Genomic DNA, 54288 nt, shown 5'->3' on the forward strand with positions numbered 1-54288 from the left:
CGCTCGGGCAGGCGTCGCAAGCATCGGAACCGGGCACCCCGGCAGGCTGGACGAAGGTGTGGAGCGACGACTTCACCGGGGCCGCCGGCTCGCGGATCAACACGAACGACTGGACCTACGACATCGGCCACTCCTACCCCGGCGGTGCCCCCAACTGGGGCACGGGGGAGATCGCGTACCACACCGACAGCACCCGGAACGTCTACCAGGACGGCAACGGCAACCTCACCATCAAGCCGATCCGCGACAGCGCCGGCAACTGGACCTCCGGGCGCATCGAGACCACTCGCGCCGACTTCGAGCCGCCCGCCGGCGGGGTGCTCCGCGTCGAGAGCCGCATCCAGATGCCGAACGTCACCGGCGCGGCAGCCCAGGGCATCTGGCCGGCCTTCTGGATGCTGGGGGAACCCTTCCGCGGGAACTACTGGAACTGGCCGGGCATCGGCGAGATCGACATCATGGAGAACGTCAACGGCGCCAACCAGGTCTGGGGCACGCTGCACTGCGGCACCTCACCCGGCGGCCCGTGCAACGAGACCACCGGCCTCGGCGGGACCCTCCAGGGCTGCCCGGGCTCGACCTGCCAGTCGTCGTTCCACACCTACGCCATGGAATGGGACCGCAGCACCAGCCCGCAGCAGATCCGGTTCTACGTCGACAACACGCACTACCACACGGTCCGCTCGGACCAGGTCGACGCGACGACCTGGAACAACGCGACCAACCACGGCTTCTTCATCATCCTCAACGTCGCGATCGGCGGCGGCTGGCCCGGCAGCCCGACCTCGGCGACCGCCTCCGGCGTGCCGATGCTGGTCGACTACGTCGCGGTCTACTCCAAGGGTGGCGGCGGCACCACCGAGCCGACCGACCCGCCCTCCACGGGTGACCGGGACGCCTACTCGACCATCCAGGCCGAGTCCTACAACGCCCAGAGCGGCACCCAGACCGAGGCGACCACCGACACCGGCGGTGGTCAATCCGTCGGCTATCTCGCGAACGGCGACTGGCTTCGCTACGACGGCGTGAACTTCGGCTCGAGCGCCGCCCGTACGTTCTCCGCACGGGTCGCCTCCGGCGCGCCCGCGGGAGTCAGCGGCCTGGTCGAGGTACGCCTCGACAGCGTGAACAACGCCCCGGTCGGCAGCTTCTCGGTGGCCGACACGGGAGGCTGGCAGAGCTGGCGTACGGTCCCGGCCAGCATCACCGGGGTGACCGGCACGCACACGGTCTATCTGCGGTTCACCAGCGGCCAGCCGGCCGACTTCGTCAACCTCAACTGGTTCACGTTCTCCCGGTGAGCGGGAGGCGATAGGTTCCATTCATGACCGAGACCCCGGCCGGCCGACCGACGCTGGAGACGGTGGCGCGGGTGGCCGGGGCCTCGCGAGCGACGGTCTCGCGCGTCGTCAACGGCTCCGTGACCGTGCGCCCCGACGTCGCCGAGAGCATCCGCCGGGCCATCGCCGAACTCGGCTACGTGCCGAACCCGGCGGCGCGGAGCCTGGTGACGCAGCGTACGGACTCCATCGCCCTGATCCTGCCGGAGTCCGCGACCCGGGTCTTCTCCGACGACGCCTTCTTCCCGGGCGTGATCCGGGGCGTGGGGGAGGCACTGGAGAAGGCGGACAAGCAGCTGGTGCTGCTGCTCGCCTCGACGCAGTCGAGTCACGACCGGATCCTGCGCTACGTGCACGGCCGCACCGTCGACGGTGTCGTGCTCGCCTCGATGCACGGCGCCGACACGCTGCCTGAGGAGCTGCGGGCGGCGGGCGTCCCGGTCGTCACCAGCGGGCGGCCGCTGGGCGAGGCGACCGTGCCGTACATCGACGTCGCGCACGCCAGCGGCGTGCGGGCCGCGATGAAACACCTCATCGGTCTCGGCCGGCACCGGATCGCGACCATCTCCGGTCCGCAGGACATGGTCGCCGGGCGCGAGCGCCTGGCCGGCTACCTCACCGGCCTCGAGGCGCTGCCGGGGGCCGTGCCGCTGATCGAGGAAGGTGACTTCATGCGCCAGTCCGGGATCGACGCGATGGAGCGGCTGCTGGAGCGCGATGCCGGCATCGACGCCGTCTTCGCAGCCTCCGACCTGATGGCCGACGGCGCCCTGCGTACGCTGCGCCGGCTCGGCCGCCGGGTGCCCGACGACGTGGCGGTGATCGGGTTCGACGACGTCGAGGCGGCCCGCTTCACCGACCCGCCGCTGACGACGGTGCACCAGCCGATCCACGAGATCGGCACCCGCCTCGCCGAGCAGATCCTCCGCCTGGCAGCGGGGGAGGCGGTCGAGGCGTCGGTGGTGCTCCCTACGCGCCTGATGATCCGCGAGTCCGCCTGAGCCTCAGGCGTCACTGGTGCGGTAGCGGCGCTCGGGTCGCCCGGCGGTGCCGTAGTTGAGCCGTACGCCGATCCGGCCCGTGCTCGCGAAGTGCTCGAGGTAGCGGCGGGCACTCACCCGCGAGACGCCGATCGCCTCGGCGCACTCGGTGGCGCTGAGCTCGCCGGCCGCCTGCAGCGCGGCCAGGACGGCCTGAGCGGTCTCGGCGCTCAGCCCCTTCGGCAGCCGTTCGCGGGTCTCCCGTGCGCCCTGGTGGCTGAAGACCTCGTCGATCCCTGCCTGGACCTCGTCGCGGTGCTCGGCGCCGTCGGTCCCGCGGGCGCGCTGTCCGATCCGGGCGAGCGCCTCGCGGGAGCGGCGTACGTCGTCGAGCCGGGCGGCCAGGTCCTCGAAGGGGAACGGCTTCACCACGTAGTGAGCGGCCCCGCCGGCAGCGGCCGCGCGCACGGTGTCGGCCTCGCGGGCAGCGGTGATCACGATGACGTCGGCGTCGTCTCCTCGTCCGCGCAGCCGGCGCAGCAGCTCGATGCCGCTGAAGTCGGGAAGATGCACGTCGAGCAGCAGCACGTCGGGGGAGAGTCGAGCGGTCTCCGCCAGCGCCTGGGAGCCGGTGGCGGCCACGCCGACGACCCGGAATCCCTCCACGCGCTCGACGAAGCGGGTGTGGATCGAGGCCACCATGAAGTCGTCCTCGACCACGAGCACGGTGAGCTCAGGTGTGGATGTCATCGGGCTTCCTCGGGGTCGGTGGTGGCGGGTGCTGCGAGCGGGACGGCGCCCGGGAGCGTCGCGACGAAGACGGCTCCGGGACGCTGCGCAGACCCGCTATTCTCCACCTCGACCTCTCCGCCGCGCGTGCGGCACACCAGCTGCACCAGTGCAAGCCCCACGCCGCGGCCGCTGGCGTCTCGTGGCTTCGTGCTGAAGCCTCGCCGGAAGATCTCCGGCAGCCGCTCCGCAGGCACCCCGCCGCCGGTGTCGGAGACCCGGACGGTCACGGTCTCGCCCGCAGCCGTCAGGCGTACGCCGACCCGGCCGTCCAGCGGCCCCACCATCGCCGCTGCGTCGACGGCGTTGTCGACCAGGTTGCCGAGGACGGTCACCACGTCGGCGGACCCGTCGGGGGTGAGCCGCGGCAGCGCGCTCGACGCCTCCAGCTCGATGCTCACCCGCCGTTCGGCGGCGAGACTGGCCTTCGCGATGAGCAGCGCGGCCACCGCGGGGTCGTCGATCCGGGAGGTGATGTGGTCGCTGAGCGCTGCCCGGCGCGCGGTCAGCCCGGTGACGAAACGGCCTACCTCGGCGTACTCCTCCAGCTCCAGCAGCCCGGTGATGGTGTGCAGCTGGTTGCTGAACTCGTGGGTCTGCGCCCGCAGCGTCTCGGTGACGCTCTCGCGCGCGTTCAGCTCGCTCTGCAGCGCCACCAGCTCGGTCCGGTCGCGCAGGGTGGTGACCGTGCCGGCGGGGCGGCCGTCGTGATGGACCCGGTTGCGGTTGAGCACCAGCACCCGCTCGCCGGCGACCAGCGGTGCGTCGTGCACCTCCTCGGCCCCGCTGAGCAGGGCGAGAGTGTCGGCGGGCAGGTCGAGCTCGTCGAGGCGGCGGCCGGTCGGGTCCGAGGTCAGCCCGAGCAGGCCCCTGGCGCTGTCGCTCATCAGGCTGACCCGACCGTCGGCTCCGACGGCCAGCACGCCCTCGCGGATCGAGCGCAGCAGGCCCTCGCGATGGTCGGCGAGAGCGGCTATCTCGGTCGGCTCGAGTCCTCGGGTGCGGCGCTTGATCAACCGGGCCAACGCCCAGGAGCCGAGGAGCCCGAGGGCCAGACCGGTGCCCAGGACAGCGAGCACGTCGGCGGTGGTGTTGGCCAGCCGTTCGGTGAGTGGCGGATAGCGCTGGGTGACCACGACGGCGCCGACGAGCTCGGGTGGGCTGGCGTCGGCACCGCTGGTCCCGCCTCCGTACACCGGCACCTGGGCGGCGATGTTCTTGGCGCCGAGGTCGGTGATGTCGCCCGTCCAGGTGCGTTCCGGTGGCCCGCCGAGGTCCACCCGCTCGCCACGACGTGTCGGGTCCGTGGCGGCGAGCACGGTGCCGTCCAGAGAGACCAGGTAGGCAGCCCCGGCTCCGGCGTTGTCGGCACGGGTCTGCAGGTAGAAGCCGAGCGCTCGCGGGTCGATGTCACCCGCGGCTCCGTCACGGATCGCGGCGATTCCGGCAAGCGACTCCGCGGCGGCCCGGAGCCGGTTCTCTCGTGCGTCGCGGAAGTCAGCCTCGCTCTGCCGGAGCGAGACGATGCTGACCACGACGACGACCAGGAGCAGGACACCACACTGGAGCACGAGGAACTGCCCGGCGAGGCTGAGAGGGCGGCCATGGCGTCGAGCCGAACCCACGGATCGCTCGTATGACCACAAGTTCCACAACCTCCTTTGGTTGCACATTGCTGACGGGGACCGGAGCGACCTGTGACCATCGCCACATGCCGAATTCATGCCCGCACCAGTCTCCAGTGTGGCGCACCCGCGCCGCCGTGGTGGCGGTCGCGCTCGTCGTGCTCGGCGCACTCACCGGTTGTGGGGCGAACCGTGATGCCGCAACCGCCGAGCTGGAGATGTGGATCCCGAACAGCCCCGGAGGAGGTTACGACCTGACCGGTCGAGCCGCGGTCGGGGTCCTCGAGCGGGAGGGCATCACCGGTGGCGAGCTGCGGGTCACGAACGTCCTCGGCGCCGGCGGCACGGTGGCGATGTCCCGGCTGATGAGCGAAGCGGGCAACCCGAACCTGATGATGACGATCGGGATGGGCGTGGTCGGGTCCAGCCGCTCGTACGGGGCGGACGCCCGTCCGCAGGATGCGACCGCGCTGGCCCAGCTGATCGAGGAGCCCGAGGGCGTGCTCGTGCAGGCCGACTCGCCGTTCCGCACCATCGAGGATCTGGTTGCGGCCTGGACGAAGGATCCCGGCTCGCTCCTGATCGGTGGCGGGTCGGCGCTCGGTGGCCCGGATCATCTCTTCCCGATGCGGTTGGCTCAGGCCATCGGCGTCGACGCGAGGCAGGTGCGGTACACCCCGTACGACGGCGGCGGTCCGCTCACCAGCGCTCTGCTGTCGCACGAGGTGCAGGTCGGCTTCTCGGGGCTGGCGGAGTTCGAGGGGCAGATCGACTCCGGTGAGCTCCGGGTCCTCGCCACCTCGGGTCGCGAACGGGTGCGCCTGACCTCGTTGGAACGCGTTCCGACGCTGAGCGAACGGGGCATCGACCTGGTCTTCACGAACTGGCGCGGAGTGCTCGCTCCTCCCGGCCTCAGCGCCGATGAGACTGACCGGCTGGTCGGGTTTCTCACCCGGATGCGGCAGTCGGCGCGGTGGGAGCGCGTGCTGGCGCAGAACGGCTGGACCGACCGGTTCCGCACCGGCGAGGAGTTCGAGGAGTTCCTCGCCGCCGAGGACCGGCGGGTGGCCATGACATTGAACGAGTTGGACCTGCTGTGAACGAGGGAGAATCCATGGAATCCGACGGCGCGGCCGGACCGGCCGCTGTGCAAGACGCCCCAGGCGGAGGTGAACACCCGGGCCGGGCGCGGCTCGGCATGGCGGTGTATGCCGTGATCGCGGTGGTGGTGATCTCGCTGGGGGTCGTGGCGTCCGTGCAGCGCGCGGGTGCCGCTACCGACATCCGCCACAAGGCGACCCTGATCGCCCCCGCAGCTGCCGGCGGCGGCTGGGACACCTTCATGCGCGAGTCGCAGAACTCGATGCGTGAGAACGAGCTCGCCACCAACATCCAGGTGCTCAACGTGCCCGGCGCGGCCGGCACGATCGGGCTGACCCGGCTGGCTCAGCTCGACGGGCGCGCCGATGTCGCGATGGTCGGAGGAACCGGCCTCGTGGCCGGCGTGGAGCAGACGGGGTCGACGGTGAAGATGTCCGATGTCACCCCGATCGCACGAGTGGTCGAGGAGTACGACGTGGTGGTCGTTCCGGCCGACTCGCCCTATGAGAGCCTCGAACAGCTGATCTCGGCGTGGAAGGCCGACCCGGGCGAGGTGGCGTTCACCGGGGGTGGGAGCTTCGACCAGCTGGTGATGGCCCAGCTGGCGAAGGCCGCTGGCATCGCCCCCGGCGACGTCACCTACATCCCGAAGTCCGGTGGCGGCGAGGTCGCGCAGGCCCTGGTCACCGGCACCGCGGACGCGGCCACCTCGGGCCTTCCCGACGTGCGGGACCAGATCGAGGGCGGTCGCCTGCGTGCCCTCGGGATCGCCGCCGAGCGGCCCGTCGAGGGGGTCGACATCCCGACACTGCTCGACGAGGGCTACGACGTCACCCTGGCCAACTGGCGGGCCGTCTTCGCCCCTCCGGGGATCACCGACGAGGAGGCCGAGGTCATCCGGGACACCTTCGAGGCATCCACCGAGACCGCGGAGTGGGCTGACGCCGTCGACCGCAACAAGTGGACCGAGGTGTGGCTGGACGGCGAGGAGTTCGAGGACTTCCTGCGTGACGAAGAGCAGCTGGTGGCCGACCTGTACGAGGAGCTGGAGCAGTGAACACCGAAACCGTCGATCGGCCGGCCCGCGGTGCCGGCGGCGGCCTCCGCGGCCGCGGAGGCCTCGTGATCCCGCTGATCATGGCCCTGGTGAGCACGTACGTCGTGATCGGCATCGCGATGATGGAGGTGCCGCCCGACACGACCTTCCCCGGCCCGAAGTTCTTCCCGACGATCCTGGCGGTGGCGGGGTACCTGCTGGCGGCGCTCCTGACGCTGCACTACCTCCGGAACCCCGACGAGAAGGCCGACCAGACCGAGTACCGCACCTACAGCGACTGGACCGCGTTCGCCTGGGTCGTCGGCGGGCTCGTCGTCTTCATCCTCCTGCTGGACCTGCTCGGCTGGATCGTCGCCGGCGGCCTGCTGTTCTGGTGCGTGACCCGGGCGTTCGGCAGCAGTCGTCCCGCCTTCGACATCTCGGTGGCGCTGCTGGTGTCGAGCGCCATCTATCTGATCTTCGGCGCAGGCCTGGGCCTGCCGCTGCCGTCCGGGATCCTGGGAGGGCTCTGACATGGAACAGTTGAACCTGCTGCTCGAGGGGTTCAGCGGCGCGCTGAGCCCGATGAACCTGCTCTGGGTGCTGATCGGATGTCTGATCGGCACCGCGGTCGGGGTGCTGCCCGGCCTGGGCTCCTCGATGGCGGTGGCCCTGCTGCTGCCGATGACGTTCGCCCTGGACCCCACCGCCGCCTTCATCCTCTTCGCCGGCGTGTACTTCGGCGGACTCTTCGGCGACTCGACCATGGGGATCCTGATGAACACCCCAGGTCAGGCCTCGGCGATCGCCACCACGATCGAGGGACACGCCATGGCCAAGGCCGGCCGGGCGCCCCAAGCCCTGGCCGTCGCGGCGATCGGTGCCTTCATCGGAGGCATGGCGGCCTCGGTCGTCGTGGTCTTCCTGGCCCCGACCCTGGCCGACCTCTCGGCGAACTTCGGCCCCGCCGAGTTCTTCGCGCTCTCCCTGCTGGCCTTCGGCGCGATCTCCTCGGTGGTGGCCGACTCCGTGGTCAAGGGCCTCACCGCGCTGGTTCTCGGTCTGATCATCGCCACGGTCGGCATCGACGCCATCTCGGGCGCGGAGCGGCTCACTGCCGGCTCGATGAACCTCTTCGACGGGATCTCGCTGGTCGTGGTCGCGGTCGGCATGCTGGCGCTCGGGGAGATCCTCAACGTCGTCACCCGGATCCGGCGCGACCCCAAGCCCGAGCAGCTCGGCGCTTCCGGCGACCGTGCGTACCTCTCCAAGAGCGAGATCAAGGAGGCGATCCCGGCCTGGGGTCGCGGCACGGCGATCGGACTGCCTTTCGGGGTGATCCCGGTGGGCGGCGCCGAGGTGCCGACCTTCCTGGCCTACGACGTCGAGCGACGCATCGACCGGCGTCGCAAGGTGCCTGTGTTCGGCAGAGGCGCGCTGCGGGGCGTGGCCGCTCCCGAGGCTGCGGGCAACTCGACCACCGGGATGGCGATGGGTGCGCTGCTGGCGCTCGGCCTGCCAGTGTCGGCCACAGCGGCGATCATGCTGGCGGCCTTCCGCCAGTACGGCCTGCAGCCGGGCCCCCTGCTCTTCGACAACTCGCCCGAGCTGGTCTGGGCGCTGCTCGCGAGCTTCTTCATCGCGATGATCGTGCTGCTGATCATCAACCTTCCGTTCGCCCACCTGTGGGCCAAGCTGCTGCTGATTCCACCGCCGTATCTGTACGGCTCGATCGTGCTCTTCTGCGGTCTGGGCGTGTACGCCACCGGACTGTCACGGTTCGACCTGCTGCTGTTCCTGGCCATCGGCTGTCTGGGCTTCGCCATGCGGCGCTACGACGTCCCGGTCGCGCCGTTGCTGATCGGGATGGTCCTCGGGCCGCTGGCTGAGACCAGCATGCGCGACGCACTGCTCGGCTCCAACGGTGACTACGCCATCTTCGTCTCCGGGCCGATCCCGTTGGTGCTCTACGCACTGCTGCTCGTCGTCGTCGGGCTCAAGGCGCGCCAGGCCCTGATCGGCCGAGCACGCCGCGACGTCTGAACGTGACCCATCCCATCCATCTCGACCATCCAGGAGTGAAACCATGACCGTGATCGTCGCTCGCACCGATACGCCCGAAAGTGCCGCGGCTCTGCGCGCCGGCCTCGAGGAAGCGCGCCTGCGAGAAGAGGACCTGGTGGTCTTCAACCTCGACGGGGTGCAGCTGGACCCCACCGACGAGCACCTCGACGGTGTGCCGGTCTCCTTTGAGGTGCCTGGCCCGCATGACCGCGACGCGGTCGGCAGCCTGTTGGATGCGGCCACCCGGCACGGCGCCTCCCGGCTGGTGATCGGGGTCAAGCACCGCACCCCGACCGGCAAGCTGCTCTTCGGATCGATGGCGCAGAAGCTGTTGCTGGAGGCCACCGTGCCGGTGCTCGCCGTGAAACCCAGCTGAGCCCCGCACGACGGACGCAGGTGCGAGGGTTCGGTCTCCGGGGCGTGTGCGCGTCATACTTCACGGTGATGAGCACTGCGACCGAACCCTCCGCCGAGACCACGCCGACCGACGAGCCGCTGGTGTCGGTGGCGATGGTGACCCTCGGGTGCACCCGCAACGAGGTCGACTCCGAGGAGCTCGCCGGCCGGCTGACGGCCGGAGGCTTCCGGCTGGTCGCCGACCCGGACGAGGCCGACACCGTGGTGGTCAACACCTGCGGCTTCGTCGAGCAGGCTAAGAAGGACTCGGTCGACACGCTGCTCGAGGCCGCCGACCTCAAGGAGACGGGCAAGGCGCAGGCCGTCGTCGCGGTCGGCTGCATGGCCGAGCGCTACGGCAAGGACCTGGCCGCCGAGCTCCCCGAGGCCGACGCGGTGCTCGGGTTCGACGACTACCCCGACATCGCCGCCAAGCTGCGCTCGATCTTGAGCGGCGAGGCCCACCACCCGCACACGCCCCAGGACCGGCGGCTGCTGCTGCCGATCTCGCCGGTGGAGCGCGACGCCTCCGCGATCTCGGTCCCCGGCATGGCGGCTGTGGACCAGGTGCCCGGCTTCGCCGGACGTACGCGGCTCGACGACGCTCCCTGGGCGCCGCTGAAGCTGGCCAGCGGCTGCGACCGGCGCTGCACCTTCTGCGCGATCCCGCAGTTCCGCGGCTCGTTCGTCTCGCGGCGTCCCTCCGACGTGCTCCACGAGGGGCAGTGGCTGGCCCAGCAGGGCGTCAAGGAGCTCTTCCTGGTCTCGGAGAACTCCACCTCCTACGGCAAGGACCTCGGCGACCTCCGGCTGCTCGAGACGCTCCTGCCGGAGCTCGGGGCCATCGACGGCATCGAGCGCGTCCGCGTCTCCTACCTGCAGCCCGCCGAGACCCGCCCCGACCTGCTGAAGGTCATCGCGACCACGCCGGGCGTGGCGCCCTACTTCGACCTGAGCTTCCAGCACGCCTCCAACGCGGTCCTGCGCCGGATGAAGCGCTTCGGTGACCCGGAGAGCTTCCTGGGGCTGCTCGAGCAGATCCGCGGGTACGCGCCGGAGGCCGGCGTGCGCTCCAACGTGATCGTCGGCTTCCCCGGTGAGACCGAGCAGGACCTCGAGATCCTCACCGACTTCCTGGTCGCCGCGCGCATGGACGTCACCGGCGTCTTCGGCTACTCCGACGAGGACGGCACCGAGGCCGCGGCCTTCGACGACTCGCTCAAGCTGGACGAGGACGAGATCCGGGCCCGCGTCGAGCACGTCAACGAGCTCGTCGAGGAGCTCACCGCCCAGCGCGCCGAGGAGCGGATCGGGGAGCAGGTCGTCGTGCTCGTCGAGGAGGTCGCTGACGGCGAGATCCTCGGCCGGGCCCTCCATCAGGGCCCCGAGGTCGACGGGATGACCTCGCTCGAGGGCGCGGTCGAGAACGTACGTCCGGGTGATCTCGTGCCCGCGACCGTCATCGCCTCCGAAGGCGTCGACCTGGTCGCCTCGGTGAACGGTTAAGGTGCAGCCCGTGAACGCCGAGCCCGAGAATGCCGATGCCGCCGCGAAGACCAGCAACTGGAACGTACCCAACGCGCTGACCACGCTGCGGATCCTCGCGGTGCCGTTCTTCGCGTGGGCCCTGCTAGCTGACGGCGGCGACAACCCGACGCTGCGCTGGGTGGCGTTCGTGATCTTCGTGCTCGCGATGATCACCGACAAGATCGACGGCGACCTGGCGCGCAAGCACAACCTGGTCACCGACTTCGGCAAGATCGCCGACCCGATCGCCGACAAGGCGGTCACCGGCATGGCCCTCATCGGGCTCTCGATCGTCGGCGACGTGTGGTGGTGGGTGACCATCATCGTGCTGCTGCGCGAGTGGAGCGTCACCCTGCTGCGGCTCTCGGTCCTGAAGAGGATCGTGATCCCGGCCGACGAGCTCGGCAAGATCAAGACCACCGTGCAGGCGGTCGCCCTCGGCGGCCTGCTGCTCCCGCTGCCGCACGGCTCGGCGCACGGCGGCGCCTTCGGTGACGCCCTGGTCTGGGAGATTCTCTTCTACGCGTTCCAGGTCTGCCTCGCGGTCGCGGTCGCGCTGACCATGTGGTCGGGTGCCCAGTTCTTCCACGGCGTGTGGAAGCAGCGGGCGTCGCTGCGCGGCGACGCCGGGTAGCACCGAGTGGTCTGGACCATTTCCGCTCGTTGTAACTCCGTTACCTGACGTTCACCCCAAGTCGCACCCACCGAGACGTACGCCGGGTTAGAGTCACGTCGTTTCGGTCGGTCCTCAGCGATCGCACTGATCGGGCAGGCCGGCTGGCGCACTCACTCTTTCACCTCATGCGGGGAGTCGTCTTTCATGCTGTCAGCACGCACACTGCTCGGCTCGGCGGTGGGCCTCACGGTCGCCACCGCCGGTCTGTTCGCAGTGGCTGTCCCGGTCGCGCAGGCCTCACCTGCGGGGGACCGCCTGGTCATCTCCGAGGTCTACGGCGCCGGAGGCAACTCCGGCGCTGTCTACAACGCGGACTTCGTCGAGATCTTCAACCCGAGCGCCGAGGCGATCGCCCTCGACGGTCTGGCCATCCACTACCGCTCCGCCGGCGGCGGCAGCGGTGGCACCCCACAGGCACTGTCCGGCTCGGTGCCGGCCGGTGCGCACTACCTGATCCAGATGTCGGCGACCGGCGCGACCGGCGAGGCGCTCCCCACCCCCGACCACGCCGCGTCGCCGCCGTTCTCGATGGCTGCGGCAGGTGGGCAGGTCGCCCTCCAGGAGGGCACCGCAGTGATCGCGACCTCCGGGTCGACGGTCGGTGTGGAGGGCGTCGTCGACTTCTTCGGTACGTCGGGCGCCGCCTCCTTCGAAGGCGCACCCGCGGGGGCCACCGCCACCGCCACCCAGTCGCTGAGCCGCACCGGCGGCGCGGACACCGACGACAACTCCGCCGACTTCACCCGAACCGCGCCGACCCCGACCCCGTCGGGCGGCGGCGAGGATCCCGGTGACCCCGAGGAGCCCGGCGACCCGACCGAGGCCACCCCGGCCGAGATCCAGGGCGAGGGCACCACCAGCCCGCTCGTCGGCGAGACCGTCACCACCGACGGCATCGTCACCGCGGCGTACCCCTCTGGTGGGCTCGCCGGTTTCTACCTCCAGACCGCGGGCACCGGCGGCGAGCGCTCACTCGCCGACCACCCGGCCTCCGACGCGGTCTTCGTCTACCAGACGCAGGCTGCCGGCCCCGTCACCGCCCAGCCCGGCGACAAGGTCACCGTGACCGGCCTGGTCAAGGAGTACGCCGGTCTGACCGAGGTCGAGGTCAGCGCCGCCGCCGACATCGTGGCCGACGGCACCGGCGAGATCGAGCCGGTGACGAGCGAGTGGCCGCGTACGGCCGCGCAGAAGGAGTCGCTGGAGGGCATGCTCTTCGCGCCCGGCGACCTCACCGTGGCCGACACCTACACCGGCTCCACCGTCTACGGCGAGCTGGGTCTCGCCGCCGGCGACAAGCCGCTGACCCAGCCGACCGAGGTCGCCCGTCCGGGTTCGGCGGAGGCCGCCGCCGTAGCGGCCGACAACGCCGCCCGCCGGATCATCCTCGACGACGGCCGCTCCACCTCCTGGCGGGTGCCGACCGACGCCGACCTCCCCTGGCTCTCCAACGACGCCCCGATCCTCGTCGGTGCCGCAGCCGACCTGGACCCGGTCATCTTCACCGAGGGAGGCTCGCCCTCGGCCCCGACCTATCGGCTCCAGCCGACCGCTCCGATCGACGCCGACCCGTCGACGTGGCCGGCCGAGTTCGAGAACCGCCGTACCGAGGCCCCCGACGCCGCCAAGCTCGGCGACGCCGACCTGAAGATCGCCTCGTTCAACGTGCTCAACTACTTCACCACCCTCGGCGACGCCGACGACGACAACGTCGGTGACGGCGGCTGCAGGGCCTACGTCGACCGTGCCGGCGACGGCAACCACGTCTCCGGCGGCTGCGACCAGCGTGGGGCCTGGGACCCGGAGGACTTCGAGCGTCAGCAGACCAAGATCGTTGCTGCGATCAACGCGCTCGATGCCGACGTCGTCGGCCTGATGGAGATCGAGAACTCCACCTCGCTCGGTGAGACGCCGGGCGAGGCGACCGAGTCGCTGGTCGCCGCGCTGAACGCCGATGCCGGCGAAGGCACCTGGGCCGCCAACCCGATCTCCGGGCAACTCCCCGACAGTGGCCTGGACGTGATCACCAACGCGATCATCTACAAGCCCGGTTCGGTCGAGAGGGTCGGCGAGTCGCTCGCACTGGGCGACCAGAGCGACGACGGCCAGGCCTTCGGCAACGCCCGCGAGCCGCTCGGGCAGATCTTCGAGCCGGCCGATGGCGGCGCGCCGTTCCTCTTCGTGGTCAACCACTTCAAGTCCAAGGGCTCGGCCGGCCCGTGGCCGGGCGACGGCGACACCGGCGATGGCCAGGGTGCCTCCAACGAGTCCCGAGTGCGCCAGGCGACCGCGCTGCGCGACTGGGTCACCTCGGTTCAGGAGGAGACGGGTGTCTCCGACGTCGCGCTGGCCGGCGACTTCAACGCCTACACAGCCGAGGACCCGCTGCAGGTGCTCTACGAAGCCGGCTACGCCGACTCCGAGCAGGTATCGGGCAACGAGGAGTACAGCTACCTCTTCTCCGGTCTGGTCGGCTCTCTCGACCACGTGCTGCTCAACGGGTCGCTGCAGGCTCGGGTGACCGGCACCGACATCTGGAACGTCAACTCCGGCGAGTCGATCCTGAAGGAGTACAGCCGCTACAACTACACCGGCACCGACCTGCACCAGGACGGTCCGTGGCGCTCCTCCGACCACGACCCTGTGGTCGTCGGGATCTCCGCGGAGGCGGCACCGGTCGACGTACAGCTGCTCGCCACCAACGACTTCCACGGCCGAATCCAGGCCAACGGCGCCGAGGCGGGTGCCGCAGTGCTCTCCGGGGCGGTCAAGCAGCTGCGTGCGGAGAACCCCAACACGGTCTTCGCGGCTGCCGGTGACCTGATCGGCGCATCCACCTTCGAGTCGTTCATCCAGCACGACAAGCCGACCATCGACGCGCTCAACGAGGCGGGTCTGGAGGTCAGCGCGGTGGGCAACCACGAGTTCGACGCAGGCTACGACGACCTGGTCAACCGGGTGATGGCGGAGTACGACGCCGAGACCAACCCCGAGGGCGGTGCCGAGTGGGCTTACATCGGGGCCAACGTCACCCTCAAGGAGACCGGCGACCCGGCCGTCCCGGCGACCTGGATCAAGGAGATGTCCGGAGTCAAGGTCGGCTTCGTCGGAGCGGTCACCGAGGAGCTCCCGGCCCTGGTGTCGCCGGCCGGCATCGCGGACCTCGAGGTCGGTGACATCGTCGAGTCGACGAACACGTACGCCGACGAGCTCAAGGAGCAGGGCGCCGACCTCGTCGTCATGCTCGTCCACGAGGGCGCCCCGTCGATCAACTGCGCCGCGATGGACAACCCCGGCACGACCTGGGGTGACATCGTCACCGGTGTCAACGCCAACGTGGACGCCATCGTCTCGGGGCACACCCACCTGGCGTACGACTGCTCCTTCCCGGTCACCGAGTGGTCCGATCGCGAGGTCAAGGAGCGTCCGGTGGTCTCCGCCGGGCAGTACGGCATCAACCTGAACCGGCTCGTCTACACCGTCGACCCGTCCACCGGCGACGTCGAAGGGCTCTCGACGAGCCTGGTCGCGCTGGCCGGTGGCGGCTTCGAGCCCGACGAGGCGACGGCGCAGATCGTCTCCGACGCGGTCGCGCGGGCCGATGAGCTCGGCGCCGAGGTGCTCGGCCAGATCGAGGCGCCGCTCAACCGTGCCAAGCTCGCCAACGGCACCACCGAGAACCGCGGCGGCGAGTCGACACTCGGCAACATGGTGGCAGAGGTGCAGCGCTGGGCGACCTCGTCGCCGGAGGCGGGCGAGGCCCAGATCGCGTTCATGAACCCCGGCGGGCTGAGGGCCGACATGGCCGGCACTGCGGCGGGCGATGCTCGTGACCTCACCTACAAGCAGGCCGCGCTCGTGCAGCCGTTCGCCAACACGCTGGTCAACATGGACCTCACCGGCGAGCAGATCAAGACCGTCCTGGAGCAGCAGTGGCAGCGCGACGCGTCCGGCGGCGTGCCGTCGCGGCCGTTCCTGAGGCTGGGTGCCTCCGACGGGTTCACCTACACCTACACCCAGTCCGACGACCCCGCTCGTCCGGGGACGCCGCTGGGAACGGTGACGGGGATGTGGCTCGACGGTTCGCCGTTGGACCCGGAGGAGACCTACTCGGTCACGGTCAACTCGTTCCTCGCCTCAGGCGGTGACAATTTCCACGAGCTCGCAAACGGTGCCGACAAACGCGACACCGGCAAGATCGACCTGTCCGCGATGGTCGACTACCTCGCCGAGCAGACCGCCGAGGCACCCCTCCCGGGCGACTACGGCCAGCGGGCCGTCGAGGTCGCGTTTCCTGCCGACGCTCCCGAGGAGTACGCGCCCGGCGACACGGTCACCTTCGACCTCGCCTCCCTGGCGATGACGGGCCAGGACCTCACCGATGCGTCGGTCGAGGTCAGGCTTGGTGACACCGTCCTCGGCACCGCCGAGGTCGACAACACCGTCGGGACGGCGACGTACGACGACCACGGCGCCGCCTCGGTCTCGGTGGCTCTGCCCTCGACGGTCGTGCCGGGTCCGGCCCAGCTCACCGTCGTCGGCTCGACGACCGGGACGACCGTGCTGGTGCCGCTCACGGTGGCGGAGGCGGCGCCGCCGCAGGCCCCGGCCTGGGACGCGCGCACCGTCTACGGCGCCGGTGACGAGGTGACCTACGCCGGTTCGCTGTGGCGAGCGCTGTGGTGGACGTCGAACCAGAAGCCCGGCGACCCCTACGGCCCCTGGCAGGAGATCGTCACGGCCGCGGACGGCACTGCCACCTGGACGCCGTCGCGGATCTTCACCGCCGGTGACGTGGTGGTCCACCAGGGCAAGCGCTACGAGGCCAAGTGGTGGACCCGCAACCAGCGGCCGGGTGATCGACACGGTCCCTGGAAGCCGCTGAGCTGAGCAGGACTCGCCGATAGCGGTCCGGTCGTCACTGCGACGGCCGGACCGCTAACGTCGTCGTCATGAGTGCCATCGAGGAGCTGAACGCCGCACTGCGTGAGATCGGAGCGACCGTGGCCACCGCCGAGTCCTTGACCGCGGGACAGCTGGCGGCCGCGCTCGCCGAGCCGCCGGGCGCCTCGGCGACCTATCGCGGTGGGTTCGTGACGTACGCGACCGAGCTCAAGCACGAGCTGCTTGGCGTGCCAGCGTCGGTGATCGAGACGGTCGGCGTGGTCTCCGCCGAGTGCGCCGAGGCGATGGCCAGCGGCGCGCGGGCGCGGTCGGGCGCGACGTACGCAATCTCGACCACGGGTGTGGCCGGGCCCGAGGAGCAGGAGGGAAAGCCTGTCGGGACGGTCTACGTCGGGGTTTCCGGTCCGCACGGTGAAACAACCTCACGTCTGAGCCTGTCGGGCTCGCGTGCGGAGATCCAGCGTGATACGTGTTTGTTCGCTGTTGATGAACTACTCCGACTACTTCGGCGGGAACATCGAAGGGTCGGGTAGCGTTGGAGAAAGACGTCACCCAGATGTCGGTGACTTGTGAACTGTAGGAGGCTGACCGCGATGGTGCTCTTCCGTCGACTTCTCGGCGAGGTGCTTCGTGCCCAGCGGCTCGAGCGTGGGATGACCCTGCGCGAGGTCTCCGCGGAGGCCCGAGTGAGCCTCGGTTACATCTCTGAGGTCGAGCGTGGCCAGAAGGAGGCCTCCTCCGAGCTCCTCGCCTCGCTGTGCAGCGCACTCGACGTGGCTCTCTCCGATGTGCTTCGCGACGTCTCCGACGCGGTCGCCATCGAAGAGGCCACCATCCTGCGGATGCCGGTCCGCGCCGCGGCCGACGCCGCCGCAGCCTGATCCTCCCCAAATTCGGGGAGATCGCCTCCCGGGTGTCTCAAGAAGGACGCCGCCGTCTCCTTGGGTGATGTGGGCCCACGACGGGCCGCAGGTTCATGGGGAGATGGTGTCATGCAGATGATTGTCGAGAACGAGCCTCCGAGCACGGCGGCTCCGGCGCCGCGAAGGGATCCCGCGCTGCTCGAGGCCGAGCTCTTCGGGCTGGAAGAGACCCTGAACATCCTTCGCGACGAGCTCACCTCCGTCGCTCCCAGCGAGCGCGTGCACGTCGCTCGGCACATGCGAGACACCCGAGTGCGGATCGCGCGGATCCGGATGCAGCTCGCGCACGGGTATCAGGCTTAGGGCTGACACCTCGGGCAGAAGTAGGCCGGGCGCTCCTCACCGGGAGGGCCGACCTTGGCGACAGTCACGGTGCCGCCGCAGCGTCGGCAGGCTCGGCGGCCGTAGACCCACATCTGCCGGGAGCGTGACCAGTCGGCCTGCATCAGGTCCCGTGCGCGCTGGAGCATCCGGGGGAGCCTGTCGCCGGCCTCCGCGACCGTACGCAGCGGACTGATCCCGGCGATGAAGCACGTCTCGGCGGCGTAGATCGTGCCGATCCCGGCGAGGTTGGTCTGGTCGCGCAGCGCATCGAAGAGGGGCCGCTCGGGCTGGCGGGACAGGCGTTCGAGGGCCGCGTCCGGGTCCCAGTCGTCGGCGAGGACGTCCGGGCCGAGATGGCCGACCAGACGCTCTTCCTGGTCCCGGGGCACGAGCTCGACGATGCCCAGCAGGAAGCCGACCGCCTCGGTCCTCTCGGTGCGGAGCACCACTCGTGCCTGGAACCCGGGCTTGGGCCAGCGCCGGCCGGCCTCGAGGACCCGCCAGGACCCCTCCATCTTCAGGTGGGTGTGCAGCGTCCACTCGCCGGTGCGATGGTCGATCCGGGTCAGCAGGTGCTTGCCACGGGGCAGTGTCTCGCGGACGGTGCCGCCGGCGAGGTCGGCCGTGGCCAGCTGCGGGACCCGGAAGTCCGTTCGGGTGAGCACCTGCCCGGCCAGCCCCTTGTAGAGCCTCCTGGCGGTGCGGAGCACCGCGTCCCCCTCGGGCACGTCCTCACCTGCTCTGCGAGGTCAGGCGCAGGCCGCGCGGGGTGGCGATGAAGCCGGCGTACTGGAGCGCCTGGCGCAGCGGTGTCTCGCCGGAGCCGAGCAGCGGGGCGCCGTCGGCCTTCTCGACCGTCAACCTGCCCAGCGCGCCTCGCCGGACGGCCTCGGCGAGCGCCTCGGCGGCGGGCTCGAGCAGGTTGGGGTCGTCGGACCAGGTCAGCAGCGTGCGGCCGCCGCGCTCGACGTACATCGCCAGCTCGCCGTCGACCAGCACGACGATCGCGCCGGCCTTGCGGCCGGGCCGGTGGCCCGAGGCATCGGTGGTCGAGACTGTCGAGACCGGCCAGGGGAGCGCGGCGCCGTAAGGGTTGGCCGGGTCGGTGGCAGCGAGCGCGAGGGCGACCGGCTTGTCGCCGGAGTCGACCCGGGAGAACGTACGCAGCCGGTCGACCGAGCCGGCAGTGCCGAACTGGGCCGCGCCCAGGCCCTCGACGAAGTAGCCCCGCCGGGCGCGACCGGACTCCTCGAACGCGCTGAGCACCTTGTAGACGGCGGCGAACCCGCCGGGGGTGCGCTCGGACTGGACCGCGCCACGGGTGACGACTCCGTGCCGGTCCAGCAGCCGCTCGGCGGCCGCGTGGGCACGCTTGGTCGGGTCGGGATCGGGCTCGGGCAAAATCGTCCAGCGCCCGGCCGTCTCCGGAAGACCGGCCCGCACCGGCATCCGCGCGCCGCCGGCGTAGCGTCCGCCACGGGCGCGCGGCGGTGGCCGCCTCGAGCGGTGCGACGGTGTCCCGGAACGGGTCAGCGCCCGCAGCGGCAACAGGGTGTCGTTGCTGACTCGACCCGACCAGACCAGCTCCCACAGGGCGGCGCTGAGGTCGGCATCGCTCGGGGTGGTGTCGAGGTGGCCTCCCACGGTGCGGGCGAGCTGGTGGAAAAACCACGCGCCGCCGGGCTCCAGCGCCGCGAGCAGCTGCTGGGCAAGGGGTCCGTCAGTGACTTCTGTCGGGGGCGGCAGGGTCAGCTCGGCCGTGTCGGCCGGGTGCAGCGAGACCCAGCCGTCGGTGCCGGGCAGGGTGCCGTGGCCCGCCCAGAGCACCTCGCCGCCGGCGGTCAGCTCGTCGAGGAAGGCCGGCTCGTAGTCGACCACCCGGGCCGGAAGGATCAGGCTCTCCAACGCGCTGGCCGGGACCGGGCAGCCCGACAGCTGGTCGACGACGCTCAGCACCCCGTCGACCCCACGTAGCGCGCCCTTGCGTACGGACGTCTTCTGCCATGCCGGGAGGAACCTGCCCATTGCCGCCGGCTCGACGGGCTCGACCTCCTTGCGCAGCCGGGCGAGCGAGCGCCGCCGCAGCATCCTGAGCACGTCGGCATCGCACCACTCCAGCCCGTTCCCGCCCGGCCGGAACTCCCCGTCGAGCACCCGCCCGCGGGCCGAGAGCCGCGCCAGGGCGTGCCGGACGACGGCCTCGCCCAGCCCCAGCCTCGAGGCCACGTCGGTGGCCGTGAACGGCCCGTGCGAGCGTGCGTAGCGCGAGACCAGGTCGCCGACCGGGTCCTCGACGGGCTCGGTGAACGCCGACGGTACGCCCGGAGGGACCGCCACCCCCAGCCCGTCCCTGAGCCTGGCCACATCCTCGACCACCGCCCACCGACCCTCCCCGGCGACCCGCACCTCGACGACCCGTCGAGCCGTGGCCAGGCCCGCCAGCATCGCCGAGACGTCACCCCGGTCGGCCGAGACGTCACCCCGGTCGGTCGAGGCGTCACTGCCGTTGTCCGAGACGTCAGTCGGTGACGCCTCGCCCGATGTACGTGACGCCTCGGACGACGCACGTGACGCCTCGGCCGACGTACGTGACGTCTCGGCAGGGGTGGTTCGGGCGGTGATCTCTTCGAGGGTCAGCGGGCCGATGGTGCGGATGAGGTCGGTGATGCCTTCGGCGCCGCGGGCTCTCCGGGTGGGCGCGAGGCGCTGGAGCTCGGACTCGACCTCGGCCAGGACCTCGGGATCGAGGAGCTCGCGGAGCTCGGCTCGGCCCAGCAGCTCGGCGAGGAGACCCTGGTCGAGGGTGAGCGCGGCGGCGCGGCGCTCGGCCAGGGGCGAGTCGCCTTCGTAGAGGAACTGGGCGACGTAGCCGAAGAGGAGCGACTGGGCGTAGGGCGACGGAGTCGGTGTGGCGACGTCGACGACGGAGATCTCGCGGCTCTCGATGCGCTTCAGCAGACCGACCAGGGAGGGCAGGTCGTAGACGTCACGGAGACATTCGCGAACGGCCTCGAGGATGATCGGGAAGCTCGGATACTGCGAGGCGACCTCCAGCAGCGCGGCCGAGCGCTGGCGCTGCTGCCACAGCGGCGAGCGGCGGCCGGGGTCACGGCGGGGGAGCAGCAGCGCCCGCGCCGCGCACTCCCGGAACCGGCTGGCGAACAGCGCCGACCCACCGACCTCGGTGGTGACCAGGTCCTCGATCTCGTCGGGCTCGAAGACGATGATCTCGCCGGTCGGAGCCTCGGCATCGGTGTCGGGGAGCCGGATCACGATGCCGTCGTCGCTGTCGATCGCCTGCCCGTCGACGCCGTAGCGCTCCCGGATCCGGGCGTTGATCGCCAGCGCCCACGGTGCGTGCACCGGGCGGCCGTAGGGGGAGTGGACCACCAGCCGCCAGTCACCGAGCTCGTCTCGGAACCGCTCGACCACGATGTTGCTGTCGGAGGGGATGACGTTGGTGGCCTCGACCTGCTCGTGCAGGTAGGTGACCAGGTTGGCGGCCGCGTAGGCGTCCAGGCCGTCCTCCTGCGCCCGCGCCTCCGCCATCGCAGTGGGCAGCGCGGCGAGCTCGCGGGTGTAGGCGCCGACGGCCTCGCCGAGCTCCGCGGGCCGGCCGAGCGAGTCGCCCTTCCAGAAGGGCAGCCGCCCCGGGATCCCGGGGGCCGGGGTCACCAGCACCCGGTCGTGGGTGATGTCCTCGATCCGCCAGCTCGTCGCGCCGAGGGCGAAGACGTCGCCGACCCGCGACTCGTAGACCATCTCCTCGTCGAGCTCGCCGACCCGGCGCCCGACACCCTCGCCGGCGATGAAGACCCCGAAGAGACCGCGGTCGGGGATGGTGCCGCCGCTCGTCACCGCGAGTCGCTGAGCGCCTGGACGCCCGGTCACGGTCCCGGCGACCCGGTCCCACACGATCCGCGGGCGCAGCTCGGCGAACTCCTCGCTCGGGTAGCGCCCGGCCAGGAGGTCGAGGGTGGCGTCGTAGGCGGAGCGGGGGAGCGTCGCGTACGACGCCGTCCTTCTGGCCAGGGTGAACAGCTCGTCGACGTCCCAGGTGTCCAGCGCCGTCGCGGCGACGATCTGCTGGGCGAGCACGTCGAGCGGGTTGGCCGGCAGGCTCATCGACTCGATCAGGCCCTGCCGCATCCGCTGCACGCTGACCGCGGTCTGGGCCAGGTCGCCGCGGTGCTTCGGGAAGAGTACGCCGCGAGAGACCTCGCCGACCTGGTGACCGGCGCGCCCGACCCGCTGGAGAGCGGAGGCGACGCTCGGTGGTGACTCGATCTGGACGACGAGGTCGACCGCGCCCATGTCGATGCCGAGCTCGAGGCTGGAAGTCGCGACCACCGCCGGGAGACGGCCCGACTTGAGGTCGTCCTCGATCAGCGCGCGCTGCTCCTTCGACACGCTGCCGTGGTGGGCCTTGGCGATCACCGGGGCCGCGCCGTGCGACTGCCCCGACTGCGCCATGACCTGCGCCGGCGGCACCCCGCCGCTGGTCGAGCCGAGCGAGGGAGCCCCCTCGCGAAGCGAGGGCGGCGGAGGCGTGTCGAGACCAACACGGTGCCCTGTCGCGCTCGAACCGACTGTGTTGGTCTCGACACGCTCGCTGGCGCTCGCGGGTCGGCCAGCGGCTGGAGCGGGTGTCTGCCAGAGGCGATCGGAGGCGATCTCGTTGAGCCGCGCGGTCAGCCGCTCCGCGATCCGGCGGGAGTTGGCGAAGACGATGGTCGAGCGATGGGCGGTGACCAGGTCGGCGACGTGCTCCTCGACGTGGGGCCAGATCGAGGAGGCCCGCTGCGGGTCGTCGTCCTCGTCCTCGCCGTAGGGGCTCGGCGCGGTCATGTCCTCGACCGGCACCACGACACTCAGGTCCCACCGCTTCTCCGCCGGTGGCGCGACGATCTCGACGGGCTGGCTGCCGCCGAGGTAGCGCGCGACCTCCTCCAACGGCCGGACGGTCGCCGAGAGCCCGATCCGCTGCGCCGGCTTCTCCAGGAGCGCGTCCAGGCGCTCCAGCGTCAGCGCCAGATGGGCGCCACGCTTGGTCGCCGCCACCGCGTGGACCTCGTCGACGATGACCGTCTCGACGCCGCGCAGCGTCTCGCGGGCCTGGCTGGTCAGCATCAGGAACAGCGACTCGGGCGTGGTGATCAGGATGTCCGGCGGGGTGGTGGTCAGCTTGCGCCGATCGGCCGCGGTCGTGTCGCCGGACCGCACCCCGACGCGGATCTCGGGCGCCTCGACGCCCAGCCGTTCGGCCGTCTGCCGGATCCCGACCAGGGGGCTGCGCAGGTTGCGCTCGACGTCCACACCGAGCGCCTTGAGCGGGGAGATGTAGAGCACCCGGCAACGCTGCTTCTTCTCAGGCACCGGCTCGGTCAGCAGCTTGTCGATCGACCACAGAAAGGCGCTGAGCGTCTTCCCCGACCCGGTCGGCGCGACCACCAGCGCGTTGCGCCTCGCCCCGATCGCCTCCCAGGCCCCGGCCTGAGCCGCGGTCGGCGCCGCGAAGGCAGCCGCGAACCACGTACGTGTCGGGTCGCTGAACTGCGCCAACGCCTTGGACGTGTCGCTCATGGGACAAACCTAGTCGCGAGCACCGACACTCAGCGGTCACACTGACCCCATGCATCTCGTCAATCTCTTCGGCCCACCGGCGGTCGGCAAGATGAGCGTGGGCCGGGAGCTCGCGGCACGCACGCCGTACCGCCTCTTCCACAACCACGCCACGATCGAGCCGCTGCTGGAGGTCTTCGACTGGGGGATGCCGTCTTTCGGGGTGCTCAAGGCCGAGTTCCGGCGGCGGGTGATCGAGGAGGCAGTGGCCTCCGACCTCCCCGGCCTGATCTTCACCTATGTCTGGGCGCTCGAGCTCCCGGAGGACACCCAGGCGGTCGAGAGCCTGGTCGCCCCCGTGGTCGAGGCGGGAGGGAAGGTCGACTGCGTCGAGCTGTACGCCGATCTGCCGACCCGTCTCGGCCGCGAGGGCACCCCGGAGCGGCTGGCCGCGAAGCCGTCCAAGCGCGACACCGAGTGGGCGCGGGCCAACGTGGTGGACTGGAACGAGCGCCATGTGCTCTCGACCGGCGCTGAGATGCCGTTCCCGCTGCCCTTCCCGCACACCGTGGTCGACAACACCCACCTGTCCGCGGCCGAGACTGCCGAGGAGATCATGGCGCGCCTCGGGCTGCCGACCAACCCAGACGGGCGCCGGCTGCCCTGAAACCACCGGACGCTCGGCGCCCTGCTGTGGTGCAATCGCGCTGTGGACCTCGCGCTTGACCTGACCGACCGTGCAGAAAGGTCCGCGTCGCTCTACCAGGCGCTGCGGGAGGCGCTGGCCGACGGCAGGCTGAAGGCGGGTGACCGGCTCCCCGCGAGCCGAGCGCTCGCCCAGGACCTCGGCATCTCGCGGAACACCGTCGCCACCGTCTACGAGCGACTCGTCGCCGAGGGCTTCCTGGAGTCGCGCGTCGGCGCGGGGACGTACGTCGCCGAGACCACCCGCCGACGCAGGGACCCGACCCCGGGCTCCCTCACCCCGAAGCCGAGCTGGCGGTGGTCCCCACGGCCGACGAGCGCCGACGCAGCGGTCCCGGCGTACGACCTGCGGGTGGGGATCCCCGACGCGGAGCTCTTCCCGTTCGAGACCTGGCGCCGCGTCCTGGCGGCGGAGTCGCGGCTGCGGGGGCACAACCCCGGGACCTACTCCTCGCCTGCCGGTCTGCCCAGACTGCGTGAGGCGTTGGCGCACTCGGTCGCCTACCACCGCGGCGTACGGGCCGACCTGGAGCAGATCGTGGTCACCAACGGGACCCAGCAGGCGTTGGATCTCGTCGCCCGGGTGCTGCTCGAGCCGGGCGACATCGTGGCGGTCGAGGACCCGGGCTACCCGTCCGCACGCGACCTCTTCGCCTCCCACGGTGCCCGGGTGGTGCCGGTTCCGGTCGACGAGGACGGGCTGGTCGTCGACCAGCTCCCGGAGCAGACCCGGCTCGTCTACACGACCCCGAGCCACCAGTTCCCGCTCGGGGTGCGCCTCTCCCTCAGCCGCCGCCGCGCCCTGCTCGCCTTCGCCAACACTCACGGGGCGGGGATCGTCGAGGACGACTACGACAGCGAGTTCCGGTTCACCGGGCGGCCTCTCGAACCGCTGCACGCCCTCGATGACCAGGGCCGGGTGATCTACGTCGGCACCTTCTCCAAGTCGCTGCTTCCCAGCCTGCGCACCGGCTACCTCGTCGCGCCGGGCTCCCTCGTCGACAGCCTCCTGGGCGCCAAGCAGCTCACCGACGGCTTCGGTCCCGTCCAGCCCCAGGCCGCCCTGGCCCGCTTCCTGGAGGAGGGCCTTCTCGCCCGGCACGTACGCAAGGCGTCCAAGACGTACGCCGAGCGCCGCTCGCTCCTCCTCGAGACCCTCGCCACCTGGCCGGTCGAGGTGCTCCCGTCCGCTGCCGGACTGCACCTGTCCGCCTACGCGGAGCTCCCCGCTGACCTGGCCGACCGCGCCGCGGCCGAGGGACTCGCACTAGACACGATCAGCGCCCACCGCCTGCTGCCGGGTCGCGACGGGCTCTTCCTAGGCTACGGAGCCGTCCGGACAGAGAGCCTGCCCCGCGGGCTCGACCTCCTGGGCGCCCTCGCGGGCTGGTCGTGAACGGTCCCGTCGTGAGCGCGCCAGCGACCAGGCCAGCCCCGCACCGGCGAAGAGCACCGGCCCGAGCAGGTGGGCGCCGGTGAGACCCAGCAGGACCAGTGCCGCGACCATCGAGCAGACCGCGGCCCACCACGACCACGTCCCCCGCGGCAGCAGCCGCAGCGCGGCCGCTGCGCCGACCACGTAGAGCAGGGAGAACGTCCCCGAGGCCATCAGCAGGGCCGCGTCGGTCGAGGTGCCGGCAGCCCAGATCACCACGACCGTCCCCAGCGCGACGGCGCTGATCGCGAGCAGCGAGCGCCGGGGGATCGAGGAGACGGGGTCGGCGAGGACCCGCGGCAGCCCGCCCTCACGCGCCAACGCCGCCCCGAGCCGCGAGCCGCCGGCGAAGTAGGCGTTGATCGCGCCGATGGTCAGCAGCACCGCGACGACCGCGGTCACCGGCCGGGCCGGCTCCCCGAAGCCCAGGACGAGCAGGTCGGCCAACGGCGCGGCTCCGGAGGTGGATCCGAGCGAGGCGACGGTCGCGAACGCGATGCCGAGGTAGAGCACCGTCACGACGCCGAGCGCCAGGAACGTCGCCCGGCGGATGTCGCGAGCCGGGTCGCGGTAGTCGGCCGAGAGCGACGACAGGATCTCCCACCCCGCGAAGGCCCACACCAGCATCGCCGCCGCGGTTCCGACCGAGCCCCAGCCGTGCGGGGCGAAGGGCGTCAGTCGACCCAGGTCCGCATGCGGAAGCGCCACGACGACCGCGACCGCGAGCAGCACTGCGATCGCCCCGGCGATCGCCAGCTGAACGCTCCCGGAGACCTTGATCCCGAACCAGTTCATCGCCGTGACCAGCACGATGATCGCCGCCGTCGCCAACAGCGACATGCCCTGCCCACCGCCGAAGGCGTCGGCGACGTACGCCCCACCGAACCCCGCCGCGACCGGCGCCCCTACGCCGATCGTCAGGTAGAACGCCCAGCCCACCATCGTCGCCACGTGCGAGTTGAAGGCGAGCCGTGCGTACGTCGCCACCCCGCCGCCGTCCGGGTGCCGCGCGCCGAGCGCGGCGAAGGTCGCCGCCAGCGGCACCGAGAGCAGGATCAGCGCCAGCCAGGCGAGCAGCGAGGCCGGTCCGGCCTCTTGAGCCGCCAGAGCCGGCAGGGAGATGACACCGGTGCCGAGCACGGCACCGAGGGTGAGAGCCGCGCCCTGGGGCACGGTGATTCCATCGTTGTTCACGATTGTGACGCTAGTGAGGGCAGCGCCCTCCGCGCCCGGCCAATCAGCCCCTCGTCTCCTGGGCCAATCCTCAGCCGGCCATCCGTCTAACGGATGTTGCGCCGCACCCGCTCCTCATAGGCAGCCCGGGCCGCTGGGTCGACGCCGGCGAGCAGCTGCGAGGCGTTGGTGGCTCGGTCGACGAAGTCCTGGACGCTGCGCGGCATCGCCTGGGTGATCTTGGTCAGGGCCTGGGCCCAACCGGGCACCCAGACCTCGGGACGTGGCTCGCGGATGACCGCCTCGATCGCGGCGGCCACGTCCTCGGCGGTGACCGGCTTCATCCCCTTCGCCTCCGGCACGCCGTCGGAGAGCTCGGTCTGGACCACCGCCGGCAGGATGAGTGACACGTCGATCCCGGACGGCGCCAGCTCCATCCGCAGCGCCTCGGAGAAGCCGACCACGGCGAACTTCGAGGCAGAGTAGGTGGCCGCGTCCGGGACCGGCACCCGCCCGACGGCCGAGGCGACGTTGACGATGTGGCCCTTGCCCCGCTCGACCATCGTCGGTGCGACCGCCTTGATCCCGTTGATCGGGCCGTGCACGTTGACCTCGAAGATCGCCCGGGTGAGCGCGTCGTCCTCCTTCAGGACCGGCCCGAGCGGCATGATCCCGGCGTTGTTGACCAGCACGTCCCACGGTCCCAGATCCGCGACAGAGTCGAGGAAGACCCGCCAGGAGCCGGGGTCGGTGACGTCGAGATGCGCGGCCATCACGCGTGGGCCGAACTCGGCGACCACCTCGTCGAGCAGGTCCGGGTCCAGGTCGCCCACGGCCACCGTGGCCCCGGCACGAGCCAGCCGCTCGACGGTGGCGCGACCGATGCCACGGGCACCTCCGGTGACGATGACGGCGGTTCCCTTGATCTGGCGGGTCATGACTCTCCCTCGGTGGTGCGGATCAGGCTGCGTACGGCTTTCCTGTCGGTCTTGCCGACGCTGGTGACGGGGACGGCGTCGAGGATCAGCACCTCGCGGGGGTACTTGTGCGGCGCGAGCCGCGTCTTGGCGAAGGCGATCAGCTCCTCGGGGGTGGCCCGCGCACCCGGATGGAGGGCGACGGCCGCGACCACCTCCTCACCGCGCTGCTCGTCGGGCCGCCCGACGACCGCGGCGGCGGTGACGGCCTCGTGGGCGAGGAGGGCGTCCTCCACGTCGCGCGGGAAGACGTTGAACCCGCCGCGGATGATCAGGTCCTTGATCCGGTCGTCGACGTAGAGGTAGCCGTCGTCGTCGAAGTGGCCGATGTCGCCGGTGTGCAGCCAGCCGTCGACGACGGTGGCCGCGGTCTGCTCGGGATCGTTCCAGTAGCCCTGCATAACACCGGGGCCACGCACCCAGATCTCGCCCTCCTCGCCGGTCGGGACGGGCTCGCCGTCGGGACCGGCGATGATGACCTCGGCGTGGGAGAGCGGCTTGCCGACGCTGCCGGGCCGCGACTCCTCGACCGTCGAGGCGGCGATGACCGCGCTCGACTCGGTGCAGCCGTAGCCCTCCAGGATGGTCACGCCGAAGGCCTCCTCGGCCTTCTCCCGCAGCGCCGGCAGCAGCGGCGCGCCACCGCTGCCGAAGGAGCGCAGCGAGCTCAGGTCGTAGTCCTGGTAGGGCTGGTCGAGCAGCATCTGCAGCATCGAGGGCACCACCGTGCTCGACTCCACCTGGTGCTCCTGGGCGAGCTCGAGCCACCCCTTGGCGTCGAACCACCGCTGCAGCACCGAGGTCTGCGGCCGTGAGGAGTGCATGCCGCTGATGACCACGATCAGGCCGTACGCATGGGAGAGCGGCAGCGGCAGCAGCCACCGTGTCGTGCCCTGGCTCTCACCGACCCGGTGGAGCGCGTGCCCGGACTCCCACAGCCCGCGGTGGCTGAGCATCACGCCCTTGGCCCGACCGGTGGTGCCGCCGGTGTAGAGCAGCGCCGCGAGGTCGTCGTCCCCGCGAGGGACGATGTCGATCGGGTCGGCGCTCTCCAGGCTCTCGTACGCCACCAGCCTCGCCCCGCTGGTCGAGCCGCCGGAGCCGCTGGGCGGAGGCGTGTCGAGACCAACACGGTCCCCTCCGGCGACGATGACGGTGAGGTCGAGGCCCTCTCCGGCTGCCTGGACCAGCGGGAGCAGCTCGGGCGTGACGATCGCGGCCTTGGCCCCGGAGTCCTCCAGGATGTGGCGCAGCTCGGGCGGAGTCTGCAGGAAGATCACCGGGGTCACCACCGCGCCTGCGCGCCACAGGGCGCGGTAGCTGACGAAGACCTCCGGGGTGTTCATGGTGAGCACCACGACCCGGTCGCCCGGCTCGATCCCGAGCTCGCGCAGGCCGCCGGCGACCCGCGCGGACCGCTCGGTGATCTCGGTCGAGGAGTGCCAGGTGCCCTCGAAGAAGACCGCCGGGTGGTCGCCGTGCCGGGCGTAGGACTCCTCGGCCAGGACCGCCAGGTTGTGCTCGCCAGGACGGGACGTCGCCCCGGTCGGCACCGCGTTCATCGGGCGCCCAGCTTCCGCAGCGCCTTGAGCTGGCCGTTGCCGAGCTGCACGAACTTCTCGACCGTCTGGCCCTTGAACGGCCCGATCGGACCCATCCGGGACGCCGCGATGGTCTGGGCGTCGGTGAACCTCCGGATCCCGTCGGCGCCGTGTCGTCTGCCCAGTCCGCTCGATCCCATGCCACCCATCCCGGCCTCGATGCTTCCTGCCGCCAGCGCGGCGCCGTCGTTGATGTTCACCGCGCCCGCGCGGATCCGGCGGGCGATCATGTCGGCCTCGCGTACGTTCTTGCTGAACACGCTCGCCGAGAGCCCGGCCTCGCCCTGGTTGGCGATCCGGACCGCCTCCTCGTCGCTGTCGGCGCGGTAGAGCGCGACGACCGGGCCGAAGGTCTCACCGAGGCACAGATCCATCTCGGACGTCACGCCCTCCAGGACCGTCGGGGCGAACGCGTACGGACCCACCTCGGGGAGCGGCTCGCCACCGGTGAGCAGGGTCGCGCCCTTCGCGACCGCGTCGGTGACGTGGGCGGTGACCTTGTCGAGCTGCGCCTGCGAGGCCAGCGACCCGACGTCGGCCGAGTAGTCGAAGGACTGGCCGACCACCTGGCCCTCCGTCTCGGCGACCAGCGCCTGACGGAAGGCGGCGTAGACGTCCTCGTGCACGATCACGCGCTCGATGTGGACGCACATCTGGCCGGTGTTGGCGAAGGCCGCCATCGCCGTGCCGCGAGCGGCCTGGCCGACGTCGGCGTCACGGCGGACGATGAGCGGGTTCTTCCCGCCGAGCTCGAGGGAGGCGCCGATCAGCCGGCCGGCAGCTCGCTGGGCCACGATCCTCCCGGTGGGCGTCGAGCCGGTGAAGGCGATGTAGTCGACGTTGTCGATGACCGCCTCGCCGGTCGCCGCGCCCGGCCCGGTGACGACCTGCCAGACGTGCTCGGGCAGCCCCGCCTCGGCCATCAGCGCCCTTGCCCACAGCAGCGTCAGCGGCGTCTGCGGGTCGGCCTTGCTGATCACGGCCGCGCCGGCGAGCAGGGCCGGGACGGCGTCGCCGACCCCGAGATAGAGCGGGTAGTTCCACGGCGAGATGATCCCGACGACCTGTTTCGCCACCCGCACCTCCTTCACGGAGGTGACGCCGGGGATCGCGCCGCGGACCCGCTTGTCGGCCAGGTAGGTCGGGCCGCGGCGGGCGTAGTGGCGGGCGATCGTCCCGACCTGCAGGACCTCCTGCCAGGCATGGAAGCGGGCCTTTCCCATCTCCCACTGGATCAGGTCGAGCACCTCGTCCTGGCGTTCGACCAGCAGATCGTGGAAGCGGAGCATGACCTCGGCACGGTCCGAGAAGGCGAGGGTGGCCCAGTCGGGCTGTGCCGCGCGCGCCGTGGCCGCGGCCTCTGCGACGTCCGCGGGGGTGACCGACGGCACCGGGAGCGTCGGCCCGGCGTCGTACGGTGCGGTCGCGGTCAGCGAGCCGTCACCTCCGGAGACCGGGCAGGCCACCCAGCGGGTCCAGGAAGCGAGCCGTACGTCGTCGATCCATCCGGGACGTACGCCTTGGACCTCGGTCGTCTTCGTGGTCATCGATCTCCTCAGATCCGGGTCAGATGGATGGGGCTGCCGTCTTTCGGGAACGGCAGCGAGCTGTTGTCGAGGGGTGCGCGGTAGCCAGGGGAGACGCTCCACCGGTAGTCGCGCAGGAGCCGGTGCAGGATCGACTTGACCTCCAGACCGGCGAAGTGGAGCCCGATGCACTTGTGCACGCCGCCGCCGAACGGCTCCCAGGCCATCCGGTGGCTCTTGTCCTCGCGGCGGTGCGGTGCGAAGCGCTCGGGGTCGAAGACGGCCGGGTTGGTCCAGTAGTCCTCCATCATGTGGCTGAACTGGACCCCGACCATCACGCCGGTGTCCGCCGGGATCCGGAACCCGAGAAGGCTGGTCTCCTTGACCGTACGCCGGATCAGGGCCGGCACCGGGGCGCGCAGCCGCAGCGCCTCCTTCATCACCAGATCCAGGCTGGTGAGGCTCTCGATCTCGGGCATGTTCGGCGCCGGACCGAGGGCGAGGGACTCCTCGCGGCAGCGCTGCTGCCACTGCGGATGCTGGCCGAGGTACTGCAGCATCGTCGAGGTGGTGATCGTCGAGGTGTCGTGTGCGGCCATCATCAGGAAGATCATGTGGTTGACGACGTCCTCGTCGCTGAACCGCTCGCCGTCGTCGGTCTCGATGTGGCACAGGACCGAGAAGATGTCGTCGGAGGCGGTGGCGCGCTTCGCGGGGAGGTAGTGGCGCAGGAAGTCCTCCAGGACCTTCCTCCCGCGGAACGCCCGGCCCCAGCGGGTGAGCGGCACATCGGCGCGTACGACGCCGGCGGCCGCCTGCACGCAGGCGATGAACGCCTCGTTGACGCGCTCCATCTCCGCACGGCTGGTGTCCTTCGCGCCGCCCATGAAGATGTCGGCGGCGATGTCGAGGGTGAGCTGCTTGAGCCGCGGGTAGGCGCGGAACTGTGCGTCGGTGTCCCAGGCGCGCATGCCCTGCTCGATCGCCGGCTGCATCGCGGTCGTGTAGGCCGCGAGCCGGGGGCGGGTGAAGGCCTCCTGCAGGATGCGGCGGTGGGCGTGGTGCTCCTCGAAGTCGAGCAGCATCAGGCCGCGGTCGAAGAAGGGGCCGACGATCTGCCCCCAGGCGGGGCCGTTGGCGAAGGCCTTGTCCTTGTTGCGGAGCACCGCCTCGCAGGCGTCGGGTCCGAGCGCCACCACGCCGGTCTCGCCGGCTCGGAAGAACGGCGAGACCGGTCCGTACGTCTCCCACTGGTGTCGGTAGAAGCCGACCGGGTCTCGCGAGTAGTCCAGCAGCCGGCCGACCCAAGGGAGGCCGCGGTCGCCGGGCGCGAGCGGCGGGATCTCGCGAAGCGTCGCTGTCATCGTGCTTTGATCCATCGTGTCCGACCTCCCGGTCCCGAGTGACTCTGCTGAGGGTAGTCAAATGGAACATGTTCTCGCAGCGGTTCGGTGGGCATGGATGAGACGGGTGCGTTGTTGTGGTCTCCGTGGAGAGCTACGAATCAGTGGTGATCGGTGCTGGTCAGGCCGGGCTGTCGGCGTCCTATCACCTCAACCGTCTGGGCCTGCGCCATGTCGTGCTCGACGCCGAGCGCCGCCCCGGTGGCGCCTGGCAGCATCGCTGGAACTCGCTGACCATGCACGACGTGCACGGCGTGGCCGACCTCCCGGACGGGCGGGCGCCGGGGGAGTCCGGCGAGCGGGCCAACGTCGCGGTGCCGGGCTGGTTCGGTCTCTACGAGTCGATGCACGATCTTCCGGTGGAGCGGCCGGTGAAGGTCACCTCGGTCACGTCGGTCGGGGACCTGCTGGCGGTGCACTCGGCCGACGGGCGGACCTGGTTGACCCGGACGCTGGTCAACGCGACCGGGACCTGGACGCGACCGTTCATTCCGCACTACCCGGGGGCCTCGACCTTCCTGGGGGAACAGGTGCACACCCACGACTATCCGGGTGCTGCCCATTTCGGGGGTAAGCGAGTCGCGGTGGTCGGTGGGGGCGCCTCGGCGGTGCAGTTCCTCGGCGAGCTCGCGCCGCTGACCGACGTCCTCTGGGTGACCCGGCGCGAGCCGGTGTGGCGCACCGACTTCGACGCCGAGCGCGGCCGTGAGGCGGTCGCGCTGGTGGCCGAGCGGGTCGAGTCGGGACTGCCGCCGGCGAGCGTCGTCAGCGTCACCGGGCTCTCGCTGCGCCCGCAGGAGCAGGAGGCCGCCCGGCTCGGGGTCTACGAGCGCCGGCTGCCGATGTTCACCCGGATCGAGCCGGACGGGCTGCGGTGGGAGGACTCGGGGTCCTTCGAACGGGTCGACGCGATCTTGTGGGCCACCGGGTTCCGGCCCGCCGTCACCCACCTCGCGCCCCTGCATCTGCGATCTTCGCACGGAGGAATACCGCTGCTGCGCGGGTCGGCCGACGTGCAGACCGCGGTCACCGCTGCGTACGACTCAAGGGTCCAGCTCGTCGGCTACGGGCCCTCCGCGAGCACCATCGGGGCCAGCCGCGCGGGCCGAGCCGCGGCGCTCGCGGTGAGGCGTCAGCTCGCCCATCATCAGACGGTTGAGCCTCAGACGGCGCCGAGGTCCGCGGAGAGCCAGTTCTCCGGTGTCAGCCGGATCGTCACCTCGGGCGGGTAGTTCGCCGCCTCCGCCAGGTACGGCCCGACCGCCTCCGGCGGAAGGTATCGCCGCGCCATCGCCGCCGTGTCGCCCTCCGCGGCACCCGCGATCCGTACCGGCCCCTCGACCGAGACGTAACGGACCGTCGGGTCCAGCCGCTCGACCATCAGCGTGCATCGCCCCGCGGCCCGGATCAGTCTCGTCTTCAGCGAGTCTTTTCCGGTGACGAACCAGACGTCGCCGCCGGGGGTGTAGTCGTACCAGATCGGCACAGTCAGGGGGCCTCGCCCGTCTTCTCGGCTCACCGAGAGGGCTGCGATCAGGGGCTGGGACAGGAGTTCTTGGCGGTCTGCGATTGGAATTCCCATGCTTTGACCGTACGCCGTTTTCGGTGGTCGAGCAGGTCGACTTCCTGCCCCGCTCGTCGAGACCTCGTCCCCGCTGGTCGAGCCGCCGGAGCCGCTGGGCGGAGGCGTGTCGAGACCAAGACGGTCTTCCGGTGGTCGAGCTTGTCGAGATCTCCCTGCCGGAAGCCTTTCGCCCGAAGGCCGGTCAGGGCCGCCGACCCGACTTCGAGAGTGTTCCCGAGGAACCCCGGAGTAAAGGACGGCCTTCGGCCGCCGGCTTCGCCGGCCGCTTCGCGGTCCTTGACTCCGGGCTCCCTCGGGAAAAGATCTGGCTGGCTATCGGGGCGGCGGCCCGGGTGTGGCGCAGCGGATTCTTGCTTGGAAACGGTGACGCGCGTGGGGTGGGAGGGTGACCCTTCGGGCCACTTACCATCCACAGGTTCGCCGGCGTTCGCTCGCCGCTAAAAGTAAATTTGACCTGCACAGATAGGTATCCAAGAAGGCCTAGTCGGAGTAGAATCAGAGGCACCACGACACGCCTTGAATGGAGGTGGCAGCCATGAGCATCGACCACTGGGGCACCGGCCCCACCGACCTTCTCGAATCTTCTCTTGCTGCCATCGAAACCTCCCTCGAAGAACTCCTTGCGATGGACCCGACCTACTGGCGCACCAGTCAGAAGAAGGACTTCCTGGCCCGGGTGGAGAAGCTCCAGGCCCAGCAGGCCGCGTTGACGCTGCGGGTCCTCGCTGCCTCAGGTGACATCGCCGCCGAGACCGGCGACAAGGACGCCTCCGCGTGGATGCGTGCCGAGCTGCTGGTCGACAAAGGTGCCGCACGGACGCAGATCAAGCTCGCCCACGCTGTGACGAAGTACGAGCTGGTCGCCGCCGGCCTCGCTGCCGGTGTCATCTCCGAGGCGAAGGCCATCGTGATCACCAAAGCCCTCGACACGATCCACGCCGACCCCATCACCACCGGCGAGGACCTGGTCCTGGCCGAGAAGCTGCTGATCGACTACGCCACCCTCGCCACGGCCAACGAACTACAGATCGCCGGCAAGCGGGTCCTGGCCAAGATCGACCCCGCCCAGTTCGAAGAAGCCGAAGCCAAAGCCCTCCTCGCCGAAGAAGAACGAGCCCAGCAGAAGACCGCACTCCGCGTGTGGGACAACGGCGACGGAACCGTCGGGTTCGACGGGGTCCTCCCGACCTCGATCGGGATGCGGTTCAAGACCCAGGTTGAAGCCTGGGCCCAACCCCGCAAACAGCAGCTCGTCGACAAAGGCACTCCGCTCCCGCCGTGGGAACGGATGATGGGCCAGGGCTTCGCTCGCCTGATCGAGACCATCGACCCCGCCGCGCTGCCCCGCCACGGCGGCGACGCGACCGTGGTCAACGTGGTGATCGGCCTCGAGGAGCTCCGCAAAGAGCTCGGCACCGCCATCCTGGGGTTCGACGAGACCAACGGGACCACCATCACCGCCGCGGAAGCCCGCAGGATGGCGTGCAACGCCACCATCATCCCCTGGGTCCTCGGCGGCGACAGCGAAGTCCTCGACATGGGTCGCGCGAGCAGGGTCTTCGTCCCCATCCAGCGCAAAGCACTCCGGTTGCAACAGAAGTGCTGCCAAGCCGAAGGGTGTGACATGCCACCGGAATGGTGTGACGCCCATCATCTAGATCCATGGGCTGCGGGCGGCAGAACGGACCTGAAGGACGGGGTCCTGTTGTGTCCGCATCATCATCGTCTGGCGCACAACCCTGCCTACGTTCATGAGCGGCTACCCGACGGCACTGTTCGGTTCACCCGCCGCCCCTAAGCCGGCCGTTCCTCGAGTGACAGGAGCGAAGGGTGTGCGCGCCACCCTCGGGTCACTCCGCTGAGGCCGAGTGCTTGCGATGGTTCGCGTTGAAGCGGGCCTTCTTCTCGCGGTTTCCGCAGGTGTTCATGTCGCACCATCTGCGGGTGCGGCTTCGGCTGGTGTCGAAGAAGGCGGCGCGACAGGTCGGTGACGCGCACAGCGCCAGTCTTCCGTCGCGCTCACCGGAGATGATGGCGATCGCATCGGCGGCGATCACGCCGAGTGCGTCCGTCAGCGTGGAGGCGGAGCTCAACTGCCAGTGCCGCTTGCACTCGGGCGTCAGCAGCGCGGTCGCACGGCCTCGGGCGCTGTGGTCGTTGATCACGTCGACGGCGGTCGCGGGGAGGGAGTCCTGGCTGGCGGCCGCTGTCGCGACGGCGTGGATCGACTCTCTCAGCTCTCGGGCGAGGCGGAGCTGGGCAGGGGTGCAGGCGTCAACAGCGAGCCCGTAGACGGCTAGCCAGTCGAGTAGTCGCTGCGGTGTGGGGATGCGCTCCACGGGGGTTCCGTGACGCTCCGACAGGGTCCCGGTGAAGCTCGTCGCGAGCACACTGCCGAGGCGGAAGTCGGGGGATCCAGCGGACATGGAACCACCATAACCGGTTGCCGCGGCCACGCCGCCGTGTTAGAACCGGCATAGACGGTTCCACGATCTCGAGGAGTTCTCATGCCTGACCCGGCCACCGACGTACGAGCATTCGACGCACATGCCCCCGAGGCCGACCTCGAGGATCTGCGGAAGCGCCTGGCCGCGGCTCGGTTGCCGGAGGCGGAGACGGTCGATCGCTTGGCTTCTGGCCGGAGGCGCTGGGACCAGGGGGTCCCGCTCGCAGACCTCATCGATGTCGTGGAGCACTGGCGCACCGCGTACGACTGGCGGCCCTTCGAGAGGAGCCTCGACCGGATCGGTCAGTTCCGCACCGCCATCGATGGCCTGGGAATCCACTTCCTCCATCGCAAGTCACCACGAGCGGATGCCACGCCGCTCGTCCTGACGCACGGGTGGCCCGACAGCATCGTCCGGTTCATCGACGTGATGGACGAGTTGGCGGACCCGAAGAACCCGGAAGCGCCGGCCTTCCACGTCGTGGTCCCGTCGCTCCCGGGCTTCGGGTACAGCGACCGGCCGGCCACGACAGGGTGGGGGACCGAGAGGACCGCGGCTGCGTGGGTGGAGCTGATGGGAAGGCTCGGCTACGACGAGTTCGTGGCTCACGGCGGAGACTGGGGAGGCAACATCACCACGGTTCTGGCCGGCAGGTTCCCGGACCACGTTCTCGGCATCCACACGACGTTCGCGGAAGGCCCACCAGGGCTGACGACGGAGGGGCTGACACCGCAGGAGCGGACTTGGACGGTGGAGACCCGCGACTTCTGGCGCCATCGGGCGGCGTACGCGAAGCAGCAGGCCACCCGGCCGCAGACCATCGGCTATTCGCTCGTCGACTCGCCGGTCGGGCTCCTCGCCTGGCTCCTCGACAAGTTCGCCGAATGGTCGGACTCCGACGACAGTCCGTTCGAGGCCATCTCCAGGGACCGCATCCTCGACAACGTCACCCTCTACTGGCTGACGCGCACAGGCGCGTCAGCGGCCCGGATCTACTACGAGAGCCACAACGCGCTCGACCCCGACCTCCGGGTGGACGTCCCGTCAGCGATCACCATCTACCCCCGCGACGTCGAAAGATGTCCGCGGCCCTGGGCACAGGAGCGCTACCGGAAGATCGTCCGATGGGGGACACCCGAGCGAGGCGGGCACTTCCCGTCGATGGAGGTTCCGGAGCTCTTCGTCGAGGACCTGCGAGAAGGCCTCGCGGCCGTGTTGGCCGCTCGGGGACACTGAGGGCATGCGACGGATCGGTGTGCTGGGCGGGATGAGCTGGGAGTCGACGGCGGAGTACTACCGCCTGCTCAACGAGATCGCCGCGAAGCGGCTCGGCGGGCTGCACTCGGCGGATCTGCTCGTACGGTCGGTGGACTTCGCCGAGATCGAGGAGATGCAGGCCGGAGGTGAGTGGGAGCGGGCGGGGCAGCGGCTCGCCGAGGAGGCAGCCACGCTCAACGAGGCCGGGGCCGAGGTGATCGTGCTGGCGACCAACACGATGCACAAGGTGGCGGGGGCGTTGGAGGAGACGTACGGGGATCGCTTCCTGCACCTCGGCGACACGACTGCGGCCGCGGTCGAGGCAGCCGGGGTCGGGCGCGTGGGACTGCTCGGCACCGGGTTCACGATGTCGCAGCCGTTCTATGCCGACCGGCTCCGCGGCCACGGTCTCGCGGTCACCGTTCCCGTCGAGCGTGACCAGGAGACGGTGCACCGGATCATCTACGAGGAGCTGTGCCTGGGGACGTTCCAGGACAGCTCTCGGCAGGCGTACCTCGAGGTCATCGACCGGCTCGTCGCCGACGGTTGCGAGGGCGTCGTCCTCGGGTGCACCGAGATCGAGCTGCTGCTACCGATGGAGACGTACGCGGGTGTGCCGCTGTTTCCGACGACCCGGCTGCACTGCGAGGCCGCGATCGAGGCGGCGCTCAGCCCCGGGATCAGCCCCCGAGATCAGCGCTGCGGCCACTCCTCGGCGAGGAGCGCGTAGGAGAGGCCGTCGAGCCAGCCGCGGGTGCGGTGCAGGGAGTCCTTGATCGCGTGGGACTCGCGGCGCATCCCGAGGCGCTCCATGAGCCGCCAGGAGGCCTCGTTGTCGGCGAAGCACTCCGCGACGACGCGTCGCAGACCCAGGGGGCCGAAGCAGACGCCCAGCAGGGCGCGTACGGCCTCGGTGGCGTAGCCGTTGCCCTGATGGGCGGGGGCGATGGTCCAGCCGAGCTCGGCCTGGGTGCCGTTGCCCTGCTCGCGCACCTCGGTCTGTGACCAGGGGTCGGTGATCAGCAGCATGAGGTCGCCGACGATGGCGCCGTCGTGCTCGATCACCAGACTGGACTCGAGGACGTCGGGGCGCTCGAAGACCTTGCGATAGGCGTCGATGTCGGAGAAGGCGCTCGTCACCCATTCGGACACCTCGGGAAGACTCCGGAAGGCCCAGGTCGGCTCGATGTCGGCGAGAGTCATCCGACGGATCACGAGCCGTTCGGTGCGCAGCGGCCACTCGGCCTTCCCCAGCAGATCAGGGCGGGTGTCGATCATGTGCCAACCTTGGCATCAACCGGATCCAGGACGCCACCGAGTTCTTCGGGACCGAGCTCATCGGGGAGGGCGTCGTGGCGTACGACCAGGGAGGTGACCGCGCGGGTGAGGCAGACGTAGAGGCGGCGCAGTCCGGTGGCACGGTCCGGCTCACCGGCGACGATCGCCGTCGGGTCGGAGACGACCACGTGGTCGAACTCGAGCCCCTTCGCCAGCGAGGCGGGGACCAGGTCGAGATGGGCGTCGAACTCGGTCTCCTCGTCGGCGGGCACCCCTATCTCGGCATAGGCGAGCGCCGCCTCGGTCAGCTCGGCGCGCACCTCCGCCAGCGAGGCGTCAGGCACGATCAGCCCCACCGAGCCAGGGCGTCCCAGGGCGTCCTCGAGCGCCGCCACCACCGACGAGGTCGTGAAGGTGAGGTCGCCGCGCGCCCGGCGCACCGCGACCGGCGGCTCCAGGTCGGGAGCGATGTGGGGGAGGAGCCGGGCGGCGTACGCGATCACGTCGGCCGGCACCCGGAAGCCGCGGGTCAGCTGCTCGACATGTCCGTCGGGCTTGCCCAGGTGCGTCAGCGCGTCGGTCCAGGACGACGATGCCCACGGCGTGGTCGCCTGGGCGAGGTCGCCGAGGATCGTCAGGGACCCCGTGGTCGAGCGGCGGCCGAGGGCGCGCAGCATCATCGCGGAGAGGTCCTGGGCCTCGTCGGCGACGATGTGGGCCACCGACGGTGTCCGGTCGAGCAGGTCGGCGATCTCGTCGAGGAGCACCAGGTCGGCCAGCGACCAGCGCGCCGCGCCGGCCGACCGGGGCGGCTTCGCCCACAGCAGCGTCTCCTGCTCCGACTCCGAGAGCAGCCCGTCAGCGACCTCCGCCAGCCAGGTCGCGTCGGTGAACAGCCGGAAGAGCACCTTCGCCGGTTTGAGGTCCGGCCACAGCACGGCCGCGTAGTCCTTGACCGGCTTGGCCCGCGCCACCGCGTCGTGCACCCGGTCGTCGGGTGAGTCACCCGACCGCTCCATCTGCACCAGCACCCGGTGGGCCAGCGCGCGCGGCAGGAGCGCCCGGCCCGCGGCGTACCGCAGATCGTTGGCGCGCAGCCCCTCCAGCGCCTCGCGCGCCTCGTAGGTGGGCACCCGCCACCGCCGCGAGCCGCGCGGGACGACCAAGGCCTCCTCCGGTTCACCGACATGCGACCAGACCGCCCGGTGGAGCACCTCGGCCATGCGTACGTCGCCCTTCAGCGTCGCCACCGAAGCGGGCTCCTCCGCCCGAAGGGCGCCGTGGCTCTGCCCATTCTTGGTGACCAGCTCCTCGATCGTCGCCTGCTTGGCCTCGATCTCGCCGAGGGCGGGGAGCACGTCGCGGATGTAGCGCAGGAACGAGGCGTTGGGGCCGACGATGAGGACCCCTCGACGGGTCAGCTGGTCGCGGTGCGCGTAGAGAAGGTACGCCGCGCGGTGCAGCCCCACCGCGGTCTTCCCGGTGCCGGGCGCACCCTGCACGACGATCGTCTGCGAGAGGTCGGCACGGACCAGGACATCCTGCTCGGGCTGGATGGTGGCGACGATGTCGCGCATCGGTCCCACGCGGGGCCGCTCGATCTCGGCCTCGAGGAGCGCCGAGTGCTCCTGCTGCTCGGGTCCGCCGTCGATCAGCGACTCGTCCTCGAACGCCGTCAGCTCGCCGTGGGAGAACCCGTAACGACGCCTTCGCGCCAGCCCCATCGGCTCGGTCCGCGACGCCCGATAGAACGGGACGCTGACCGGAGCGCGCCAGTCGACCACCATCGGGTCGCCCGCGCTGTCGGAGATGTGCCGCCGGCCGATGTGGCTCTGCTCGATCAGGGGCTCCGCCCCGGGCTCACCACCCACCGCAGCGGCCCGGTCGATGCGACCGAAGAAGAGGGGCACCTCCGGGTCGTCGGCGAGCTGCTCGAGACGTCGGGCGAGGGTGGCGTCCAGGATCTCGGCGCTGACCCAGTTGCCGGCCGTGGAGGAGTCCAGCGACTCCACCCGCCGCCGCATCCGGGCCAGGTCCCGCCGGGAGGCGGCCAGATGCTCGCGCTCGGCGTCGAGATCGTCGAGACCGTCGGGGGAGTGGGTCCCGTCTATGGGCATGGCTGGTTCATCGCTTCTCCGTCGGCGGCAGGGTTCGCTGGGGGCGCAGGGTCAAAGGCTCCAACATAGGCGACCGCGGATCCGGTGCCCAACAGGTTTATCCGGACCTGCGTTGGGCACCGGGATGCAACAATTGGCGCGTGAGCCTGTTCGATCGCTTCCGACGCCGCAAGACGCGCATGAGCCGTCCGACAGGCGAGAGCTACACCGGATCCACAAGGGTGCGCGCCGCGGACTCCACCGACCAGAAGCATCTCGAGCAGTTCGTCACGACCCGGCGCGGTGTCGAGGGGTTCGTCGAGCCGCGCACCGTCGTCAGCGAGGTGACGCTGCTGCTGGTCGCGCACGACGGCGAGTGGACCAGGCGGCGCGTGCCGTCGCCGCAGTGGGCGCACAAGTTCGCCAATCAGCACCAGGTCCCGTCCTACGACGCGGCGGTGGTCGGCGTACCGCAGCGGATGCGCGACTACAACCGGCGCCAGAAGCAGCAGGGCAAGTAGGCGCCGAGTCGGAACTCGGTCGAAACTGTCGGCGCCCGCGTCTAGTCTTTGCCGACGTGGGTGAAGACCTGATGATCTCCGCGCGCGGGCTGCGCAAGTCCTTCGGCGACTTCGAGGCGGTGCGCGGCATCGACGTGACGGTGCGGCCAGGCGTGGCCTTCGGTTTCCTGGGGCCCAACGGCGCCGGCAAGTCCTCGACGATGCGGATGATCTGCTGCGTCTCGCCGCCGAGCGCGGGTGAGCTGCGGGTCTTCGGGATGGATCCGGCCAAGGACGGGCCGAAGATCAAGGCGCGTCTGGGGGTGTGCCCGCAGGAGGACACCCTCGACGTCGAGCTCAACGTCTACGACAACCTCTACGTCTACGGCCGCTACTTCGGGCTCCCGAGAGCCGAGGTGAAGGGCCGGATCGAGGAGCTGCTCGACTTCGTCCAGCTCACCGACAAGGCCAGGGCGAAGGTCGATGACCTCTCCGGCGGCATGAAGCGACGCCTCACCATCGCCCGGAGCCTGATCAACCGGCCCGAGATCCTGGTCCTCGACGAGCCGACCACGGGGCTGGACCCGCAGGCCCGCCACGTCATCTGGGACCGGCTGTTCCGGCTCAAGCAGGCGGGCGTGACCCTGCTGCTGACCACCCATTACATGGACGAGGCCGAGCAGCTGTGCGATGAGCTCGTGGTCATGGACCAGGGCCGGATCGTGGCCCACGGCACGCCTCTGGGGCTGATCCAGGAGCACTCCACCCGTGAGGTCGCCGAGCTGCGCTTCGGCGTCGGCGAGCACGAGGCACTGGCCGCCAAGGTGGAGGACCTCGCCGAGCGGATCGAGGTGCTGCCCGACCGGCTGCTGCTCTACAGCGACGACGGCGAGTCGGTCATCGAGGCCGTCCACAGCCGTGGCCTGGCGCCGGTGGCCACCCTGGTGCGGCGCGCGTCGCTGGAGGACGTCTTCCTGCACCTCACCGGTCGGACGCTGGTCGACTGATGGTCGACTACGCCGGTTCGGGGCCGGCCACCCCGCCGACCGCGCCCTCGGGGCTGGTCTCCGGTGCGCTGAGGATGGGCGACTACTGGCTCACCGTCCTGGCGCGCACCTGGAAGGGCGGGGTGATCACGACCTTCGTGACGCCGTTCTTCTACGTGCTGGCGCTGGGTGTGCTGCTCGGTGGCTTCGTTGAGGCCGACCCGACCACGCTGGAAGGCGCCGACTCCTATCTGGCGTTCGTCGCGCCGGGCATGGTCGCCGCCCATGCGATGACGATCGCCTTCTCCGAGATGACCTATCCCGTCTACGGGATGGTCAAGTGGCAGCGGATCTACTTCTCGATGATCGCCTCGCCGCTGACCGCCGCCCACATAGTGCTGGCCCAGATGGGCTTCCTGATGCTGCGTACGCTGTTCGCCTGCGGTGTCTTCCTGCTGGTGCTGACCCCGTTCGGGGTCTTCGAGACGTGGTGGGGCGTGCTCGTGGCGTGGCTGGTCCAGGGGCTGGTGGTGCTGGCCTTCGGCACGCCGGTGATGCTGTTCTCGCTCTCGATCAAGGGCGAGGAGTCCTTCGCGCTGATCTTCCGGCTGGGGATGATCCCGCTGACCCTCTTCTCCGGCACCTTCTTCCCCGTCGCCAACCTCGGTCCGGTGCTGGAGAAGATCGCGATGGCCTCGCCGCTGTGGCAAGGCGTGAACCTCACCCGGATGCTCGCGCTGGGGGAGATCGACTGGGCCCTGGCCGCGATTCACGTCGGCTATCTCGGCGTGCTCGCGGGGGTGTGCTGGTGGCTGGCGGTGCGCCGGCTGGGCGAGAGGCTGGTGTCCTGACATGGCGCTCTTCAACGCTGCCCTGGGGACCACGGTCGCCCGGCCGCTGCGAGGCGGCGAGGCCGCTCGGATGCTGCTGTGGCGCAACATCCTGGTCTACCGGCGCGCCTGGCTGGTGTTCATCACCGGGTTCCTGGAGCCGGTCTTCTACCTGTTCTCGATCGGCATCGGCGTGGGCGCGATGGTCGTCGGCTTCGAGTACGCCGGGAAGCCGGTCGACTATCGCGAGTTCGTCGCTCCAGGAATGATCGCGGCCTCGGCGATGAACGGGGCGCTGCTGGATGCGACCTTCAACTTCTTCTTCAAGCTGAAGTACAACAAGCTCTACGACCAGATGCTGGCAACGCCGCTGCGCACCGCCGACATCGCGATCGGCGAGATCCTCTGGAACCAGCTGCGCAGCGGGATCTACGTGACCGCCTTCCTGCTGATCATGGTGGCGATGGACCTGGTCCACTCGTGGTGGGCGCTCCTGGTGGTGCCGGCCGCGCTGCTCATCGGGTCGGCCTTCGGAGCCGTGGGCATGGCCCTGACGACCTACATGAGCTCCTGGCAGGACTTCGAGAAGGTCACCCTCGCGATGATGCCGATGTTCCTGTTCAGCGCCACGTTCTTCCCGATCACGGCCTACCCTGAGTGGCTGCGCTGGATCGTGGAGTTCACCCCGCTCTACCGCGGTGTCGTGCTGTGCCGGGAGCTGACGCTCGGGGTGCCGTCCTGGGGATCGCTGGTCTCGGTGGTCTACCTGCTGGCGTTCGGCGCGATCGGGCTCGTGGTCGTGCGACGGCGGCTTGACTCCCTACTCCTCACCTGAGCGGCAGCAACTCGCGTCTCAAGGGCAGGATCTCCCTCGTGACGGCCTCGGTGGACCGTCAAGATTGACGTATGACATATGAGGCGCCTGCCGAAGTGGAGCTCGAGACGATCGAGCCCGACACCAAGGACTGGACCTGGGTCCTCGATCGGCCCTGCCCAGAGTGCGGCTTCGTCGCCGGCGCGGTGACCGCGGACCGGCTCCCCGAGATCGTGCGGGACAACGCGACCTACTGGGAGGTCCACCTCGCCGCCGACAATGCGCGCGACCGCACTCGGCCCGGGGTCTGGTCGGCGTTGGAGTACGCCGCACACGTACGCGACGTCCACCGCATCTTCGGCGAGCGGGTGCGGCAGATGCTGACCGAGGACGAGCCGCGGTTCGCCAACTGGGACCAGGACGCGGCCGCTGTCGAGGGCGACTACGCCGGCCAGGACCCGGCGGTCGTGGCCGAGGAGCTGATGGACGCCGCCGACGAGGTGGCCACGATCTACGAGAAGGTCCCGCCGGACGCGTGGGGCCGTCGCGGGACGCGTTCCAACGGCGACGTGTTCAGCGTCGAGTCGCTGGGCCGCTACCACCTCCACGACGTCGTCCACCACCTGTGGGACGTACGCGCGGCAGCCAAGCGGGCGACGGTCGCCGCCTACGACGCCAGCGTCGCGACGTACGTCGAGAGCAGCTCGTTCTCCGAGGAGAACCGTTCTCTCCTCGACCGGTTCCTCGCCGAGCTCGAGCCGGGCGACCACGTCCTCGAGATCGGCACCGGGCCCGGCCACGACGCGAAGGCCCTCGAAGCCGGGGGAGTGCGGGTGCGGCGTACCGACATCAGCGAGGGGTTCGTGGCGCACCTGCGGACGCAGGGCCACGCCGCGGCCTGCCTGGACCCGCTGACCGACGACTTGCGTGATCCGGTCCACCCCGATGTCCCCTACGCCGCGGTCTGGGCCTCGGCGACGCTGCTGCACGTGGCCCGCGACGACTTCGGGACCGTGCTCGGCAGGCTGGCCGAGGTCACCCGTCCTGGCGGTGCGCTGCACGTGTCGCTGAAGGAGGGCGAGGGAGAGGAATGGATCAACCGCGGCCACGTCGAGGCTCCCCGTCTCTTCGTCTACTGGCGTGAGTCAGAGCTCCGGGCGGCGCTGGACCGGGCAGGCTGGGACGTGCTCGAGGTCGGGCATGCCGACGGACCCCTCGGGGACGTCTGGCTCGATGTCCTCGCCCGTCGGCGCGGCTGACAGTGGCTGAGTAGCATTCGGGGCGATGAGGCACACGGAGTTCTGGTCCCGGATGGAAGACGCGCTCGGCGCGGGCTATGCGCGTGCGTGGGCGCGCCAGTTCGTGATGGGCGAGCTGGGCGGGCGCACCGCGCAGGAAGCGCTCGACGACGGGGTTCCGCCCAAGGAGGTCTGGGCCGCGGTCTGGAAGACCCTGGAGCTGCCGGCGCGGGAGCGGTGAGATGACCTCGGGCCTCGCTGCTCCGCGCTCGACGGCGGCGGTCCAGAAGCGCACCATCCTCACCCTGGTCGCCACCCAGGCGGTCGGCGCGATGGGCATCACCATCGGCATCGCGACCGCCTCCCTGCTGGCGCGTGACCTGTCCGGCTCGGAGTCGATGGCGGGCCTCTCCCAGACGACCCAGGTCCTGGGCGCCGCGGTGGCCGCGTACGTCCTGGGGCGGGTGATGGACGCCCGCGGGCGCCGGGTCGGGCTGCTGGCGGGCTATCTGCTCGGTGCGGCCGGGGGCCTGCTGGCTGTCCTGGCGGGCGTGGTCGGCTCGATGACGCTGCTGCTGGTCGGCGCGGTGCTGCTGGGCGCGACCACCGCGGCGAACAACGGCGCCCGCTACGCGGCCACCGACCTGGCTCCTGCGACCAGCCGCGCGCGAGCGCTGTCGGTCGTGGTCTGGGCGACGACGTTCGGCGCGGTCATCGGGCCCAACCTGACCGGGGTCGCCGAGCTCTTCACCGATGCCGTCGGGATCCCGGTGCTCACCGGGCCGTTCGCCCTCGGTTCGGTCGCGATGCTGGCGGCAGCGCTGGTGGTCGGGGTCTTCCTGCGACCGGATCCGCTGCTGGTCGCCCGGGAGGGCGCTCCGCCCGCGGAGGCGCCGAAGGGAACGAGCTGGCGCCGCGCGCTCGCCGTGATCCGGGAGCGTCCCGCGCTCGCAGCGGCGGTGGTCGGACAGGCCGCGGCGCACGCCACGATGGTCGCGGTGATGGTGATGACCCCGCTCCACATGGAGCACGGCGGCGCCGGACTGGAGGTCATCGGGCTGGTGATCAGCGGGCACGTCCTCGGCATGTTCGCCTTCGCTCCGGTCGCGGGCTGGCTCGCCGACCGCGTCGGCCGAGCCGACGTGATGGCGCTCGGCGGCGGGGTGCTCCTGGTTGCCCTGGTGCTGTGCGCCGCGGCGCCGCAGGGCAGCTCCGGGCGGATCTTCGTCGGGCTCTTCCTGCTCGGTCTCGGCTGGTCGCTGGCCACGATCGCGGCAGCCACCTCGGTCGCGGACCACACCCCGCTCGAGGTGCGCGCCGACGTCCAGGGCACCGCCGACCTGATCATGGGCGTCGCCGCTGCCGCCGCGGGAGCCCTGTCCGGGGTCGTCGTCGACGTGGCCGGATATCCAGCGCTCGCGCTCTGCGCGATCGTGCTGGTCGTGGTGCTGTTCGGAGCTGCGTACGTGGGGCGTCGGTCGGCCTGAGACACCTGCGACAGGGCAGGGCCGCTGGCGGCCCTGCCCTGTCGGCATCCTCAGCCGAGGAGCTTCTCCATGGTGTCGATCTCCTTCGTCTGGGACTCGATGATCGTCCCGGCCAGGTCGACCGCGGGTTTGAACCGGCCCTCGTCCTGCTCGGTCTCGGACATCTCGACCGCACCCTCGTGGTGCTCGATCATCATCTCCAGCCACATGTTCCGGAACTCGGCGTCGGAGGCGTTCTCGAGGGCGTCCATCTCCTCGGCAGACATCATGCCGGGCATGTCCTGATCCATGCCCTCCATCGAGTCGGACATGCTGCTGTCCTCGCCGCCGTGGCCCTCGTGTCCGCCGTTGACGTGGTCGCGCATGGTCGACGGCACCTCTTCGCCCCACTCCTGGAGCCAGCCGGACATGGTCTCGATCTCGGGGCTCTGGGCCGCCCGGATCGCGTCCGCGAGCTCCTGGACCTCAGGCTCGAGCTTGCGGTCCGTGGTCAGGTCGACCATAGACATCGCCTGGGCGTGGTGCTGGATCATGTCGGTCGCGAAGGTGACGTCGGCCTTGTTGTGCTCGGTCTCGGAGAGCTCCTGGGGCTTTCCGGCCTCGTCGTCGCCACCGCAGGCGGACAGCGTCAGCAGCACGGCCAGGCCGGCCGCGGCCAGGGTCGAGCGGGGGAGGGTGCGTTGCGTACGCATCTGTTGTTTCTCCTTGTCAGGTGCTGTTTGTGGGCATCACTGACCCAGCTTGGACCGCGGGCGTGGCCCGGGTCGCGGCTGGGTCGAGGCCGCTCAGCACCTGATGACGGAGTAGGCCCACGCAGATGGCGGGCCGGTCGCCAGACGGGTGATCAGGGGCATGGATCCGGCCGTTCGCGACCAGTTGTGGACGCGGCTGAGCCACCAGACAGGCGTACGCCGCCACAACCTGCTCAGGAGCAGCGCGCCCGCGGCGAGCAGGAATGCAGCGCACAGCATCATCGCCGTGTGTTCCCGGTCTCCGGGGCCTCCGGCGTGTCCGGGTGCTCCGGCGCCGGCGTGGCGGGCATGTTCGGCGTGGTCGAGGGCGTGGGTGTGCCCCACGTGGACGGCCGGCAGGCCCAGTGAGGCGTGCTCGCCGTCGGCGCGGCTGCCGTGGAGGCTCAGCGCATGCATGGCCAGCAGGCCGGCGACCGTGACGACGACCGCTGCGAGCAGACCGCCGCGTACGACCATCCCGGTCATCCGCTGCCGTCGTCGTGCTGCCGTCCACACACAGCACACCCTAAGCAGTCGATCACCGGCGGACAAAGCGGGCTCGTGACCCGATCATCGCTTGTGATTCATACCCCTATGGGGTATGAATCATGGTGAAGGGGATTCCGAACGATCGAGCAAGGGAGCGACATGACGTCGCATGACGAGCACCTGCATGCCGGACATGACCACGCAGGACATCAGCACTCGACGCATGAAGGTCATGGCGACCATGCCGGCCATGGCGACCATGGGGGACACGCCGGGCACGGCGGTGGGGTGAACGCCATGGCTGCGAGCGCCACGCTGCACTGCCTCACCGGCTGTGCGATCGGTGAGATCGCCGGGCTGATGATCGGCACCGCGATCGGGCTCAGCACGGGTTGGACGATCGCCCTGGCGGTCTCGCTGGCGTTCGCCTTCGGGTATGCCCTCTCGACCCTCCCGTTGCTCAAGTCGGGCCTGGCCGTCGGTGCGGCGTTCAGCGTGGTGCTCGCGGCCGACACCCTCTCGATCGCGACCATGGAGCTGGTCGACAACCTGGTCATGGCGCTCATCCCCGGGGCCATGGAGGCCGGCCTGGTCAACGTGGTGTTCTGGCTCGCGATGATGATCGCCCTCTCGGTCGCCTTCGTGGCGGCCTTCCCGGTCAATCGATACCTGCTCCAGCGGGGCAAGGGACATGCGCTGACGCACCAGTACCACGGTGCGGCGCCGGTCCAGGAGGGTTTCCGGCGCTACCTTCCCTCGTTCTCGAGCGGTGCCCTGGCTGCAGTGATCGTCGCCTTCATGCTCGGCGGTCTGTCGGTCGCGGTCGCTGACGCGGTCGCCGGCGACCCGACCCCTGCCGAGCAGGTCGAGATGCAGGGTCACTGAGGATCCGGCAGGCTCGACACGCCCGAACAAGTGTTCACATCGAACGCTTGTTCGGGCTACTGTGTGGTGGTAGGTGGAGTGTGTTTCGCGCTTTCGCCCCAGGCAGAACAGGGCTGTGAGACACCGTGCCGGAGGGTCCCGTTCAAAACTGTCGGTGGTCCCGTCTAGCGTCTGCCTTGATGACGACGAAGACACGTGGACAAGCGACAGGCAAGGGGAAGAAGTCTGCCCCTCAGGAAGGAAAGAACATGGCGGCAGGTGACCGCGAGAAGGCATTGGATGCCGCTCTCGCCAACATCGAAAGACAGTTCGGCAAGGGCTCGGTCATGCGGCTGGGCGATGAGACCCGGGCTCCGCTCGAGGTGATCCCGACCGGTTCGATCGCGCTCGACGTGGCGCTGGGTCTGGGCGGCCTGCCTCGCGGGCGGGTCGTGGAGATCTACGGTCCGGAGTCCTCGGGTAAGACGACGGTTGCCCTCCACTCGGTCGCCAGCGCGCAGCGCGCCGGTGGCATCGTGGCCTTCATCGACGCCGAGCACGCGCTCGACCCGGAATACGCGAAGAACCTCGGCGTCGACACCGACGCCCTGCTGGTCTCCCAGCCCGACTCGGGTGAGCAGGCCCTGGAGATCGCCGACATGCTGATCCGTTCGGGCGCGCTCGACCTGATCGTCATCGACTCCGTCGCGGCGCTCGTGCCGCGGGCCGAGATCGAGGGCGAGATGGGCGACAGCCACGTCGGTCTGCAGGCTCGACTGATGAGCCAGGCGCTGCGAAAGATGACCGGAGCGCTCAACAACTCCGGCACGACCGCGATCTTCATCAACCAGCTGCGCGAGAAGATCGGCGTGATGTTCGGCTCGCCCGAGACCACGACCGGTGGTCGCGCGCTGAAGTTCTACTCCTCGGTGCGTCTCGACGTGCGCCGGATCGAGACGCTCAAGGACGGCACCGACATGGTCGGCAACCGCACCCGCGTCAAGGTCGTGAAGAACAAGGTGGCCCCGCCGTTCAAGCAGGCCGAGTTCGACATCATGTACGGGAAGGGCATCTCCCGCGAGGGCGGCCTGATCGACGTCGGTGTCGAGGCCGGCCTGGTCCGCAAGGCCGGCGCTTGGTACACCTACGAGGGTGACCAGCTCGGTCAGGGCAAGGAGAACTCCCGCAACTTCCTCAAGGACAACCCCGATCTGGCCAACGAGCTGGAGAAGCGGATCCTGGAGAAGCTCGGCGTCCTGCCGACGGTCGACGCCCCGGCCGAGGGCGAGGCGGCTCCTGTGGCCGAGCCCGCCGGTGTCGAGGACTTCTAGGTCCACAGGCACCGACTGACCCGTGGCTTCGTCTGAGCGCAACCGTTCGTCCACCCAGGACCCCTGGGTGGACGAACGGCCCGCGCCCGACTGGCTGGGGGACGTGACCCTCGGCGTCGAGGCCTGGGCCGGCAAAGCCCTGTCCTCCCCGTCGGTTGAGCCGGATTCGCGAGGGACGAGCGAATCCGTGTCGAAACCAACACGGTCGCGTCGACGACAGAGCCGCCCCGCGGATCCCGCCGACCCCAAGAACGACCCCGAGCCCGATCACGAGGCGATCGCCCGCAAGATCCTCCTCGACGCCCTGACCGGCCAGGCGCGCAGCCGCAAGGAGCTCGCCGACAAGCTGGAGAAGAAGGAGGTTCCGGCAGCTCTGGCGACCCGGCTGCTGGACCGGTTCGAAGAGGTCGGCCTGATCGACGACGAGGCCTTCGCCAGAGCCTGGATCGCCAGCCGACAGCCGGGCAAGGGCCTGGCCCGACGCGCCCTCGCCCAGGAGCTGCGCCGCAAGGGCATCGACGACGAGGTGGCCCGTGAGGCGCTCGACGAGATCGACCCCGACGACGAGCGCGAGGCGGGCCGGCGGATGGTTCGGCGCAAGCTGCGGTCCCTGGAGCGCTTCGACGATCAGACCAAGACCCGGCGCCTGGTGGGGATGCTCGCCCGCAAGGGATACGGTGCCGGTGTGGCCTTCGCCATCGTCCGCGAGGAGCTCTCGCTCGCCGATGAATATGACGCCGCTGATGTCGTGTCAGAATCCGATCTGTGAGTGAGCAGCAAGAGCGCGAGATCCTGACCTATGAGCTGTTCGGCAGCGCCGTACGCGACGTCGCCCAGCAGGTGGTGGACAGCGATTACGAGCCCGACATCGTGCTCTCGATCGCACGCGGTGGCCTGGCCCTCGGGATGGGCCTGGGCTACGCCCTCGACGTGAAGAACCTGTCCGCGGTCAACGTCGAGTTCTACACCGGCGTCAACGAGCGTCTCGAGGTCCCGATGATGCTCCCGCCGACGCCTGCGGCCGTCGACCTGACCGGGATGAAGGTGCTGATCGCCGACGACGTCGCCGACACCGGCAAGACCCTGGAGATCGTGCACGACTTCTGCGAGGGCCACGTGGCCGAGGCCCGCACCGCGGTGATCTTCGAGAAGCCGTGGACGGTGATCAACGCCGACTACGTCTACAAGAAGACCGACCGCTGGATCGACTTCCCCTGGTCCTCCCAGCCGCCGCTCGTCGACCGCCGCGGCGGTCTGGCCCACTGACCCAGCGGCGTTAACCTGGGTGCATGTTCACGCCGGTCGCCGTTCACACCGGGACACAGCGTCTCGGTGGGGTGACGCGCCCGGGGGAGAGCTGGGCGGCGGCGGCGACGAGGATCGCCGGGCGCCCTGCGTACGCTCTGGACCTCTCCGGAGAGGTGAAGGAGTTCTCCTCCGACCCGATGCCCGTGGTGGCGCTGCGCCCGATGACCCGCGGCGACCTGCCACACCTGATCCGTTGGCTCAACGCGGAGCACGTGCATCGGTGGTATGCCGTCGACGGTGAGCCGACGCCCGAATGGGTGACGGAGAACTACGGGCCCGACATCGACGGCAAGACGCCGGTGACGTTCTGGGTGATCGAGGCCAACGGGCGCTCGATCGGCTTCTGCCAGGACTACCGGATCAGCGCGCAGCCCGACTACGCGCTGCTCACCCCGGACCCGGACGCGATCGGCTTCGACTACGCGATCGGGGAGCCGGCCTTTGTGGGCCGTGGGATCGGTGCGCGGATGGCCTGGGTCTGGCTCACTTCGATCCCGCGTCGCTATCCGGGCGCGACGGCCTGCTTCGCGGCCCCCGACCACCGCAACGCCGCCTCGCTGCGGATGCTCGCCAAGGTCGGCTTCGAGCAGGGCACCTGGTTCGACGAGCCCCAACCCGACGGATCGAAGACCACGATGGTCGGCTGCTCGCTGGATCTGCGACGCGTTCTCGGCTGACGAGCCGCGGGTTGCCCCCTATCGTCAGGGCATGAGCCTTCTTGACGAGCTGCGGCTGCCGGCCGGACCGGTGGACCTGCGGAAGTGCGACACCAACTCCGCGCCGGGTGTCGGCGCCGACAAGGAGACCGGCAGGCAGGTGCTCGCCGAGCTCGGCCCGACGCTGATCGAGCTGCAGACCAAGCTGTTCGCCTCCAAGGAGAGCGACGATCCCAAGCGGGTGCTGCTCGTCCTGCAGGGGATGGACACCTCCGGCAAGGGTGGCGTGCTCAAGCACACCGTCGGGCTCGTCGACCCGGTTGGGGTGAAGATCACCAGCTTCAAGGCACCGACCGAGGACGAGCGGGCACAGGACTTCCTGTGGCGGATCGAGAAGGCGGTGCCGGAGCCCGGCTACCTGGGTGTCTTCGACCGCTCCCACTACGAGGACGTGCTGATCGGCCGCGTCCGCGAGCTCGCCTCCACTGCGGAGATCGAGCGGCGCTACGACGCGATCAACGACTTCGAGAAGCGGCTGGCCGAGGACGGCACCGTCATTCTCAAGTGCATGCTGCACATCTCTCCCCAGGAGCAGAAGAAGCGGCTCCTGGCCCGGCTGGAAGATCCGGCCAAGCACTGGAAATACAATCGGGGCGACCTCGACGAGCGTCAGCTGTGGGACCGCTACCGGGAGGCGTACGAGATTGCGCTGGAGCGCACCAACACCGAGTACGCTCCGTGGTACCTCGTACCGAGCGACAAGAAGTGGTATCGGAACCTGGCCATCGGCGAGCTGCTCCTGGAGACCCTGGACCGGCTCGATCTGGACTGGCCCGCGCCCACCTTCGACGTCGCCGAGGAGAAGAAGCGACTGGAAGAGGACACCATCTCGTGAGTGAGCGCCAGCGAGCGAGCCATCAAGGCATCACGTGGCCGCGTCCGTATTCTGACGCTTGCGCTACGGATGTGGCCGCGTGAGTCTGGAGACGGTGCGGGTGACTCGGTATGTCACCCCGCTCCGGGAGGGCGGCAGCCTGCCCGGGATCGTGGAGGCCGATGATCTCGGCACCTACGTCTGCAAGTTCCGTGGCGCCGGACAGGGGCTTCGGGTGCTGGTCGCCGAAGTGATCGTCACCGGTCTGTGCCGGGCGCTCGACATCCCGACGCCGGACCAGGTCGTGCTCGACCTCGACCCCGAGATCGCGCGCTACGAGGCCGACGAGGAGGTCCAGGACCTCCTCAACGTGAGCTCCGGGCTCAACCTCGGAATCGACTTCCTGGCCGGGGCGTTCGGCTACGACGCCGCCTACTCACCCGACCCGTCGCTGGCCGGCCGGATCCTGTGGCTGGATGCGCTCATCGCCAACGTCGACCGCTCCTGGCGCAACCCCAACATGCTGCTGTGGAACGGCGCGCTCTACGTCATCGACCACGGCGCCTCGCTCTACTTCCACCACGTCTGGCCCGGGGGCGGCGGCGACGCGGCTCGCTACGCGGCCCAGCCGTACGACACCTCCGAGCACATCCTGCGGGCCTACGCCGCCGAGGCGCTCGCTCAGAACGATGACTTGGCCGCGCGGCTCGACGACTCGGTGCTGGAGAACGTGCTCGCCGACGTGCCCGACGAGTGGCTCGAGACCGTCCCCGGCTACGAGACCCCGGAGTCGCTGCGCGAGCGCTACGTCGCGTTCCTGCGGGCCCGCCTCGACGGCGGGCGTCCGTGGCTGCCCGTCGCCGAGCCCGCCCGGGAGGCGTGATGGACGCCTACCAGTACGTCGTGCTCCGCTGCGTACCCCGACCTGAGCGCGAGGAGTTCCTCAACGTCGGCGTCGTCGTCCACTGTCCCGAGCAGAAGTTCCTCGCTGCCCGCTGGGCCCTCGACGAGCTGCGCCTGGCGTCGTTCGCCCCCGACCTCGACCAGTCCCTCGTGCGAGCCGCCCTGGAGTCGGTGGACCTGATCTGCGCGGGTGCCGCCCACGCCGGATTCGGTGCGGGCATCCGCTCCACGGCGTACGGCATCCGCGCCCTCACCGACAACGAGTCGGCACGCTTCGGCCTTCTCAAGGCCCCGAAGAGCACCGTCCTCCAGCCCGGCCCCGTCCACGGCGGCGTCACCTCCGACGCCTCCGCCGAGCTCGACCGGATCTTCGCCCACCAGATCGCCTGACGCCGAGACGTCACCCCCGTCGGCCGAGACGTCAAATGCGTCGGCCGAGTGGGCACTCCGGTGCCCACTCGTCCACGACCTGCTCTTCGAGAACCAGCCCAGCGAGTCCGGCCCGTTCCCCGACGCTGCTGATCTCGTCGACCTGGCCGTCGAGGC

The 54288-nt window shown here is 70.3% G+C and carries 50 protein-coding genes (1 of these 50 only partly in view); 35 read left to right on the top strand and 15 right to left on the bottom strand.

Translation table 11 applies throughout. The features are described from left to right. Together ABZZ22_RS00810 and ABZZ22_RS00815 are read left to right on the top strand one after the other, a co-directional pair. Positions 1-1301 carry the 3' portion of a glycoside hydrolase family 16 protein gene (locus ABZZ22_RS00810; protein WP_354925783.1) on the top strand. 73 nt of this gene lie to the left of the window's left edge, so only the last 1301 of its 1374 coding nucleotides appear in the window; its start codon lies off the left edge, out of view; the stop codon is at positions 1299-1301. A gap of 23 nt (positions 1302-1324) precedes the next feature. Further along, complete coding sequence (locus ABZZ22_RS00815) at positions 1325-2341, top strand: LacI family DNA-binding transcriptional regulator (protein ID WP_354925786.1); 1017 nt, start codon at positions 1325-1327, stop codon at positions 2339-2341. Positions 2342-2344: 3 nt separating this feature from the next. Here the strand turns inward: ABZZ22_RS00815 and ABZZ22_RS00820 are convergent, their stop codons facing one another. Further along, entirely contained in the window at positions 2345-3070 is a 726-nt protein-coding gene (locus ABZZ22_RS00820) for a response regulator (protein ID WP_354925789.1), read from the bottom strand. Continuing rightward, positions 3067-4734 carry an ATP-binding protein gene (locus tag ABZZ22_RS00825; protein WP_354925792.1) on the bottom strand — a complete coding sequence of 556 codons (1668 nt, stop codon included), beginning with the start codon at positions 4732-4734 and terminating at the stop codon, positions 3067-3069. The genes ABZZ22_RS00820 and ABZZ22_RS00825 overlap by 4 nt, the downstream gene beginning before the upstream one ends. 86 nt (positions 4735-4820) lie before the next feature. Between ABZZ22_RS00825 and ABZZ22_RS00830 the strand changes: the two genes are divergently transcribed. From ABZZ22_RS00830 to ABZZ22_RS00880, 11 genes are all read left to right on the top strand, one after another. After that, on the top strand, positions 4821-5834 hold the full coding sequence (locus tag ABZZ22_RS00830) for a tripartite tricarboxylate transporter substrate-binding protein (RefSeq protein ID WP_354925795.1): 1014 nt from the start codon (positions 4821-4823) through the stop codon (positions 5832-5834). A 14-nt stretch (positions 5835-5848) separates the two neighbouring features. Then, positions 5849-6892, top strand: coding sequence for a tripartite tricarboxylate transporter substrate-binding protein (locus ABZZ22_RS00835; RefSeq protein WP_354925798.1), 1044 nt, complete (start codon positions 5849-5851; stop codon positions 6890-6892). After that, on the top strand, positions 6889-7404 hold the full coding sequence (locus tag ABZZ22_RS00840; protein WP_354925801.1) for a tripartite tricarboxylate transporter TctB family protein: 516 nt from the start codon (positions 6889-6891) through the stop codon (positions 7402-7404). The genes ABZZ22_RS00835 and ABZZ22_RS00840 overlap by 4 nt, the downstream gene beginning before the upstream one ends. A 1-nt stretch (position 7405) precedes the next feature. Next, on the top strand, positions 7406-8914 hold the full coding sequence (locus ABZZ22_RS00845; RefSeq protein WP_354925804.1) for a tripartite tricarboxylate transporter permease: 1509 nt from the start codon (positions 7406-7408) through the stop codon (positions 8912-8914). A 43-nt stretch (positions 8915-8957) separates the two neighbouring features. Then, the gene (locus tag ABZZ22_RS00850) at positions 8958-9311 is read left to right on the top strand and encodes a universal stress protein (RefSeq protein WP_354925807.1); all 354 of its coding nucleotides are present in this window, start codon (positions 8958-8960) and stop codon (positions 9309-9311) included. Between the two features lie 122 nt (positions 9312-9433). Next, the gene (rimO, locus tag ABZZ22_RS00855; RefSeq protein WP_354925925.1) at positions 9434-10837 is read left to right on the top strand and encodes a 30S ribosomal protein S12 methylthiotransferase RimO; all 1404 of its coding nucleotides are present in this window, start codon (positions 9434-9436) and stop codon (positions 10835-10837) included. Positions 10838-10847: 10 nt separating this feature from the next. Next, entirely contained in the window at positions 10848-11492 is a 645-nt protein-coding gene (pgsA, locus tag ABZZ22_RS00860) for a CDP-diacylglycerol--glycerol-3-phosphate 3-phosphatidyltransferase (protein ID WP_354925810.1), read from the top strand. 186 nt (positions 11493-11678) lie between these two features. After that, on the top strand, positions 11679-16424 hold the full coding sequence (locus ABZZ22_RS00865; RefSeq protein WP_354925813.1) for an ExeM/NucH family extracellular endonuclease: 4746 nt from the start codon (positions 11679-11681) through the stop codon (positions 16422-16424). 62 nt (positions 16425-16486) lie between these two features. Then, entirely contained in the window at positions 16487-16972 is a 486-nt protein-coding gene (locus ABZZ22_RS00870) for a CinA family protein (protein ID WP_354925816.1), read from the top strand. Between the two features lie 60 nt (positions 16973-17032). Then, positions 17033-17320: a helix-turn-helix transcriptional regulator gene (locus ABZZ22_RS00875; protein ID WP_179658425.1), complete on the top strand. Its 288-nt coding sequence runs from the start codon at positions 17033-17035 to the stop codon at positions 17318-17320. A gap of 111 nt (positions 17321-17431) precedes the next feature. Further along, positions 17432-17665, top strand: a complete 234-nt coding sequence (locus ABZZ22_RS00880) for a hypothetical protein (RefSeq protein WP_354925819.1) — start codon at positions 17432-17434, stop codon at positions 17663-17665. Here the strand turns inward: ABZZ22_RS00880 and ABZZ22_RS00885 are convergent. Further along, on the bottom strand, positions 17662-18414 hold the full coding sequence (locus tag ABZZ22_RS00885; RefSeq protein ID WP_354925821.1) for a DNA-formamidopyrimidine glycosylase family protein: 753 nt from the start codon (positions 18412-18414) through the stop codon (positions 17662-17664). The two genes, ABZZ22_RS00880 and ABZZ22_RS00885, sit on opposite strands and share 4 nt — an antisense overlap. A 4-nt stretch (positions 18415-18418) precedes the next feature. Beyond that, positions 18419-23269: a crosslink repair DNA glycosylase YcaQ family protein gene (locus tag ABZZ22_RS00890; RefSeq protein WP_354925824.1), complete on the bottom strand. Its 4851-nt coding sequence runs from the start codon at positions 23267-23269 to the stop codon at positions 18419-18421. A gap of 49 nt (positions 23270-23318) precedes the next feature. Here ABZZ22_RS00890 and ABZZ22_RS00895 point away from each other — a divergent pair, with 49 nt between their 5' ends. After that, complete coding sequence (locus tag ABZZ22_RS00895; protein WP_354925826.1) at positions 23319-23915, top strand: hypothetical protein; 597 nt, start codon at positions 23319-23321, stop codon at positions 23913-23915. A gap of 42 nt (positions 23916-23957) precedes the next feature. Further along, positions 23958-25349: a PLP-dependent aminotransferase family protein gene (locus tag ABZZ22_RS00900; protein WP_354925828.1), complete on the top strand. Its 1392-nt coding sequence runs from the start codon at positions 23958-23960 to the stop codon at positions 25347-25349. On the opposite strand, the gene ABZZ22_RS00905 is transcribed toward ABZZ22_RS00900, so the two are convergent. From ABZZ22_RS00905 to ABZZ22_RS00925, 5 genes are all read right to left on the bottom strand, one after another. Further along, positions 25272-26582, bottom strand: a complete 1311-nt coding sequence (locus tag ABZZ22_RS00905) for an amino acid permease (protein ID WP_354925831.1) — start codon at positions 26580-26582, stop codon at positions 25272-25274. The two genes, ABZZ22_RS00900 and ABZZ22_RS00905, sit on opposite strands and share 78 nt — an antisense overlap. 86 nt (positions 26583-26668) lie before the next feature. Further along, the gene (locus ABZZ22_RS00910) at positions 26669-27499 is read right to left on the bottom strand and encodes an SDR family oxidoreductase (RefSeq protein ID WP_354925834.1); all 831 of its coding nucleotides are present in this window, start codon (positions 27497-27499) and stop codon (positions 26669-26671) included. After that, complete coding sequence (locus ABZZ22_RS00915) at positions 27496-29100, bottom strand: AMP-binding protein (RefSeq protein ID WP_354925837.1); 1605 nt, start codon at positions 29098-29100, stop codon at positions 27496-27498. The genes ABZZ22_RS00910 and ABZZ22_RS00915 overlap by 4 nt, the downstream gene beginning before the upstream one ends. Continuing rightward, positions 29097-30686: a succinic semialdehyde dehydrogenase gene (locus tag ABZZ22_RS00920; protein WP_354925840.1), complete on the bottom strand. Its 1590-nt coding sequence runs from the start codon at positions 30684-30686 to the stop codon at positions 29097-29099. Before ABZZ22_RS00920 ends, ABZZ22_RS00915 begins: the two co-directional genes overlap by 4 nt. An 8-nt stretch (positions 30687-30694) precedes the next feature. Next, the gene (locus ABZZ22_RS00925) at positions 30695-32029 is read right to left on the bottom strand and encodes a cytochrome P450 (protein ID WP_354925843.1); all 1335 of its coding nucleotides are present in this window, start codon (positions 32027-32029) and stop codon (positions 30695-30697) included. Positions 32030-32154: 125 nt separating this feature from the next. Between ABZZ22_RS00925 and ABZZ22_RS00930 the strand changes: the two genes are divergently transcribed. After that, on the top strand, positions 32155-33300 hold the full coding sequence (locus ABZZ22_RS00930; RefSeq protein WP_354925846.1) for an NAD(P)/FAD-dependent oxidoreductase: 1146 nt from the start codon (positions 32155-32157) through the stop codon (positions 33298-33300). On the opposite strand, the gene ABZZ22_RS00935 is transcribed toward ABZZ22_RS00930, so the two are convergent. Further along, the gene (locus ABZZ22_RS00935; RefSeq protein ID WP_354925849.1) at positions 33231-33650 is read right to left on the bottom strand and encodes a pyridoxamine 5'-phosphate oxidase family protein; all 420 of its coding nucleotides are present in this window, start codon (positions 33648-33650) and stop codon (positions 33231-33233) included. The genes ABZZ22_RS00930 and ABZZ22_RS00935 overlap by 70 nt on opposite strands. A gap of 538 nt (positions 33651-34188) precedes the next feature. Between ABZZ22_RS00935 and ABZZ22_RS00940 the strand changes: the two genes are divergently transcribed. Continuing rightward, complete coding sequence (locus ABZZ22_RS00940; RefSeq protein WP_354925852.1) at positions 34189-35451, top strand: HNH endonuclease; 1263 nt, start codon at positions 34189-34191, stop codon at positions 35449-35451. A 52-nt stretch (positions 35452-35503) separates the two neighbouring features. On the opposite strand, the gene ABZZ22_RS00945 is transcribed toward ABZZ22_RS00940, so the two are convergent. Then, complete coding sequence (locus ABZZ22_RS00945; protein ID WP_354925855.1) at positions 35504-36079, bottom strand: CGNR zinc finger domain-containing protein; 576 nt, start codon at positions 36077-36079, stop codon at positions 35504-35506. A gap of 81 nt (positions 36080-36160) precedes the next feature. Here ABZZ22_RS00945 and ABZZ22_RS00950 point away from each other — a divergent pair, with 81 nt between their 5' ends. Both ABZZ22_RS00950 and ABZZ22_RS00955 read left to right on the top strand, forming a co-directional pair. Further along, on the top strand, positions 36161-37336 hold the full coding sequence (locus tag ABZZ22_RS00950) for an epoxide hydrolase family protein (protein WP_354925858.1): 1176 nt from the start codon (positions 36161-36163) through the stop codon (positions 37334-37336). 4 nt (positions 37337-37340) lie between these two features. Then, positions 37341-38087, top strand: a complete 747-nt coding sequence (locus ABZZ22_RS00955) for an aspartate/glutamate racemase family protein (protein ID WP_354925861.1) — start codon at positions 37341-37343, stop codon at positions 38085-38087. Here the strand turns inward: ABZZ22_RS00955 and ABZZ22_RS00960 are convergent. Together ABZZ22_RS00960 and ABZZ22_RS00965 are read right to left on the bottom strand one after the other, a co-directional pair. Further along, positions 38051-38635 carry a GNAT family protein gene (locus tag ABZZ22_RS00960; RefSeq protein ID WP_354925864.1) on the bottom strand — a complete coding sequence of 195 codons (585 nt, stop codon included), beginning with the start codon at positions 38633-38635 and terminating at the stop codon, positions 38051-38053. The two genes, ABZZ22_RS00955 and ABZZ22_RS00960, sit on opposite strands and share 37 nt — an antisense overlap. Beyond that, complete coding sequence (locus ABZZ22_RS00965) at positions 38632-40752, bottom strand: AAA family ATPase (protein ID WP_354925867.1); 2121 nt, start codon at positions 40750-40752, stop codon at positions 38632-38634. Before ABZZ22_RS00965 ends, ABZZ22_RS00960 begins: the two co-directional genes overlap by 4 nt. A 140-nt stretch (positions 40753-40892) precedes the next feature. Between ABZZ22_RS00965 and ABZZ22_RS00970 the strand changes: the two genes are divergently transcribed. The 7 genes from ABZZ22_RS00970 (at position 40893) to ABZZ22_RS01000 (ending at position 46586) form a co-directional block, all read left to right on the top strand. Next, positions 40893-41252 (top strand): hypothetical protein, encoded by a 360-nt coding sequence (locus ABZZ22_RS00970; RefSeq protein ID WP_354925869.1) that lies wholly within the window; start codon positions 40893-40895, stop codon positions 41250-41252. 71 nt (positions 41253-41323) lie between these two features. Next, positions 41324-42238 (top strand): ABC transporter ATP-binding protein, encoded by a 915-nt coding sequence (locus ABZZ22_RS00975; RefSeq protein ID WP_354925927.1) that lies wholly within the window; start codon positions 41324-41326, stop codon positions 42236-42238. Then, positions 42238-43068 carry an ABC transporter permease gene (locus ABZZ22_RS00980; RefSeq protein WP_354925871.1) on the top strand — a complete coding sequence of 277 codons (831 nt, stop codon included), beginning with the start codon at positions 42238-42240 and terminating at the stop codon, positions 43066-43068. Before ABZZ22_RS00975 ends, ABZZ22_RS00980 begins: the two co-directional genes overlap by 1 nt. 1 nt (position 43069) lies before the next feature. After that, a complete protein-coding gene (locus ABZZ22_RS00985) occupies positions 43070-43882 on the top strand; it encodes an ABC transporter permease (RefSeq protein WP_354925874.1) in 813 nt (270 codons plus the stop codon). A gap of 95 nt (positions 43883-43977) precedes the next feature. After that, the gene (locus ABZZ22_RS00990) at positions 43978-45120 is read left to right on the top strand and encodes a methyltransferase domain-containing protein (RefSeq protein WP_354925877.1); all 1143 of its coding nucleotides are present in this window, start codon (positions 43978-43980) and stop codon (positions 45118-45120) included. A 25-nt stretch (positions 45121-45145) separates the two neighbouring features. Then, positions 45146-45340, top strand: a complete 195-nt coding sequence (locus ABZZ22_RS00995; RefSeq protein ID WP_354925880.1) for a DUF3046 domain-containing protein — start codon at positions 45146-45148, stop codon at positions 45338-45340. 1 nt (position 45341) lies between these two features. Continuing rightward, complete coding sequence (locus ABZZ22_RS01000; RefSeq protein WP_354925883.1) at positions 45342-46586, top strand: MFS transporter; 1245 nt, start codon at positions 45342-45344, stop codon at positions 46584-46586. 50 nt (positions 46587-46636) lie between these two features. On the opposite strand, the gene ABZZ22_RS01005 is transcribed toward ABZZ22_RS01000, so the two are convergent. Beyond that, the gene (locus ABZZ22_RS01005) at positions 46637-47278 is read right to left on the bottom strand and encodes a DUF305 domain-containing protein (protein WP_354925886.1); all 642 of its coding nucleotides are present in this window, start codon (positions 47276-47278) and stop codon (positions 46637-46639) included. 93 nt (positions 47279-47371) lie between these two features. Next, positions 47372-47833: a DUF6153 family protein gene (locus ABZZ22_RS01010; RefSeq protein ID WP_354925889.1), complete on the bottom strand. Its 462-nt coding sequence runs from the start codon at positions 47831-47833 to the stop codon at positions 47372-47374. A gap of 142 nt (positions 47834-47975) precedes the next feature. On the opposite strand from ABZZ22_RS01010, the gene ABZZ22_RS01015 reads away from it, so the two are divergent. The 9 genes from ABZZ22_RS01015 to ABZZ22_RS01055 all read left to right on the top strand — a co-directional run bounded on the left by ABZZ22_RS01015 (position 47976) and on the right by ABZZ22_RS01055 (position 54132). After that, positions 47976-48098, top strand: coding sequence for a hypothetical protein (locus ABZZ22_RS01015; protein WP_354925892.1), 123 nt, complete (start codon positions 47976-47978; stop codon positions 48096-48098). Positions 48099-48103: 5 nt separating this feature from the next. Then, positions 48104-48691 (top strand): DUF4396 domain-containing protein, encoded by a 588-nt coding sequence (locus tag ABZZ22_RS01020; protein ID WP_354925895.1) that lies wholly within the window; start codon positions 48104-48106, stop codon positions 48689-48691. A gap of 248 nt (positions 48692-48939) precedes the next feature. After that, positions 48940-50001: a recombinase RecA gene (gene recA / locus ABZZ22_RS01025; protein ID WP_292650005.1), complete on the top strand. Its 1062-nt coding sequence runs from the start codon at positions 48940-48942 to the stop codon at positions 49999-50001. A 187-nt stretch (positions 50002-50188) separates the two neighbouring features. Beyond that, positions 50189-50770 (top strand): regulatory protein RecX, encoded by a 582-nt coding sequence (locus tag ABZZ22_RS01030; RefSeq protein WP_354925898.1) that lies wholly within the window; start codon positions 50189-50191, stop codon positions 50768-50770. Continuing rightward, entirely contained in the window at positions 50767-51267 is a 501-nt protein-coding gene (locus ABZZ22_RS01035; RefSeq protein WP_354925901.1) for a phosphoribosyltransferase, read from the top strand. Before ABZZ22_RS01030 ends, ABZZ22_RS01035 begins: the two co-directional genes overlap by 4 nt. 23 nt (positions 51268-51290) lie before the next feature. Continuing rightward, positions 51291-51986 carry a GNAT family N-acetyltransferase gene (locus ABZZ22_RS01040; RefSeq protein ID WP_354925904.1) on the top strand — a complete coding sequence of 232 codons (696 nt, stop codon included), beginning with the start codon at positions 51291-51293 and terminating at the stop codon, positions 51984-51986. Positions 51987-52017: 31 nt separating this feature from the next. Next, positions 52018-52860 (top strand): PPK2 family polyphosphate kinase, encoded by an 843-nt coding sequence (locus tag ABZZ22_RS01045; protein ID WP_354925907.1) that lies wholly within the window; start codon positions 52018-52020, stop codon positions 52858-52860. Positions 52861-52939: 79 nt separating this feature from the next. Then, positions 52940-53722, top strand: a complete 783-nt coding sequence (locus tag ABZZ22_RS01050; RefSeq protein WP_354925910.1) for a HipA family kinase — start codon at positions 52940-52942, stop codon at positions 53720-53722. Further along, entirely contained in the window at positions 53722-54132 is a 411-nt protein-coding gene (locus ABZZ22_RS01055) for a DUF3037 domain-containing protein (protein WP_354925913.1), read from the top strand. The genes ABZZ22_RS01050 and ABZZ22_RS01055 overlap by 1 nt, the downstream gene beginning before the upstream one ends. Positions 54133-54288 lie beyond the last annotated feature (156 nt).

The organism is Nocardioides sp. NPDC006273, from assembly GCF_040613495.1.
In the GTDB taxonomy this organism is placed as follows: domain Bacteria; phylum Actinomycetota; class Actinomycetes; order Propionibacteriales; family Nocardioidaceae; genus Nocardioides.

What these genes read in the sequence shown, in the direction of transcription:
- ABZZ22_RS00965 (WP_354925867.1), bottom strand. Translation starts at nt 40,752, where the DNA reads ATGCCCATAGACGGGACCCACTCCCCCGACGGTCTCGACGATCTCGAC.
- ABZZ22_RS00830 (WP_354925795.1), top strand. Translation starts at nt 4,821, where the DNA reads ATGCCGAATTCATGCCCGCACCAGTCTCCAGTGTGGCGCACCCGCGCC.
- ABZZ22_RS00835 (WP_354925798.1), top strand. Translation starts at nt 5,849, where the DNA reads ATGGAATCCGACGGCGCGGCCGGACCGGCCGCTGTGCAAGACGCCCCA.
- ABZZ22_RS00985 (WP_354925874.1), top strand. Translation starts at nt 43,070, where the DNA reads ATGGCGCTCTTCAACGCTGCCCTGGGGACCACGGTCGCCCGGCCGCTG.
- ABZZ22_RS00960 (WP_354925864.1), bottom strand. Translation starts at nt 38,635, where the DNA reads ATGATCGACACCCGCCCTGATCTGCTGGGGAAGGCCGAGTGGCCGCTG.
- ABZZ22_RS01020 (WP_354925895.1), top strand. Translation starts at nt 48,104, where the DNA reads ATGGCTGCGAGCGCCACGCTGCACTGCCTCACCGGCTGTGCGATCGGT.
- ABZZ22_RS00850 (WP_354925807.1), top strand. Translation starts at nt 8,958, where the DNA reads ATGACCGTGATCGTCGCTCGCACCGATACGCCCGAAAGTGCCGCGGCT.
- ABZZ22_RS00895 (WP_354925826.1), top strand. Translation starts at nt 23,319, where the DNA reads ATGCATCTCGTCAATCTCTTCGGCCCACCGGCGGTCGGCAAGATGAGC.
- ABZZ22_RS00915 (WP_354925837.1), bottom strand. Translation starts at nt 29,100, where the DNA reads ATGAACGCGGTGCCGACCGGGGCGACGTCCCGTCCTGGCGAGCACAAC.
- ABZZ22_RS00910 (WP_354925834.1), bottom strand. Translation starts at nt 27,499, where the DNA reads ATGACCCGCCAGATCAAGGGAACCGCCGTCATCGTCACCGGAGGTGCC.
- ABZZ22_RS00875 (WP_179658425.1), top strand. Translation starts at nt 17,033, where the DNA reads ATGGTGCTCTTCCGTCGACTTCTCGGCGAGGTGCTTCGTGCCCAGCGG.
- ABZZ22_RS00950 (WP_354925858.1), top strand. Translation starts at nt 36,161, where the DNA reads ATGCCTGACCCGGCCACCGACGTACGAGCATTCGACGCACATGCCCCC.
- ABZZ22_RS00815 (WP_354925786.1), top strand. Translation starts at nt 1,325, where the DNA reads ATGACCGAGACCCCGGCCGGCCGACCGACGCTGGAGACGGTGGCGCGG.
- ABZZ22_RS00920 (WP_354925840.1), bottom strand. Translation starts at nt 30,686, where the DNA reads ATGACCACGAAGACGACCGAGGTCCAAGGCGTACGTCCCGGATGGATC.
- recA (WP_292650005.1), top strand. Translation starts at nt 48,940, where the DNA reads ATGGCGGCAGGTGACCGCGAGAAGGCATTGGATGCCGCTCTCGCCAAC.
- ABZZ22_RS01005 (WP_354925886.1), bottom strand. Translation starts at nt 47,278, where the DNA reads ATGCGTACGCAACGCACCCTCCCCCGCTCGACCCTGGCCGCGGCCGGC.
- ABZZ22_RS00870 (WP_354925816.1), top strand. Translation starts at nt 16,487, where the DNA reads ATGAGTGCCATCGAGGAGCTGAACGCCGCACTGCGTGAGATCGGAGCG.
- ABZZ22_RS00820 (WP_354925789.1), bottom strand. Translation starts at nt 3,070, where the DNA reads ATGACATCCACACCTGAGCTCACCGTGCTCGTGGTCGAGGACGACTTC.
- ABZZ22_RS00995 (WP_354925880.1), top strand. Translation starts at nt 45,146, where the DNA reads ATGAGGCACACGGAGTTCTGGTCCCGGATGGAAGACGCGCTCGGCGCG.
- ABZZ22_RS01040 (WP_354925904.1), top strand. Translation starts at nt 51,291, where the DNA reads ATGTTCACGCCGGTCGCCGTTCACACCGGGACACAGCGTCTCGGTGGG.
- ABZZ22_RS00945 (WP_354925855.1), bottom strand. Translation starts at nt 36,079, where the DNA reads ATGTCCGCTGGATCCCCCGACTTCCGCCTCGGCAGTGTGCTCGCGACG.
- ABZZ22_RS00890 (WP_354925824.1), bottom strand. Translation starts at nt 23,269, where the DNA reads ATGAGCGACACGTCCAAGGCGTTGGCGCAGTTCAGCGACCCGACACGT.
- ABZZ22_RS00955 (WP_354925861.1), top strand. Translation starts at nt 37,341, where the DNA reads ATGCGACGGATCGGTGTGCTGGGCGGGATGAGCTGGGAGTCGACGGCG.
- ABZZ22_RS01000 (WP_354925883.1), top strand. Translation starts at nt 45,342, where the DNA reads ATGACCTCGGGCCTCGCTGCTCCGCGCTCGACGGCGGCGGTCCAGAAG.
- ABZZ22_RS00980 (WP_354925871.1), top strand. Translation starts at nt 42,238, where the DNA reads ATGGTCGACTACGCCGGTTCGGGGCCGGCCACCCCGCCGACCGCGCCC.
- ABZZ22_RS00925 (WP_354925843.1), bottom strand. Translation starts at nt 32,029, where the DNA reads ATGACAGCGACGCTTCGCGAGATCCCGCCGCTCGCGCCCGGCGACCGC.
- ABZZ22_RS01045 (WP_354925907.1), top strand. Translation starts at nt 52,018, where the DNA reads ATGAGCCTTCTTGACGAGCTGCGGCTGCCGGCCGGACCGGTGGACCTG.
- ABZZ22_RS00975 (WP_354925927.1), top strand. Translation starts at nt 41,324, where the DNA reads ATGATCTCCGCGCGCGGGCTGCGCAAGTCCTTCGGCGACTTCGAGGCG.
- ABZZ22_RS00940 (WP_354925852.1), top strand. Translation starts at nt 34,189, where the DNA reads ATGAGCATCGACCACTGGGGCACCGGCCCCACCGACCTTCTCGAATCT.
- ABZZ22_RS01015 (WP_354925892.1), top strand. Translation starts at nt 47,976, where the DNA reads ATGACGAGCACCTGCATGCCGGACATGACCACGCAGGACATCAGCACT.
- ABZZ22_RS00880 (WP_354925819.1), top strand. Translation starts at nt 17,432, where the DNA reads ATGCAGATGATTGTCGAGAACGAGCCTCCGAGCACGGCGGCTCCGGCG.
- ABZZ22_RS00845 (WP_354925804.1), top strand. Translation starts at nt 7,406, where the DNA reads ATGGAACAGTTGAACCTGCTGCTCGAGGGGTTCAGCGGCGCGCTGAGC.
- ABZZ22_RS01055 (WP_354925913.1), top strand. Translation starts at nt 53,722, where the DNA reads ATGGACGCCTACCAGTACGTCGTGCTCCGCTGCGTACCCCGACCTGAG.
- ABZZ22_RS00935 (WP_354925849.1), bottom strand. Translation starts at nt 33,650, where the DNA reads ATGGGAATTCCAATCGCAGACCGCCAAGAACTCCTGTCCCAGCCCCTG.
- ABZZ22_RS00865 (WP_354925813.1), top strand. Translation starts at nt 11,679, where the DNA reads ATGCTGTCAGCACGCACACTGCTCGGCTCGGCGGTGGGCCTCACGGTC.